This window comes from Pseudomonas sp. PB103 (genome assembly GCF_009764635.1).
Taxonomy (GTDB): domain Bacteria; phylum Pseudomonadota; class Gammaproteobacteria; order Pseudomonadales; family Pseudomonadaceae; genus Aquipseudomonas.
In genome coordinates this window covers 1-57,671 of sequence record NZ_RWIL01000068.1, presented here as the reverse complement: position 1 = coordinate 57,671, position 57,671 = coordinate 1, and the positions used below count along the sequence as shown (strand labels likewise).

Annotated in this window: 39 protein-coding genes and 2 pseudogenes (1 of these 41 running past the window's edge); 22 read left to right on the top strand and 19 right to left on the bottom strand. The window is 59.3% G+C overall.

The window, feature by feature from the left end:
* Positions 1 to 369 carry the 5' portion of a YajQ family cyclic di-GMP-binding protein gene (locus tag EJA70_RS12955; RefSeq protein WP_008080210.1) on the bottom strand. It extends 117 nt beyond the left edge of the window, so 369 of the gene's 486 nt are visible here — the first part of the coding sequence; it begins with the start codon at positions 367 to 369; its stop codon lies off the left edge, out of view.
* 140 nt (positions 370 to 509) lie between these two features.
* Between EJA70_RS12955 and EJA70_RS12950 the strand changes: the two genes are divergently transcribed.
* The 3 genes from EJA70_RS12950 to EJA70_RS12940 are packed head-to-tail and all read left to right on the top strand — an operon-like array spanning position 510 to position 4,097.
* Entirely contained in the window at positions 510 to 1,427 is a 918-nt protein-coding gene (locus tag EJA70_RS12950; RefSeq protein WP_158831167.1) for a putative 2-dehydropantoate 2-reductase, read from the top strand.
* A gap of 45 nt (positions 1,428 to 1,472) precedes the next feature.
* Positions 1,473 to 3,509: a PAS domain-containing sensor histidine kinase gene (locus tag EJA70_RS12945; protein WP_158831165.1), complete on the top strand. Its 2,037-nt coding sequence runs from the start codon at positions 1,473 to 1,475 to the stop codon at positions 3,507 to 3,509.
* Positions 3,510 to 3,512: 3 nt separating this feature from the next.
* Entirely contained in the window at positions 3,513 to 4,097 is a 585-nt protein-coding gene (locus EJA70_RS12940) for a cob(I)yrinic acid a,c-diamide adenosyltransferase (RefSeq protein WP_008080375.1), read from the top strand.
* Between the two features lie 120 nt (positions 4,098 to 4,217).
* Here EJA70_RS12940 and EJA70_RS12935 read toward each other — a convergent pair whose 3' ends face one another.
* From EJA70_RS12935 to secA, 4 genes are all read right to left on the bottom strand, one after another.
* Positions 4,218 to 5,165, bottom strand: a complete 948-nt coding sequence (locus tag EJA70_RS12935) for a Nudix family hydrolase (RefSeq protein ID WP_158831163.1) — start codon at positions 5,163 to 5,165, stop codon at positions 4,218 to 4,220.
* On the bottom strand, positions 5,162 to 5,794 hold the full coding sequence (locus EJA70_RS12930) for a glutathione S-transferase family protein (RefSeq protein ID WP_008080377.1): 633 nt from the start codon (positions 5,792 to 5,794) through the stop codon (positions 5,162 to 5,164). Before EJA70_RS12930 ends, EJA70_RS12935 begins: the two co-directional genes overlap by 4 nt.
* A 179-nt stretch (positions 5,795 to 5,973) precedes the next feature.
* Entirely contained in the window at positions 5,974 to 7,191 is a 1,218-nt protein-coding gene (gene argJ / locus EJA70_RS12925) for a bifunctional glutamate N-acetyltransferase/amino-acid acetyltransferase ArgJ (RefSeq protein WP_008080378.1), read from the bottom strand.
* Between the two features lie 122 nt (positions 7,192 to 7,313).
* A complete protein-coding gene (gene secA / locus EJA70_RS12920; protein ID WP_158831161.1) occupies positions 7,314 to 10,049 on the bottom strand; it encodes a preprotein translocase subunit SecA in 2,736 nt (911 codons plus the stop codon).
* A 308-nt stretch (positions 10,050 to 10,357) separates the two neighbouring features.
* Between secA and EJA70_RS12915 the strand changes: the two genes are divergently transcribed.
* Positions 10,358 to 10,813, top strand: a complete 456-nt coding sequence (locus EJA70_RS12915; RefSeq protein WP_008080387.1) for a DUF721 domain-containing protein — start codon at positions 10,358 to 10,360, stop codon at positions 10,811 to 10,813.
* Between the two features lie 80 nt (positions 10,814 to 10,893).
* On the opposite strand, the gene EJA70_RS12910 is transcribed toward EJA70_RS12915, so the two are convergent.
* The gene (locus tag EJA70_RS12910) at positions 10,894 to 12,381 is read right to left on the bottom strand and encodes a helicase HerA-like domain-containing protein (protein ID WP_158831159.1); all 1,488 of its coding nucleotides are present in this window, start codon (positions 12,379 to 12,381) and stop codon (positions 10,894 to 10,896) included.
* Positions 12,382 to 12,567: 186 nt separating this feature from the next.
* Here EJA70_RS12910 and EJA70_RS31380 point away from each other — a divergent pair.
* The 5 genes and pseudogenes from EJA70_RS31380 to EJA70_RS12890 form a co-directional block, all read left to right on the top strand.
* Positions 12,568 to 13,599, top strand: a pseudogene (locus tag EJA70_RS31380) (cache domain-containing protein); the annotation flags it as partial.
* Between the two features lie 93 nt (positions 13,600 to 13,692).
* Positions 13,693 to 14,457 (top strand): methyl-accepting chemotaxis protein, encoded by a 765-nt coding sequence (locus EJA70_RS31375; protein ID WP_371043227.1) that lies wholly within the window; start codon positions 13,693 to 13,695, stop codon positions 14,455 to 14,457.
* Positions 14,458 to 14,736: 279 nt separating this feature from the next.
* The gene (locus EJA70_RS12900) at positions 14,737 to 15,828 is read left to right on the top strand and encodes a glycosyltransferase family 1 protein (protein WP_178116856.1); all 1,092 of its coding nucleotides are present in this window, start codon (positions 14,737 to 14,739) and stop codon (positions 15,826 to 15,828) included.
* Complete coding sequence (locus tag EJA70_RS12895; RefSeq protein WP_158831153.1) at positions 15,821 to 16,597, top strand: DUF2334 domain-containing protein; 777 nt, start codon at positions 15,821 to 15,823, stop codon at positions 16,595 to 16,597. Before EJA70_RS12900 ends, EJA70_RS12895 begins: the two co-directional genes overlap by 8 nt.
* On the top strand, positions 16,594 to 17,589 hold the full coding sequence (locus tag EJA70_RS12890; RefSeq protein WP_158831151.1) for a lysylphosphatidylglycerol synthase transmembrane domain-containing protein: 996 nt from the start codon (positions 16,594 to 16,596) through the stop codon (positions 17,587 to 17,589). The genes EJA70_RS12895 and EJA70_RS12890 overlap by 4 nt, the downstream gene beginning before the upstream one ends.
* 86 nt (positions 17,590 to 17,675) lie before the next feature.
* On the opposite strand, the gene EJA70_RS30840 is transcribed toward EJA70_RS12890, so the two are convergent.
* Positions 17,676 to 17,852 carry a hypothetical protein gene (locus EJA70_RS30840; protein ID WP_178116855.1) on the bottom strand — a complete coding sequence of 59 codons (177 nt, stop codon included), beginning with the start codon at positions 17,850 to 17,852 and terminating at the stop codon, positions 17,676 to 17,678.
* Positions 17,853 to 17,936: 84 nt separating this feature from the next.
* Positions 17,937 to 18,785, bottom strand: a complete 849-nt coding sequence (gene purU / locus EJA70_RS12885; RefSeq protein WP_007912774.1) for a formyltetrahydrofolate deformylase — start codon at positions 18,783 to 18,785, stop codon at positions 17,937 to 17,939.
* Positions 18,786 to 19,124: 339 nt separating this feature from the next.
* On the opposite strand from purU, the gene mvaT reads away from it, so the two are divergent.
* On the top strand, positions 19,125 to 19,502 hold the full coding sequence (gene mvaT / locus EJA70_RS12880; protein ID WP_007933316.1) for a histone-like nucleoid-structuring protein MvaT: 378 nt from the start codon (positions 19,125 to 19,127) through the stop codon (positions 19,500 to 19,502).
* A gap of 99 nt (positions 19,503 to 19,601) precedes the next feature.
* Here the strand turns inward: mvaT and sbcB are convergent, their stop codons facing one another.
* Positions 19,602 to 21,032 carry an exodeoxyribonuclease I gene (sbcB, locus tag EJA70_RS12875; protein WP_158831149.1) on the bottom strand — a complete coding sequence of 477 codons (1,431 nt, stop codon included), beginning with the start codon at positions 21,030 to 21,032 and terminating at the stop codon, positions 19,602 to 19,604.
* Between the two features lie 181 nt (positions 21,033 to 21,213).
* Between sbcB and EJA70_RS12870 the strand changes: the two genes are divergently transcribed.
* From EJA70_RS12870 to EJA70_RS12845, 6 genes are all read left to right on the top strand, one after another.
* The gene (locus EJA70_RS12870; protein WP_158831147.1) at positions 21,214 to 21,939 is read left to right on the top strand and encodes an RDD family protein; all 726 of its coding nucleotides are present in this window, start codon (positions 21,214 to 21,216) and stop codon (positions 21,937 to 21,939) included.
* On the top strand, positions 21,936 to 22,913 hold the full coding sequence (locus EJA70_RS12865; RefSeq protein ID WP_158831145.1) for a stage II sporulation protein M: 978 nt from the start codon (positions 21,936 to 21,938) through the stop codon (positions 22,911 to 22,913). The genes EJA70_RS12870 and EJA70_RS12865 overlap by 4 nt, the downstream gene beginning before the upstream one ends.
* Positions 22,900 to 24,447, top strand: coding sequence for a DUF4129 domain-containing protein (locus tag EJA70_RS12860; protein ID WP_158831143.1), 1,548 nt, complete (start codon positions 22,900 to 22,902; stop codon positions 24,445 to 24,447). The genes EJA70_RS12865 and EJA70_RS12860 overlap by 14 nt, the downstream gene beginning before the upstream one ends.
* On the top strand, positions 24,444 to 25,607 hold the full coding sequence (locus EJA70_RS12855) for a DUF4350 domain-containing protein (protein WP_158831141.1): 1,164 nt from the start codon (positions 24,444 to 24,446) through the stop codon (positions 25,605 to 25,607). Before EJA70_RS12860 ends, EJA70_RS12855 begins: the two co-directional genes overlap by 4 nt.
* Positions 25,604 to 26,605, top strand: a complete 1,002-nt coding sequence (locus EJA70_RS12850; protein WP_008080411.1) for a MoxR family ATPase — start codon at positions 25,604 to 25,606, stop codon at positions 26,603 to 26,605. The genes EJA70_RS12855 and EJA70_RS12850 overlap by 4 nt, the downstream gene beginning before the upstream one ends.
* A gap of 109 nt (positions 26,606 to 26,714) precedes the next feature.
* Positions 26,715 to 28,046: a DUF58 domain-containing protein gene (locus EJA70_RS12845; RefSeq protein WP_158831139.1), complete on the top strand. Its 1,332-nt coding sequence runs from the start codon at positions 26,715 to 26,717 to the stop codon at positions 28,044 to 28,046.
* A gap of 43 nt (positions 28,047 to 28,089) precedes the next feature.
* Here the strand turns inward: EJA70_RS12845 and EJA70_RS12840 are convergent, their stop codons facing one another.
* From EJA70_RS12840 to EJA70_RS12825, 4 genes are all read right to left on the bottom strand, one after another.
* Positions 28,090 to 31,284 carry a hypothetical protein gene (locus EJA70_RS12840; RefSeq protein ID WP_158831137.1) on the bottom strand — a complete coding sequence of 1,065 codons (3,195 nt, stop codon included), beginning with the start codon at positions 31,282 to 31,284 and terminating at the stop codon, positions 28,090 to 28,092.
* A gap of 87 nt (positions 31,285 to 31,371) precedes the next feature.
* The gene (locus EJA70_RS12835) at positions 31,372 to 35,835 is read right to left on the bottom strand and encodes a neuraminidase-like domain-containing protein (RefSeq protein ID WP_158831135.1); all 4,464 of its coding nucleotides are present in this window, start codon (positions 35,833 to 35,835) and stop codon (positions 31,372 to 31,374) included.
* Positions 35,836 to 35,891: 56 nt separating this feature from the next.
* Positions 35,892 to 40,559 carry an Ig-like domain-containing protein gene (locus EJA70_RS12830; RefSeq protein WP_158831133.1) on the bottom strand — a complete coding sequence of 1,556 codons (4,668 nt, stop codon included), beginning with the start codon at positions 40,557 to 40,559 and terminating at the stop codon, positions 35,892 to 35,894.
* Between the two features lie 107 nt (positions 40,560 to 40,666).
* A complete protein-coding gene (locus tag EJA70_RS12825) occupies positions 40,667 to 43,144 on the bottom strand; it encodes a hypothetical protein (protein ID WP_158831131.1) in 2,478 nt (825 codons plus the stop codon).
* Between the two features lie 288 nt (positions 43,145 to 43,432).
* Between EJA70_RS12825 and EJA70_RS12820 the strand changes: the two genes are divergently transcribed.
* Together EJA70_RS12820 and EJA70_RS12815 are read left to right on the top strand one after the other, a co-directional pair.
* Positions 43,433 to 44,869 carry a hypothetical protein gene (locus EJA70_RS12820; protein ID WP_158831129.1) on the top strand — a complete coding sequence of 479 codons (1,437 nt, stop codon included), beginning with the start codon at positions 43,433 to 43,435 and terminating at the stop codon, positions 44,867 to 44,869.
* Between the two features lie 96 nt (positions 44,870 to 44,965).
* A complete protein-coding gene (locus EJA70_RS12815) occupies positions 44,966 to 45,574 on the top strand; it encodes a hypothetical protein (protein WP_158831127.1) in 609 nt (202 codons plus the stop codon).
* 63 nt (positions 45,575 to 45,637) lie between these two features.
* Here EJA70_RS12815 and EJA70_RS12810 read toward each other — a convergent pair whose 3' ends face one another.
* On the bottom strand, positions 45,638 to 47,887 hold the full coding sequence (locus tag EJA70_RS12810) for a hypothetical protein (RefSeq protein ID WP_158831125.1): 2,250 nt from the start codon (positions 47,885 to 47,887) through the stop codon (positions 45,638 to 45,640).
* A 472-nt stretch (positions 47,888 to 48,359) separates the two neighbouring features.
* Here EJA70_RS12810 and EJA70_RS12805 point away from each other — a divergent pair, with 472 nt between their 5' ends.
* On the top strand, positions 48,360 to 48,731 hold the full coding sequence (locus EJA70_RS12805) for a DUF6124 family protein (protein ID WP_158831123.1): 372 nt from the start codon (positions 48,360 to 48,362) through the stop codon (positions 48,729 to 48,731).
* Between the two features lie 70 nt (positions 48,732 to 48,801).
* Here EJA70_RS12805 and EJA70_RS12800 read toward each other — a convergent pair whose 3' ends face one another.
* Together EJA70_RS12800 and EJA70_RS12795 are read right to left on the bottom strand one after the other, a co-directional pair.
* Positions 48,802 to 49,161, bottom strand: coding sequence for a PilZ domain-containing protein (locus tag EJA70_RS12800; RefSeq protein ID WP_158831121.1), 360 nt, complete (start codon positions 49,159 to 49,161; stop codon positions 48,802 to 48,804).
* A 228-nt stretch (positions 49,162 to 49,389) separates the two neighbouring features.
* The gene (locus tag EJA70_RS12795) at positions 49,390 to 49,776 is read right to left on the bottom strand and encodes a tol-pal system YbgF family protein (RefSeq protein WP_158831119.1); all 387 of its coding nucleotides are present in this window, start codon (positions 49,774 to 49,776) and stop codon (positions 49,390 to 49,392) included.
* 199 nt (positions 49,777 to 49,975) lie between these two features.
* On the opposite strand from EJA70_RS12795, the gene pyk reads away from it, so the two are divergent.
* Positions 49,976 to 51,427 carry a pyruvate kinase gene (pyk, locus tag EJA70_RS12790; RefSeq protein WP_158831117.1) on the top strand — a complete coding sequence of 484 codons (1,452 nt, stop codon included), beginning with the start codon at positions 49,976 to 49,978 and terminating at the stop codon, positions 51,425 to 51,427.
* A 256-nt stretch (positions 51,428 to 51,683) separates the two neighbouring features.
* Here pyk and EJA70_RS12785 read toward each other — a convergent pair whose 3' ends face one another.
* The 3 genes from EJA70_RS12785 to EJA70_RS12775 form a co-directional block, all read right to left on the bottom strand.
* The gene (locus tag EJA70_RS12785; protein ID WP_158831115.1) at positions 51,684 to 52,433 is read right to left on the bottom strand and encodes an enoyl-CoA hydratase-related protein; all 750 of its coding nucleotides are present in this window, start codon (positions 52,431 to 52,433) and stop codon (positions 51,684 to 51,686) included.
* Positions 52,434 to 52,731: 298 nt separating this feature from the next.
* On the bottom strand, positions 52,732 to 53,667 hold the full coding sequence (locus tag EJA70_RS12780) for an iron-sulfur-binding ferredoxin reductase (RefSeq protein ID WP_158831113.1): 936 nt from the start codon (positions 53,665 to 53,667) through the stop codon (positions 52,732 to 52,734).
* A complete protein-coding gene (locus EJA70_RS12775) occupies positions 53,660 to 54,766 on the bottom strand; it encodes a diguanylate cyclase (RefSeq protein WP_158831111.1) in 1,107 nt (368 codons plus the stop codon). The genes EJA70_RS12780 and EJA70_RS12775 overlap by 8 nt, the downstream gene beginning before the upstream one ends.
* Positions 54,767 to 55,355: 589 nt before the next feature.
* Here EJA70_RS12775 and EJA70_RS12770 point away from each other — a divergent pair.
* Together EJA70_RS12770 and EJA70_RS12765 are read left to right on the top strand one after the other, a co-directional pair.
* Positions 55,356 to 56,879, top strand: a complete 1,524-nt coding sequence (locus EJA70_RS12770) for a fumarate hydratase (protein WP_122589657.1) — start codon at positions 55,356 to 55,358, stop codon at positions 56,877 to 56,879.
* 309 nt (positions 56,880 to 57,188) lie between these two features.
* Positions 57,189 to 57,671 (top strand): annotated as a pseudogene (locus EJA70_RS12765) (toxin); the annotation flags it as partial.

Sequence of the window (57,671 nt, the reverse complement as noted above, 5' to 3'; positions counted from 1 at the left end):
AATGGCGGCCTGCACTTTCAACTTGGCGTCTTTGATGTGGCCGACGATTTTCTTCGCCAGCTCCTTGTCGATGCCTTCCTTGAGGATGGCATCCTGCTTCATCAGCTTGCCCGAAGCGTACGCGTCTTTGACTTCAAGGCACTGCACGTCGATCTTGCGCTTGACCAGGGCCAGCTTGAGGATTTCGATCATCGCTTCCAGCTGGAACCCGGCTTCAGCGGTCAGGCTGACGGTCAGGTCTTTTTCCTTGAACTCGAAGCTGCCTTTGCCTTTCAGGTCATAACGACGATCGAGTTCCTTCACGGCGTTCTCGACCGCGTTGGTGAGTTCGTGTTTGTCCAGTTCGGATACCACGTCGAACGACGGCATGTAATCTCTCCAATAAAAAGGCGCGCTCGATGAGGATGGAGCGCGCTTGGCTTGCGGTTAAAATCGGGCTCATTATAACGGGTCTTTTCCTACGAACACGGCGAGCCGCACATGCCTGCACGCAATCGAGCAAAAAACTGATGTCGACCACCTGGCACATTCTCGGCGCCGGCAGTCTCGGCACCCTGTGGGCTACACGCCTGGCCCGCGCCCGCTTGCCGGTCAGACTGATCCTGCGGGATGTCGAGCGCCTGCGCAGTTATCAAGGCGCTGGCGGCTTGACCCTGGTGGAACAAGGTAAGGCCAGTACCTACGCGGTGCCGGGCGAAACCCCGGACAGCCCCGAGCCGATCCGACGCTTGCTGGTCGCCTGCAAAGCCTATGACGCTGAAAGCGCCGTCGCCCGCCTCGCCCCGCGCCTGACGGCGGATGCCGAGCTGATCCTGTTGCAGAACGGCCTCGGCAGCCAGGACGCCGTCGCCACAGGGGTACCGCAGGCCCGCTGCATCAGCGCTTCCAGTACAGAAGGCGCCTTCCGCGATGGCGACTGGCGCGTGGTGTTCGCCGGTCACGGCTTCACTTGGCTGGGTGATGTCACTCACCCGGTCGCGCCGATCTGGCTGGAGGATATGCAAGCCGCGAACATTCCCCACGAGTGGAGCACCGACATCCTCACGCGGCTGTGGCGCAAACTGGCGCTCAACTGTGCGATCAACCCGCTGACCGTGCTGCACGGCTGCCGTAACGGCGGGCTGCAGCAGCATCACTGCGAAGTCGCCACGCTGTGCGCCGAACTCGCCGAATTGTTGCAGCGCTGCGGCCAGCCAGCGGCTGCCGACAACCTGCAAGAGGAAGTCGAACGGGTGATCCACGCCACCGCCGCCAATTACTCTTCGATGTATCAGGACGTGGCCAACCAGCGCCGCACCGAAATCAGCTACTTGTTGGGCCATGCCTGCAAAGTCGCTGCGCGCCACCAGTTGAACCTGCCGCACCTCAAGCAATTGCAGCAGCGCCTCGTCGCGCATCTGCACAGCCTTGGATTGCCCAGCGACTGAGCAGCGGCTACGCTGGCCACTTGTTCCTTTGCTGCGATAAACCTGATGCCATTGCGCCAGCGCCTCGAAAACCTGCCGGTCGGCCAGAAACTGCTGGCCGCCCTGCTGGTGCTGTTGACCACTGTGTTGCTGGTCGCCAACCTGACCTTTATCAGCGCCGCCTACTACATTTCCCAGGAAAGCATGGCGCCGCAAGCCTTGCAGACCATCGGCCGACTGATCGCCAACCCGAGTCTGGTCAGCGAGTCCCTGCAATCGCCGGAGAGCGCCGAACGCCTGCTCAAGGAGCTCGACAGTTATTCGCCATTACGCGCCGCTGCGATATATGACGGCAAAGGCGAACGCCTCGCGCAGGTGCAGCGCGGCGACAAACTGAAACTGCCCGAGCGTTATCGGCACATCGAAGCCTGGCAGCTCACCGAATTTCGCAGCAATCAGCTGATCACCCTGCCCCGCCCCGGCACCGCGCCCGGCCATCTGTTGCTGGTGGCGAGCAGCGAACTGCCGATGGCCTTCTACACCGGTACGTTGACCGCGAGCCTCGGCATCCTGATTTTCAGCGTGCTGCTGTGGCTGGTGATTGCCCGCCAGATCAAACGCCTGATCACCCGGCCGATCCACCAGCTCGAAGAGTTATCGCGCCAGGTCACCCGCGAAGAAAACTACGCCCTGCGTGCCTCGCGCGGTAACCACGATGAAATCGGCAGTCTCGCCGAGGCCTTCAACACCATGCTCTCGCGTATCGAGGCCCGTGAGCAGCAGCTCAAGCGCGCCCGCGATGACTCGCAAGCCGCTTACGATCAGGCGCAGGGGCTGGCGGAAGAAACCCGCCACACCAACCGCAAACTGGAACTGGAAGTGCAGGTGCGCAGCAAGATCGAGAAGAAGCTCACCGGTTTCCAGAACTACCTCAACAGCATCATCGACTCGATGCCCTCGGCGCTGATCGCCCTCGACGAGCAGCTCTACGTCACTCAATGGAACCAGGAAGCCAGCGCCCTCTCCGGGACACGCCTGGACGAGGCGCTGAACCAGCCGATCTTTCTCGCGTTCGAACCGCTCAAGCCATTCCTGCCGCAGCTCAAGCAGACCGTCGAGCAACACACCGTGGCGAAAATCGAGCGGGTGACGTGGTTCAAGGACGATGAGCCGAAGCACTACGCGCTGACGTTCTACCCGCTGATGGGCGGTGCCGGGCGCGGCGTGGTGATCCGCATCGATGACATTACTCAGCGCCTGTCGCTGGAAGAAATGATGGTGCAGTCGGAAAAAATGCTCTCGGTCGGCGGCCTCGCCGCCGGCATGGCGCACGAAATCAACAACCCGCTGGGGGCGATCCTGCACAACGTGCAGAACATCCGTCGCAGGCTGTCGACAGAGCTGCCGAAGAACCTCGAAACCGCCGAACAACTGGGCATCGAACTGGACACGGTCAACCGCTACCTGCAAGGCCGCGAAGTGCCGCAACTGCTTGATGGCATTCAACAGGCTGGCGCCCGGGCAGCAAAAATCGTCACGCACATGCTCAGTTTCAGTCGCCGCAGCACGCGGCAAATGGCGCCGTGCGATTTGCCGGCACTGATCGACCAGGCGGTGGACATCGCTGGCAACGACTTCGATCTGGCCATCGGTTTCGACTTCAAGGGTCAAGCGATCATTCGCCAATTCGACCCGGCGCTCGGCCCGGTACCGGGCACCGCCAATGAACTGGAACAAGTGCTGCTCAACCTGCTGAAGAACGCCGCGCAAGCAATTCACCAGCGCGAGGACGACAGCGAGCCCGGGCGGATCATTCTGCGCACCAAACTCAATCCGCCATGGGCCGAGATCCAGGTGGAAGACAACGGCATCGGCATGAGCGAGAACGTGCGCAAACGCACCTTCGAGCCGTTCTTCACCACCAAGGAAATCGGCCAGGGCACAGGGCTTGGCCTGTCGGTGTCGTACTTCATCATTACCAACAACCACAAGGGCCAGATGGAAGTGCAGTCGGCGCCCGGCCAGGGCACCTGCTTCACTCTGCGCCTGCCACTGGCGCAACCGGCACCGATCGCAGCCGAAAACAATCAACTACCGAGGTAACCCATGGGCTTTCGCTTGTCGAAGATTTACACCCGCACTGGCGACAAAGGCGAAACCGGCCTGGGCGACGGCCGCCGCGTGCCGAAAGATCATCCGCGCATCGAGGCGATAGGTGAGGTCGACACGCTGAACAGTCAGGTCGGCGTGCTGTTGGCCGGTTTGATTGCCGAACGTGAGGCCTATCCTGGGCTGAATGAACTGATCGAAGTGTTGGCGCCTTGTCAGCATCGGCTGTTTGATTTGGGCGGCGAGTTGGCGATGCCCGAGTATCAGGCGTTGAACGCAGGGGAAATCGAACGGCTGGAAGCGGCGATCGACGTGTGGAATGAGGAGCTGGGGCCGCTGGAGAATTTCATTTTGCCGGGCGGGTCGATGCTGATTGCGCAGGCCCATGTGTGTCGCAGCCTGGCGCGCAGTGCCGAACGGCGCTGTCAGCATTTGAATGCGCTTGAGCCGCTGGCCGGGGTTGGCCTGGCGTATATCAATCGGTTGTCGGATTTGTTGTTTGTCGCGGCGCGGTTGATTGCGCGGCGACAAGGGATTGCGGAGATTCTCTGGCAACCGGCCCCAAAACCGACAGAGATGTAGCGCCTGACCGGCCGCCATCGCTGGCAAGCCAGCTCCCACAGGTTTCGAGTTGTACACAACATTTGTGAACGACACAAAACCTTGTGGGAGCTGGCTTGCCAGCGATGAGGCCTGCAGCCTTTACAGAGAATCAGGCCAGAATGCGCGAATCCCCGCCACACCCTGTGCACCAACGCCCCAGGCCTTTTCGCGCTCCACCGGGCCAACACCGCCCAACAGAAACACCGGTTTACTGAAGCCTTCGATCAGCGCCCCAGCCTGCTCCCAGCCCAACGGCTGCGCATCCGGATGCGTCAACGTCGGCTGCACCGGCGACAGCGTGACGAAATCCACGCCCATCTGCTCGGCCAGCGCCAGTTCCTCAGCGTTGTGGCACGACGCCGCCAACCAACGCTCCGCCGGCAACGGACGCCCCGCCGCTGCGTATTTACGCAATTGTGCGGAGGTGATGTGCCATCCGGCAGACGGGAAATCGCCGAGCCATTCGAAGGGCCCTTTTATCATCAACTGCGCCTTGCCCGCACACAGGCCGGCCGCATCGACCGCCAGATCGCGATACTTGGGGTCATAGCCATTCGGCGCACGCAGCTGAATCAACTTGATCCCGCCGGCAATCGCCTTCTGGATACCGCGCAGCAACGCCGGGGTCTCCAGGTCTTCCGGGGTGATCAGGTATTCAGCCGGCAAACGCGCTGCCGCCACGATCGGCTGATTGGCTGCCGGGAACTCGTAGTTCGCCAGTTCTTTCGCCGTGACCCAGGCCAATGGCTGGCCTTCGGCACCATGCGGCTCGCCGGTGAAAGCCGACACTTCCCAGACATCCAGCAATACTTGCTTGTCCGGGTAATCGTGACGCACTTTGATCAGCGGTCGGGCGGCGCCAACGACGATGCCCAGCTCTTCGTGCAGCTCACGGGCCAGCGCGGTTTCGACTGTCTCGTCAGCCTCGACCTTGCCGCCGGGAAACTCCCACAGACCGCCCTGATGCTGAGTGTCGGCGCGGCGGGCGATGAGGATTTTGCCACTGTCGTCACGGATGACGGCGGCGGCGACGTGTACGCGTTTCACGGATTCAATTCCTCCAGTCCAGCCTTTTGCCACGCCTTGAACGCGGGCCATTGGTAGACGGTTTCAACATAGGCTTGGTCGACGGCCGGCAGTTGCACTTGATAAGTACGCAGGCGCACAGCAATCGGCGCGAAGAAGGCGTCGGCCAGACTCACCCGGCCGAACAAATACGGCCCGCTCTCGGTGGCGGCGGCACGGCATTCGGCCCACAGCGCGAGCATGCGTTCGATGTCGACCTTCACTTCTGGCGGCACCGGGCTGAGCGGCGCATCGTGATTGAGGTTGAACGGCATGTGATTGCGCATGGCGAAGAAGCCGCTGTGCATTTGTGCGCAAGCGGATCGGGCCTGCGCACGGGCGAAGATATCGCTCGGCCAGAGCTGCTCGGACGGGAACTGTTCAGCGAGGTATTCGGCGATGGCCAGCGAATCGGCGACAGTGCCACGCGAGGTTTGCAGCAGCGGGACCTTGGCGGTCGGCGAATGCTTGAGCAGCAGCTCGCGGGTGTCGGGCTTGCCGAGCTTGATCAGTTCTTCGGTATAGGGTGCGCCGGTCAGTTCCAGCGCCAGGGCGGCGCGCAGGGACCAGGAGGAAAGCAGTTTGTCGCCGATGATCAGGTGCAGGGACATGGGTGAATACCTTCTTGTCAGGGAAACAATCCAGAATGTCTGGCGTCTGTTCGTCCGTCATCGCGGGCAAGCCCGCTCCCACAGTGATTGAGGTCGCTCACAAATTTTGTGTACACCACAGAACCCTGTGGGAGCGGGCTTGCCCGCGATGAGGCCGGCAGCCCGCTCCACCTTTTAGATCAAGTGCGGTATTCAGCGTTGATCTTCACGTATTCATGCGACAGGTCGGTGGTCCAGATGGTTTCGCTGCAATCGCCGCGACCCAGTTCGATGCGGATGGTGATTTCTTCCTGCTGCATCACCGCCGAACCCTGCGCCTCAGTGTAGGTCGCCGCACGCGCGCCACGGCTGGCGATGCACACCTCGCCAAGGAACACGTCGATCTTGCTTACGTCCAGATCCGGCACGCCGGCACGACCGACGGCAGCCAGAATCCGGCCCCAGTTCGGATCGGAGGCGAACAGCGCGGTCTTGATCAGCGGCGAGTGTGCCACGGTGTAGCCAACGTCCAGGCATTCCTGATGGTTGCCGCCGCCATTCACTTCAACGGTGACGAACTTGGTCGCGCCTTCGCCATCACGCACGATGGCCTGGGCGACGTCCATGCACACTTCGAATACCGCTTGCTTCAGTTTGGCGAACAACTCGCCTTCGGCGCGGGTGATTTCCGGCAGTGCAGCCTTGCCCGTGGCGATCAGCATGCAGCAGTCGTTGGTCGAGGTGTCGCCGTCGATGGTGATGCGGTTGAACGATTTGTTGGCGCCGTCGAGCATCAGGTTGTGCAGCACGTCGCGGGAGACTTTGGCGTCAGTGGCGATGTAGCCGAGCATCGTCGCCATGTTCGGGCGGATCATGCCCGCGCCTTTACTGATGCCGGTAACGGTGATGGTCACGCCGTCATGCTCGAACTGGCGGCTGGCGCCCTTCGGCAGGGTGTCGGTGGTCATGATGCCGGTGGCGGCCGCTTCCCAGTTGTTTTCCGACAAGTCGTCCAGCGCAGCTTGCAGTGCGCCTTCGATCTTCTCGACCGGCAGTGGCTCGCCGATCACACCGGTGGAGTACGGCAGAATCTGCTCGGCAGCAACGCCGGTCAGTTCCGCCAGTTTGGCGGTGGTGCGTTCGGCAGCGGCCAGGCCAGGCTCGCCGGTACCGGCATTGGCATTGCCGGTGTTGGTCAGCAGATAACGCACGGCGTTCTGTACGCGCTTCTTCGCCAGAATCACCGGCGCAGCGCAAAAGGCGTTCAAGGTGAACACGCCCGCCACGGTCGAGCCTTCGGCGCAGCGCATCACAACGACATCTTTGCGCCCGGGGCGCTTGATGCCGGCCGAGGCGATACCGAGTTCAAAACCGGCAACCGGGTGCAACGTTGGCAAAGGACCAAGACCAACAGCCATGAATGCGCTCCTTACTCAATGATGTCAGCACCGCCAATCGATGCGGCGGTGATTTAAATGGCAAAACGCCGCGACGGCAGGAGCCGGTCGCGGCGCGGGTATTTCAGCGATTGAAACGGGTTTTACTGAATCTGCCCGTGGCAATGCTTGAATTTCTTGCCCGAACCGCAGTAGCACAGTTCGTTGCGGCCCAGCTTCTGCTCGTTGCGAACCGGTGCGGCGGCGAGGGCCACATCGACCTCTTCACCGAGCAATTCCGGTTGCTCCAGACCTGGCGCTTCAGCGTGTTCGAACTGCATGCGGGCGGCCAGTGCTTCAGCTTCCTCACGCAGACGTTGCTCTTCGGCTTCCGGATCTTCGCGGCGAACCTGAACGTGCGACAGCACACGGATCGAGTCGCGCTTGATCGAATCGAGCAGCTCGGAGAACAGCGTGAACGACTCGCGCTTGTACTCTTGCTTCGGGTTCTTCTGGGCGTAGCCACGCAAGTGGATGCCGTGACGCAGGTGATCCATGGTCGACAGGTGGTCTTTCCACAGGTCATCCAGCACGCGCAGAACGATTTGCTTCTCGAAGGAGCGCAGTGCCTCGGCACCCGCCTGGTCTTCTTTCTCGTTGTACGCGGCAATCAGCTCAGCCATCAGCTTCTCGCGCAGGGTTTCTTCGTACAGGTGATCGTCTTCGTCGAGCCATTGCTGGATCGGCAGTTTCACGCCGAAGTCGCTGGCAATCGTCGCTTCCAGACCGGCCACGTCCCACTGCTCTGGCAGCGATTGCGGTGGAATGTGGGCGCTGACGGTGGCGTTGAGTACGTCCTGACGGAAGTCGGCGATGGTTTCACCGATGTTGTCAGCGGCCAGCAACGTGTTACGCATGTGATAAATCACTTTACGCTGTTCGTTGTTGACGTCGTCGAACTCGAGCAGTTGTTTACGAATGTCGAAGTTACGGCCTTCAACCTTGCGCTGCGCCTTCTCGATCGCGTTGGTCACCATGCGGTGTTCGATCGCTTCGCCCGGCTGCATGCCCAGGGCTTTCATGAAGTTCTTCACTCGATCAGAAGCGAAGATGCGCATCAGGCTGTCTTCCAGCGACAGGTAGAAGCGGCTCGAACCGGCATCGCCCTGACGACCGGCACGGCCACGCAGTTGGTTGTCGATACGGCGCGACTCGTGACGCTCGGAAGCAATCACCTGCAGACCGCCGGATTCCAGCACTTGCTGGTGACGCTTCTGCCAGTCGGCCTTGATCTGGGCAATCTGCTCAGGCGTCGGGTCTTCCAGCGACGCGACTTCAACTTCCCAGTTGCCGCCCAACAGGATGTCAGTACCACGACCGGCCATGTTGGTGGCGATGGTCAGTGCGCCCGGACGACCGGCCTGCGCGATGATCTCGGCTTCTTTTTCGTGGAACTTGGCGTTGAGAACCTTGTGTTCGATGCCTTCCTTCACGAGCAATGCGGACATGTGCTCGGAAGTTTCGATGGTCGCCGTACCCACCAGCACCGGACGGCCGGCCGCCATGCTTTCCTTGATGTCGGCAACGATCGCCGCGTACTTCTCTTCGGCGGTGAGGAACACCAGGTCGTTGAAGTCTTTACGCGCCAACGGTTTGTTCGGCGGAATGACCATCACTTCCAGACCATAGATCTGGTGGAATTCGAACGCTTCGGTGTCAGCGGTACCGGTCATGCCGGACAGCTTGGTGTAAAGACGGAAGTAGTTCTGGAACGTGGTCGAGGCCAGGGTCTGGCTCTCGGCCTGGATGTTCAGACCTTCCTTGGCTTCGATGGCCTGGTGCAGGCCTTCGGACAAACGACGGCCGGGCATGGTACGACCGGTGTGTTCGTCGACCAGTACGACCTGGCCGTCCTGCACGATGTATTCGATGTTGCGGTTGAACAGCTTGTGCGCACGCAGACCGGCATAGACGTGGGTCAACAGGCCCAGGTTATGCGCCGAGTACAGGCTCTCGCCTTCAGCCAGCAGGCCGACGCGGGTGAGCATGTCTTCGATGAACTGGTGACCGGCTTCGTTGAGTTCGACCTGACGGGTCTTCTCGTCAACGGTGTAGTGGCCAGCCTTGGTGACTTCGCCTTCGACTTCTTCAACGTGCAGTTCCAGCTGCGGGATCAGCTTATTGATCTCCATGTACAGCTTGGAGCTGTCCTCGGCCTGACCGGAAATGATCAGCGGGGTACGCGCTTCGTCGATGAGGATGGAGTCGACTTCATCGATCACGGCAAAGTTGAGTTCGCGCTGGAATTTTTCTTCCATGCTGAACGCCATGTTGTCGCGCAGGTAGTCGAAACCGAATTCGTTGTTGGTGCCGTAGGTGATGTCGGCGGCGTAGGCCAGACGTTTCTCTTCCGGCGGCTGGAACGGCGTCACGACGCCGACGGTCAGGCCGAGGAATTCATACAGCGGGCGCATCCAGTTGGCGTCACGACGCGCCAGGTAGTCGTTCACCGTCACAACGTGCACGCCCTTGCCGGACAATGCGTTGAGGTAAACGCCCAGGGTTGCCACGAGGGTTTTACCCTCACCGGTGCGCATTTCGGCGATCTTGCCTTCGTGCAAGGTCATGCCACCGACGAGCTGTACGTCGAAGTGGCGCATACCCATGATGCGCTTGCCGGCTTCGCGGGCGACCGCAAAGGCTTCTGGCAACAGCTTGTCGAGGGTTTCCCCTTTGGCGATGCGGGCCTTGAACTCAGCGGTCTTGGCGCGCAATTGATCGTCCGAAAGGGCCACCATTTGCTCTTCGAAGGCATTGACGAGCTGCACCGTCTTGAGCATGCGTTTGACTTCACGCTCGTTCTTGCTTCCAAAAAGTTTCTTTAACAAAGGCGCAAACATATCGGCAGGATCTTCCACACTAAAGGGATGGAGGGCGGCCCCGTGAGCGTCGCCCGTGCAGCCCTCATGGCCGCATGCGAACGAGCATTCTACCCGGAAACGGAAGTGAGGAAAGTGGCGATGTTCCACGATGCTGGCACTGCGCTTTGACGGGGCTCACTTAAAATAGGGGCGTTTTGCTCAACTTCAAGTCATAAAAGGCAGAAGTTAGTCGTTGATTTAATGGGTAAAGCGGGGGCAAAAGCAATGGGCGAGTGATTTCGGCCTTTCTGCTACCATGGCGTTTCTGTTACTTCAGGTGTTCAATCATGGCATTTCGCCCTCTTACGGCCAGAGCACCCGCCGTTCTCCTGCGCGAAGCCAAGCCGCTCAAAGCCATTCTCGGCCATGCCCAGCGACTGGGGCATTTGCAGCGTCTGCTCGAAAGCCAACTGCAACCTGCCGCCCGTGAACATTGCCATGTCGCCTCGTGGCGTGAGGGCAGTTTGTTGCTGATTGTCACCGATGGCCACTGGGCCACGCGCCTGCGCTATCAGCAAAAACGCTTGCAGCGGCAATTGCAGATGTTTGACGAGTTCGCCAGTTTGACGCGGATTCTGTTCAAAGTGCAGCCGCCGACGGTGCAGCGCGCGGTGGTTGGCAATACGATGGATTTGTCGACGGATGCCGCGGCGACAATTCAGGCGACAGCCGACGGGATCAGTGATCCGGGGTTACGCGCGGCGCTGGAACGATTGGCGGCACACGCCAAAGACAAAACCTGAAGCAAGGTCAAAAGATCGCAGCCTGCGGCAGCTCCTACATTAACTCCTGTAGGAGCTGCCGCAGGCTGCGATCTTTACTTTCAGCGGCGTTTGCTGCCGCCTAATAAAGAGCCCATCAGGCCGCGTACCAGTTGTTTGCCCAAATTGTTGGCGGCCTGGCGCATGGCTGATTTCAGTGCCTGGCCGGCGGCTGTGCCGAGGAATTCTCCGGCCCTGTCGGCCAGGCTTGGCTCTTCAGGCGCGGGTTTTGCGTCGGCGGTTTCGGCCTCAGGTGCCAGGCCTTTGCGGCCCATGAGGATTTCGTACGCCGATTCACGATCGATCGGCTTGTCATAGCGCCCCTTGAACGGCGACCCGGCGATCAGCAGCGTACGCTCGGTTTCCGTCAGCGGCCCGATCCGCGATTGCGGCGGTGCCACCAGCACACGCTGGACCATCTCCGGCGTGCCCTTCTCGGCCAGCGTGCCGACCAATGCCTCGCCGATGCCCAACTCGGTCAGCACCGCCAACGTGTCGAACGCCGGATTCGGCCGGAAGCCGTCCGCCACTGCACGCAGGGATTTCTGCTCCTTGGCGGTGAATGCGCGCAAGCCGTGCTGCACGCGCAGGCCCAGTTGCGCCAGCACATCATCCGGCAAGTCTGCCGGCGATTGCGTGACGAAATACACGCCAACGCCTTTCGAGCGGATCAACCGCACCACTTGCTCCAGACGCTCCTGCAAGGCCTTGGGCGTATCGCCAAACAACAAATGCGCTTCATCGAAAAACAACGCCAGCAGCGGTTTGTCGGCATCGCCGCGCTCCGGTAGCTGTTCGAACAACTCCGCCAGCAGCCACAGCAAAAACGTTGCGTAGACCTTTGGCGCCTCATGCACCAGACGACTGGCATCGAGCAGATGAATCCGTCCACGCCCATCGGCGGCGGGTTGCAAGATGTCTTCGAGTTGCAGTGCAGGTTCGCCGAACAGGGCTTCGGCGCCCTGCTGTTCCAGCGTCGCCAGACGGCGCAGCAGCGCCTGACTGGAACCGGTGGTCATCAGCGCGGCGTCTTCGCCGAGCATTTGCGGGTTGTCCTTGAGGTGATTGAGCAGCGCCTTCAGGTCTTTCAGGTCCAGCAGCAACAACCCTTCGCGATCGGCCACTTTAAAAGCGGCATACAACGCCGCCTGTTGGCTGTCGGTGAGTTCCAGCAGGCTGCCGATCAACAGCGGGCCCATTTCACTCAACGTTGTGCGCAATGGATGACCGGACTGACCGTGGATGTCCCACAAGGTCACCGGGTACGCCTGCGCCTTGTAGTCGAGCCACGGCATCCCGGCGATGCGCTCGGCGACCTTGCCCTGCGGGTTGCCGGCAGCACCGAGGCCACACAGGTCACCCTTGATGTCAGCGGCGAAAACCGCGACACCGGCGTCGCTGAACGCTTCGGCCAGACGCTGCAAGGTGACGGTTTTACCGGTACCGGTCGCGCCGGCGATCAGGCCGTGGCGGTTCGCCAGGCGCATGGCCTGACCAATCGGTTGCGCGGTGAGATCGGCGCCGATTACGAGTTGCGATGAGTCAGGCATTTTGTCACCCATGGTTAATCTTTGATTCACTTTGGCCGATAGATAAAGCGTGAACCTGACTGAAAAGTCGGTCGGACATTTCCCTAAGGAGAGTCGGAAATATCAGTTTGCATTCACCTTTGCCCATATTGCGCGCCTTTATAAAAGCACGCCCAGGACATTAAGACCTTAGCGGAACCCCAAGCCATGAACAAAAATCTGCGCTTCAGCCATAAAATTTTGCTTGCCGCCGCCCTCATCGTCATCGCCGCCTTCGCCTCGTTTACGCTGTACAACGACTGGCTACAGCGCAACGCAATCCGCGATGACCTGAACAACTACCTCAACGAAATGGGCGAGGTCACCGCCGGCAATATCCAGACCTGGCTCAGCGGTCGCATTCTGCTGATCGAAAACGCCGCCCAGAACATCGCCATCAACCCGGAACCGGCCAACGTCGCCAGCCTGCTGGAACAGAAGACCCTGACTTCGACGTTCATGGCCACTTATCTGGGCGATGCCACCGGGCACTTCACCATTCGCCCGGACACGAAAATGCCGGACGGTTTCGATCCGCGCGTGCGCCCTTGGTATAAAGGTGCCGAGAGCAGCAGCACCTCGACCCTGACCGAACCGTACATCGACGCCGCCACCGGGCAACTGATCATCTCCATCGCCACCGCCTCGAAAAAGGCCGGTCAGAGCGTCGGCGTGGTCGGCGGCGACTTGAGCCTGCAATCGCTGGTCGATACCCTCGCCGCCCGCGATTTCGACGGCATGGGTTATGTGTTCCTGGTCAGCGCCGACGGCAAGATCCTCGTGCACCCGGACAAGGCCCTGGTGATGAAATCACTCAAGGAAGCCTATCCACAGGACACCCCGCGCATCAGCAGCGATTTCAGTGAAGTCACCGTTGATGGCAAGACCCGCATCGTCACCTTCGCGCCGATCAAAGGCCTGCCGTCGGTGAACTGGTACATCGGATTGTCGGTTGATAAAGACCAGGCGTTCGCGATGCTTAGCCAGTTCCGCACCTCGGCAGTGATTGCGACAATCATCGCCGTGGCGATCATCATCGCGTTGCTCGGCATGCTGATCCGCCTGCTGATCCAGCCGCTGCACGTGATGACCCGTGCCATGGAAGACATCGCCGACGGTGAAGGCGATCTGACCAAACGCCTGACCATCGTCAATAACGATGAATTCGGCATTCTGGGTACCGCTTTCAACCGTTTCGTCGAGCGTATCCACAGTTCGATCCGCGAAGTGTCGTCAGCCACCGGCCAGGTCAACGAAGTGGCGCTGCGCGTGGTCGCCGCGTCGAACTCGTCGATGTACAACTCCGATCAGCAAGCCTCGCGCACCAGCAGCGTGGCCGCTGCGATCAATCAGCTCGGCGCCGCCGCCCAGGAAATCGCCCGCAATGCTGCACAGGCGTCGAACCAGGCCAGTGATGCACGCGGCCTCGCCGAAGACGGCCAGCAGGTGGTGGATCGCAGCATCAAGGCAATGAACCAGCTGTCGAGCATGCTCAGCGCGTCGAGCAGCAACATCGAGTCGCTGAACAGCAAAACCGTGAACATCGGTCAGATTCTTGAAGTGATCACCAGCATTTCCCAGCAAACCAACCTGCTGGCGCTCAACGCGGCGATCGAAGCGGCGCGTGCCGGTGAGGCTGGCCGTGGTTTCGCGGTGGTCGCAGATGAAGTCCGCAACCTCGCCCACCGCACCCAGGAATCTGCGCAACAGGTGCAGACAATGATTGAGGAGCTGCAAGTCGGCGCCCGTGAATCGGTGAGTACTATGAGCGACAGCCAGCGCCACAGTCAGGACAGCGTGGAGATCGCCAACCTTGCCGGGGAACGCTTGAACAGCGTGACGCAGCGCATTGGCGAAATCGACGGGATGAACCAGTCGGTGGCCACGGCGACCGAGGAGCAGACCGCCGTTGTCGAGTCGATCAACGTTGATATCACCGAGATCAACACGCTGAACCAGGAAGGCGTGGAGAACCTGCAGGCGACGTTGCGGGCTTGTTCGGATCTGGAGCAGCAGGCTTCGCGGTTGAAACAGCTTGTGGGTAGTTTCCGGATTTAAGATCAAAAGCCTACCCCCTCACCCCAGCCCTCTCCCCCAGAGGGGCGAGGGGGAAAGGGAGCCGATCTTCATGCTGTTCAAAACCTGAGTTCGACTGAAGACGTTCAGGTCGATGAATCAAGCCCAGACACCTCGGTCAGTCCCCTCTCCCTCCGGGAGAGGGTTAGGGTGAGGGGCTCTACCGCGCAATCCCGACCGAACATCTATTCTTGATAAAGGTCAACCAAGGGAGAACCACGCAGCGGAGGGTTGATCACCGTGCACATCGCCGACATCACCATGTTCTACGCCCCGGCCAGCGGTGGCGTACGGACGTATCTGGATGCCAAACATCGTCGCCTCGGCTTTAAGCCTGGCATTCGTCACAGCCTGTTGATCCCCGGTGCGCATTTCGGCGAAGACGACGGCGTTTACACGGTTCCCGCCCCTGCCCTGCCCTTCGGCAAAGGGTATCGCTTCCCGCTGCGCCTCGCGCCTTGGCGAAACGTCCTGCAGGATTTACAGCCCGATCTGATCGAAGTCGGTGACCCTTATCTGACCGCCTGGGCCGCGCTTGATGCGCGGCGGCAACTCGATGTGCCTGTGATCGGCTTCTATCACTCGGACCTGCCGCTGCTGGTCGGCAATCGCATGGGCCATTGGCTCACGCCGAATGTCGAAGCATACGTCACCAAGCTCTACGGCAATTTCGATCGAGTGCTGGCGCCAAGCCAAGTCATGGCCGACAAGCTCAGCAGCCTCGGCGTACGCAATGTCTTCGTGCAACCGCTGGGCGTCGATTTGCAAATTTTTCATCCGCACGCTGGCGACCGCAATCTGCGCGCCGAGTTGGGCCTCGCCGAAGACACGCGCCTGCTGATCTTCGCTGGACGAGGCTCGAAAGAGAAAAACCTGCCGGTGCTGCTCAAATGCATGCAGCGGCTGGGCCCGCGTTATCACCTGTTGCTGGTTGGCTCGTCGATGCCCGCCGTGGTGCCGGACAACGTCAGTGTCATCGATGAGTTCTGCCCGGCCCCACGGGTCGCGCAATTGATGGCCAGTGCCGATGCGTTGCTGCATGCCGGCGATCAGGAAACCTTCGGCCTGGTGATTCTTGAAGCCATGGCCTGCGGCATTCCGGTGGTGGCCGTCGCGGCTGGCGCGTTTACCGAAATCGTCAATGAATCGTGCGGCCTGCTTTGCACGCCGAACAACCCGCAAGCGATGGCCAATGCGGTGCGTGAGCTATTCAGCCGTGGCAACACCCGGCTTGGCCAGCAAGCCCGCCAACATGTCGACCAACATTACGCCTGGGACACGGTAGTGGACAGCCTGCTGGGTCACTATCACGCCGTGCTCGGTGATTCGTTGCCCAGAGTTGCCAATGGCTGAGCCCCTCGCCAAACCCGCCGTGTTGCTGGTGCTGCACGATGTAGCACCTTCGACGTGGGCGGATTACCAGCCGTTTGTCGAAGCGATCGACGCCCTGGGCAACGTGCCGATGACGTGGCTGGTCGTGCCGGACTTCCACCGCCACGACACGCTCGACGCTCATCCGGCGTTTTCGCGAATGCTCAGCGAACGCGTGGCACGCGGTGATGAACTGGCGCTGCACGGTTATTACCATGACGATCAGGAACCCGGCCCGCACACCCCGCGAGACTGGTTCATGCGCCGCGTTTATACCCACGAAGGCGAGTTCTATCGGTTGTCCCACGACGCCGCCCTGACCCGCCTGCGCGCCGGTATCGAAGTGTTCCAGCGCCACAACTGGCCACTACACGGTTTCGTCGCCCCGGCCTGGCTGATGAGCGACGGCACCCGCCAAGCCTTGCGCCAATTGCCGCTGAGTTACACCAGTGACCCGCAACATCTTTATCTTCTGCCGGACTTCACCCCCATACCGGCCCCCGGTCTGGTCTGGAGCGCCCGCAGTGCCTGGCGTCGAGGCCTGTCAAAAATGCTCAGCGAGCAGCGGCAACAGCGCTGGCGCCAGGCGCCGGTGATTCGGCTAGGCTTGCACCCCGTGGACATGCGTCACCGTTTTTCCCGTGATTATTGGCTGCACACTCTTCAACAACTGCTGGCGGATGGACGCGTACCGATGAGCAAAATCAACTGGCTGGCACAACAGCGCGGTCAACTGGAACACGTCGCATGAGTCGCGGCATTCTGTTACTGATCGGCTTGCTCGCGGCAGTGCTGATCCCGGTGGTGCTGGGCGGCGGCGAAATCTGGGCGCGTCTGCAAAGTTTTCCGCTGCACTGGCTGCTGGTCATGTTCGGCATGATCCTGCTCTGCTGGGGCATCAATACCTTGCGTTTACGCTTGTTGCTCGGCGATCAGCGCGAGCGCGTCACGCCACTGAAAAGTCTCGGCGTGGTCATGGCCGCTGAGTTCGCCTATTGCGCCACACCCGGCGGCAGTGGCGGGCCGCTGACGATCATGGCGTTACTGGCGCGCAGCGGCGTACGTCCGGCGCGTGGCAGTGCGGTGTTTGCCATGGACCAGCTCAGCGATTTGCTGTTCTTTCTCTGTGCGTTGAGTGGGATTCTGATTTACGCGCTGTTCCAGCACCTCAGCGATCGCCTCGAATGGCTGCTGATGGTCAGCGCCGTGTCGTTGTTTGGCGGCCTGTTCAGTTGCGTGTTGCTGGCACGTTACCACCGCGCCCTGATCCGGCTGAGCGGGCGTCTGTTGGCGAGGAGGAACGTCAAGCCCGGTACCCGTCGCCGTTGGGCGCGCAAGCTGCTGCACTTTCTCGCCGCGTTTACCGACACGTTGAAATTGCCCTGGCAAACCCTTGCCAAGGTGTTCGCCCTGACCTGCGTGCATTGGCTGCTGCGCTATAGCGTGCTGTATCTGGCCCTGCGCGGGCTGGGCGCAGACTTGCAGTGGGCGTGGAGTTTTCTGGTGCAGATGCTTTCGCTCGGCGCCGGGCAGTTCAGTCTGTTGCCAGGTGGCGCGGGGGCGGCGGAACTGACCTCGGCGGCCCTGTTGGCGCCGATGGTGGGGAAATCGACTGCAGCAGCGGCGATTCTGATCTGGCGGGTGGTGACGTATTACTTTTATCTGCTGGTGGGGGGACCGGTGTTTTTGTTGATGCTCGGGCGGCCGTTGCTGAGGAAACTGATGAAAGTGCGTCAAGCATAAAAGATCGCAGCCTTCGGCAGCTCCTACAGGGATTGGGTTTCAATGTAGGAGCTGCCGAAGGCTCGGGCCGCGATCGGACGATCTTTTCAGGCATCCACTGTGTCATCGTCCGACTCTGGTTTTACCTGCTCCCACAACTCGGCCGCACCGGGAAACTCGGTGCCATCCTCCGGGCTCATGTCCTCCGGGTCGTAGCGACTCAAACAACCCTCGCCCAACGTCGCCGGTGCTTTGGAAGTGGCTTTGTCCAGTGGATCGGTCATGGCTTTTCCTCAAAGCAGAAATGACAAAGGGTCTGGACGATTGAACGCCCAGACCCTTGGTTTTTCAAGCCTGCGGGCGCTCGATCAGAACACCACGGTCTTGTTGCCGTGCACCAGCACGCGATCTTCGAGGTGGTAACGCAGGCCGCGAGCCAGCACCATCTTCTCGACGTCACGGCCGAAACGCACCATGTCTTCAATGCTGTCGCTGTGGCTGACACGTACCACGTCCTGCTCGATGATCGGGCCGGCATCCAGCTCCTCGGTCACGTAGTGGCAGGTCGCGCCGATCAGTTTCACACCACGCAGGGAAGCCTGGTGGTACGGCTTGGCGCCGACGAACGACGGCAGGAAGCTGTGGTGAATGTTGATGACCTTGTGTGCATATTCGCGGCACATGTCCGGCGGCAGGATTTGCATGTAGCGCGCCAGCACCACCACTTCAGCGTCGTGCTGTTTGACCAGACGCGACACTTCATCGAACGCCGGTTGCTTGTCCTGCGGATTGACCGGCACATGGTAATAAGGGATGCCGTGCCACTCGACCATGCTGCGCAGGTCGTCGTGGTTGGAAATCACGCAGGAAATTTCGCAATCCAGCTCATCGCTGTGCCAGCGGTGCAGCAAGTCCGCCAGACAGTGCGATTCGCGGCTGGCCATCAGCACTACGCGCTTCTTCTGCTCGGTGTCGGTGATGCGCCAGTCCATCGAGAACTCTTCGGCGATCGGCGCAAACTTCTCGCGCAATACTTCAATACCGAATGGCAGCGAATCGGCACGAATTTCGTGACGCATGAAGAACCAACCCACCTGATTATCCGAGTGGTGGCTCGCTTCGGTGATCCAGCCATTGTGGGCTGCCAGAAAATTACTGACTTTGGCAACGATGCCAACGCGGTCCGGGCAAGAAATCACCAGACGAAAAGTGCGCATGAGGGGAAGACTCCAGAACTTCGCAAAGGCCGCCATTCTAGCGACTGCGCGGGAAAACTGCAGTATTGATGAGCGCTGGCGTGGGTTTAGGCAGACGATACGGCTTTTTGACGGGGATAAACGTCAACGTGATGGCGCTCTAGTGGCATCGCATCAACAGATCTTTGTGAATATCTGTGATGACTGCATCACACTATTTAACGGAACAATCAATTCATGCCTATTAATCGTAACTAATTTAAATAAAAACTCCGGTTAAATGTTTACTTGATGAAACAGCCTGACTATTATTGCGGCACTGTCCCCTGCCATTCAACACCTCCACATAAGGTAGTTCTCATGTCCTTGATCAACGAATATCGCGCCACCGAAGAAGCTATCAAAGAGCTGCAAGCCCGTTTGAAGAACCTGTCGCAAGACGACAAACTGCAAACCGAGCTGGAATTCGAAGGCAAACTGCGCACCCTGATGGGCGAATACTCCAAGTCGCTGCGTGACATCATCGCGCTGCTGGACCCAGAGTCGAAAACCAAAGCACCACGCGGCGGCGCAGTAAAAACTACCGGCACCAAGCGTGCTCGCAAAGTTAAACAATACAAAAACCCGCACAACGGCGAAGTCATCGAAACCAAAGGTGGCAACCACAAAACTCTGAAAGAGTGGAAAGCCAAGTGGGGCGGTGACGTGGTTGAAGGCTGGGCTACCCTGCTGGGCTAAGCCGCAACGCCCGTCGCTGATTGATCGGTGACGAAAAAAAAACGCCAGCCAATGCTGGCGTTTTTTTATGCCCGACATTTATGCCGGGCATGTTCGATTTCAAAGATCCAAACGTTTGCGTAATGCCTGGACATAACTCTGCCATTCATTGATCACCGCGCTCTGCATCGGCGTCGCACTAAGCAGCCACTGCTCGGCCGTGTTGATAAATGATGTCAGGGTATTTGGAGCCCCCCATTCAGGCACCGACAAACGCTGCTGGCAAAATATTCTCCAGCGTTCTTGCTCTTCAGAATTCAACGTATCGGGAAAGTTACGCGCTCGATATCGAAAGAGTAATTCAGGCAAACGTTCATCATCGAACGGCCATTGCTCTTGCGCTAATTGTGCCGGATCGGAGGTTCTCACTTGCTCGCACAGACGCCGATCACGGTCACCGATAAATCCGTCGTACAACTGTTGTTCCGGATCTTCGCTGGGGGTGAAATCTTCGCTGGCATAAATCGCCGCGACTTTATCTTTCCAAACTTGTTGTGCGTCAGTTAGTCGCAGTGCTCGCGCCTGATAAAGCGCCATGTCCAGACCCAGTCGCTGCTGATCTACGGCGCGCAACACCGACAACGGCGCCACCACCGGGCAACGATTGATGTGAATCAGCTTGAGCGGCACCGGCAATTCGCCTTCGAGCAAATCGTCGCGGCGCGTGTACAGGCGCTGGCGCAGGGTTTGCGCATCCAGGTCAAGCAAGCCCTGCGGGTCGAGGTGCAAGTCGCAGACAATCAACGCATTGCGATTTTTCGGGTGCCAGGCCAACGGCATGACCACGCCGACATAACTGCGTGCCGCCGAGAAGCGCCCGGAAATATGCACCAGCGGCTGCAACAGGCGAATCTGATCCATGACCTTCTGTTTGCTGCGCAATTGAAACAGCCAGTCATAGAGCTTCGGCTGTTTCTCGCGAATCAGTCTGGCCAGCGCGATGGTCGCGCGCACGTCGGATAACGCTTCGTGGGCATGCCCGTGATCGATGTTGTTGGCGGCGGTCAGGCGTTCGAGCTTGAGGGTGACGCGGCCCTCGTCATCGGTCGGCCAGACCAGGCCGTCCGGGCGCAATGCGTACGCGGCGCGCACCACATCGATCAGATCCCAGCGACTGTTGCCACCCTGCCATTCCCGGGCGTAGGGATCGAAGAAGTTGCGATAGAGGCTGTAACGGGTCATTTCGTCGTCGAAGCGCAAGGTGTTGTAACCTGCGCCGCAGGTGCCGGGCGCGGCCAGTTGCGCGTGTACGCGAGTCATGAAGTCGGCTTCGCTCAAACCTTTTTCGGCGAGCTGGCTGGGGGTGATGCCGGTAATTGCACAGGCCGCCGGGTGCGGCAGGATGTCTTCACTGGGCTGGCAGTAGAGGTTGACCGGCGCGTCGATTTCGTTGAGCTCGTGGTCAGTGCGAATCCCGGCGACCTGCAGCGGGCGGTCGTTACGCGGATTGATGCCGGTGGTTTCGTAGTCGTACCAGAAGATTGAAGTCACGGGCGGTTCCTGAACTGAAGATCGGCAAAGTCTAGGCGCTCAACCCTTGTCGCGGCCAGCCTCGCGTCATTTCTGCACGTTGCCTCACACGCGGTGCAATACATAGTGATGTCGTTTCCCCCCGAGAGGCTGCTAGCATCGGACGCACTTGCACCCCGAACAGGCGAACATCAGGTAGCCCATGCTCGAGACCACAGCACCGCCAAGGAAAGCATCGCTGGCCCCGCCGCTGGATACGCGGCATCAGGTCGAAACGCCGGAAGGCATCGACCTGCCCCTGCGTCCGGCCGGGTTGATGGTGCGGTCTGTGGCGTTCGCGATCGATCTGGGCATTCGCGGTGTGATCGCGGGCGTGCTGTTTATCGCGCTGGCGTTCCTCGGCAAGCTGGGTCTGGGTCTCGGTTCGTTGCTGCTGTTCGCGATCAGTTGGTGGTACATGGTGCTGTTCGAAGTACTGCGTCAGGGCCAGTCGCCTGGTAAACAGTGGATGGGCCTGCGCGTGGTCCACGATGACGGCACACCGGTGGGCTGGTCGGCGTCATTGCTGCGCAACCTGCTGCGCTTCGTCGATCTGCTGCCGTTCGGCTACTTTCTCGGCACCCTCAGCTGCCTGCATCATCCGACGTTCAAACGCCTCGGCGACATTGCCGCCGGCACGCTGGTGGTCTACAGCGAACGCAAGCTGACCCGCCCGCAACTGCCCGAGGCCGAACCGCGCCGTTCACCCGTTGTGCTGACCCTCAGCGAACAACGCGCGGTGCTCGGGTTTGCCGAACGTCAGGGCGAATTGTCAGCAGCGCGGGTCAATGAACTGGCCGCCCTGCTCGCCCAGCCGCTGCACATTTCCGCGCCCAAAGCCGTGGCGGAACTGAACGGCATCGCACGCGGCTTGTTGGGCCCGACATGAAGCAAAGCCTCTTCGAAAGTCGCCACAAGGTCGAATGGGAGCGTTTTGCGCTGGCCCTCGAACGTCTTGAACGCGGCAAGGGCACCTCGCAGGTCAGCGCTTTCCCCAAAGCCTATCGCCGACTTTGCCAGCACCTGGCGTTGGCGCAGGAGCGCGGTTACAGCAGTTTCCTCATCGACTCGTTGCAACAGCAAGTGCTGCGCGGGCATCAGCAGTTGTATCGCCATCGCAGTCGTCTCGGGGCCAATCTGCTGAGCTTTATCCTCGCCGATTTTCCGCGACTGGTGCGCGCCGAATGGCCTTTTGTGCTGGTCGCGGCGCTGTTGTTTTTCGGCAGCCTGATCGGTGTCGGTGTGTTTGTGTATGGGTTTCCCGAGCTGGTCTACAACCTGATCCCCGCCGAACAGGTGCGTGAGATGCAAGGCATGTACGACCCCGTCGCCGGCCACCTCGGTCGCCCCGCCGAGCGCGCGGCCAGCGAAGACTGGGTGATGTTCGGTTACTACGTGATGCACAACATCAGCATCGCCTTCCAGACCTTCGCCAGCGGATTGCTGATGGGCATCGGCAGCGCGTTCTTTCTGTTCTATAACGGGCTGGTGATCGGCGCGGTCGCCGGGCACCTGACCGAGATCGGTTTCGGCCAGACCTTCTGGCCGTTCGTCATCGGCCATGGCGCCTTCGAACTGACGGCGATTGCCCTCGCCGGCGCGGCCGGCCTGGAACTCGGCTGGGCGCTGATTGCCCCCCGGCGCCTGACCCGCGCCGAAGCCTTGAAACGCGCGGCGCGCAAAAGCGTCTTGCTGATCTGCGGAGTGATGGTGTTTCTGCTGATCGCGGCGTTCATCGAGGCCTATTGGTCGTCGAAAACCAGTGTCGCCCCGCTGACCAAATACCTGGTCGGCGCCGGGCTCTGGTTAATGGTCGCGGCCTATCTGTTGTTCGCCGGAAGGAATCGCCATGCGCCTGAGTGACGCCACGGTGGTGATCCGTCCACGCACAAGCTGGGAAGCCATGGATCTCGGCGTGCTGATGTCTCAGCAGCACCGACGTCTGTTGATGACCAGTTGGGCCATCGTCACCCTGCCGCTGTTTGCCGTGCTCAGTCTGCTGCTGTGGGATTCTCCGTCGCTGGCGGTGTTTATTTTCTGGTGGTTGAAACCAGCCTACGAACGCCTGCCGCTGTACATCCTTTCCAAAGCGCTGTTCGGCGAAACACCGTCGCTCAAGCAAGCGTTGCGCGAGTGGCCACGGCTGCTCAAACCTCAATTGCTGGCCAGCCTGACCTGGCGCCGGCTGAGCCTGAGCCGCAGCTTTCTGATGCCAGTGATGCAACTTGAGGGCCTCGATGGCAACGCGCGACAGCAGCGAGTAACCGTGCTTTCGCAGCGCAACGCGGGCGCTGCGCAATGGCTGACGATCATCGGCGTGCATCTGGAAACGGCGTTATGGATCGGCTTGATGGTGCTGTTCTACATGCTCCTGCCGCAGCCGATTGAAACCGATTGGGACTGGCAATCGCTGATTCTTGCGGCGGACCACGACTGGCGCTGGCTGGAGCACCTGACCAACGCTTTTTATGCGCTGGTGCTGGTGGTCTGGGAGCCGATCTACGTCGCCTGCGGGTTCAGCCTTTATCTGAACCGCCGCACGCACCTGGAAGCCTGGGACATCGAACTGGTGTTCCGTCGCTTGCGCCAACGCCTGAACAACGCTGTGCTGGGGCTGCTGCTGGCGGTGTTTTTGATATTGCCGAACGTGCCCTCGGTGTGGGCGGCCGAAGCCGACAGCGGTTCCGATGCTCCGCGCTTGTTGAATCAGCCGCTGACCAGCCAGGCCTCGCGCGACAGCATCAAGGCCCTGCTCGAACAGCCGCCGTTCAAGAACAAGGAGTCCGTCACCCGCTACCGTTTTGGCGAAGACCCCGCAGCGCCAGCCAAGGATTCAGAACCCGGTGAAGCACCGCAGTGGCTGAAAACGCTGCTGGGATGGCTCGACGGTCAGCATTTCAACACGCTGGCCAAGCTGATCGAGGTGCTGCTGTGGGGCACGGTGATTGCCTTGCTCGGCTGGCTGATCTGGCATTACCGTGAATTTCTGCGAGCCTTCGTCAGCCGCCGCCCGTCCCTGCCGGCAAAACCCAAGCGAGCGCTGCCGCAACAAGCCTTCGGCCTGGATTTGAACCGCGACACCCTGCCCGACGACATCGCCACCCGCGCCGAACAACTCTGGCAAACCCAGCCCCGCGCGGCGCTGAGCCTGCTCTATCGCGGTCTGCTCAGCCACCTGCTGCACGACTTTGCGCTGACCTTGAAACCCGCCGACACCGAACATCAGGTGCTGGCGCGCGTTGAACAATTGCAGCGCCCGGAGTTGCTCGCATTCAGCCGCGACCTGACCACTCATTGGCAGAACATGGCCTACGGGCATCGAATCCCGGCGGCGCATCTGCAACAGCAATTGTGCGATGGCTGGCGCGCCCTGTTCGGTCACGGAGCCCGGGTTTGAACCGGCGTTCACTGTGGTGGATCGGCGCGCTGATCGGTACGCTGCTTGTCGCGTTGAGCGTTTTTCTGTTCCTCAAGGCCAAGCCTTATCAGGAAGAAGTCGATCATGGCCCCTCGCCTGCCGTGCAGGCCAATCCGTATCTGGCGGCAGAGCTGTTCTTACAGCAACGCGGCCTCAACGTCAGCCACGCCGAAAGCCTCGCCATACTCCCCGACATCGACCCACGTCGACACACGCTGCTGTTGTTCAACGACCGTTCACGCATGACCCCGCGTCAGGTCGAGCAAGTCCTCAACTGGACGCGCGCCGGTGGGCGGCTGGTGTTTGTCGCCGAGTCGATATGGGACGAGCAGACCCGCCAGAGCAACGATCTTCTGCTCGATCGCGTGCAACTGCATCAGTCGCTGAGCAAAGATCTCAAGGAGCCACCCAACGATCAGGAGCCAGAGCGCTTCCCGCAATTGACCAAGCTCTATCTGGAAGATGAAGACGCACCGGCCTATGCCGGTTTCGACACCGATTTCCACCTCGACGACCCGAAAGATCTCGCGCAGGCCTGGGCCAACAGCGCCAAGGCCACGCACATGATGCAACTGCCCTACAGCCTCGGCTCGACCACCGTGGTCACCGACGCCGAGTTGTGGAAGAACAAAACCGTCAGCCAATACGACAACGCCTGGCTGCTCTGGTACCTGAGCGCCGACACCGACGTCACGTTGATCTACAACACTGAGCACGACGGGTTGCTGACCTTGCTTTGGCGCTACTTCCCGCAGGCCATCGTCGCCCTGCTCGCCTTGATCGGCCTGTGGCTGTGGCATGTCGGCGTGCGTCATGGCCCGCTCCAGGCGCCGGCCCCGAGCGGGCGGCGACGGTTGCAGGAGCATCTGCGCGCCAGCGCCGATTTCGTCCTGCGCCACAATGGTCAGCAAGCATTGCTGCAAGCGCTGCAACAGGACGTGTTGCGCCGCGCTCGACGCCGTCACCCCGGATTTGATCGATTGAACGTCGCCGAACAATGGCTGGCGCTGTCACGCCTGACCCGCCAGCCGACCCGTGCCATCAGCCAGGCCCTGAGCCCGGTTGCGAACCAGCGTTTGTCCAGCGCCGAGTTCTGCCGTCAGGTCGCCCACCTGCAAACCTTGAGGAACACGCTATGAATGAACAGACCGAGCCCGGCAGCGCCAGCCACGCCGCCCAGCAACGCCAGCGCGCCAGTCAACTGGCGCAGGCGGTTCGCAGCGAATTGCAGAAAGCCCTGATCGGCCAGAATCAGGTGATCGACGACGTGCTCACGGCGTTGATTGCTGGCGGCCACGTGCTGCTCGAAGGCGTGCCAGGGCTGGGTAAAACCTTGCTGGTGCGCGCATTGGCGCGTTGCTTTGGTGGCGAGTTCGCGCGTATCCAGTTCACCCCGGACCTGATGCCCAGCGACGTTACCGGCCACGCCGTGTACGACCTGCAGACCGAGCAGTTCAAACTGCGCAAAGGCCCGCTGTTCACCAACCTGCTGCTGGCCGACGAGATCAATCGCGCGCCGGCAAAAACCCAGGCGGCGTTGCTCGAAGCGATGCAGGAAAGGCAAGTCACCCTCGAAGGTCGCGCCCTGCCGATCGCGCAACCGTTCATGGTGTTGGCAACGCAGAACCCGATCGAACAGGAAGGCACCTACCCCCTGCCCGAAGCCGAGCTCGACCGGTTCATGCTCAAAGTGCGCATGGATTACCCCGACGCCGAACAAGAGCTGAACATGGTGCGTCAGGTCAGTCGCTCGACCCGCGCTGACATGCTCGATGTGCAACCCCTGCGCACGGTGCTGCAAGCCAAGGATGTGCAGGCCCTGCAACGCATTGCCAGTGATCTGCCGATGGATGATCAGGTGCTCGATTACGCCGTTCGGCTGGCACGCAGCACCCGCACCTGGCCGGGGCTGACCCTCGGTGCCGGGCCGCGCGCCTCGATTGCGCTGGTACGCTGCGCCCGTGCCCGCGCGTTGCTGCGCGGCGGCGAGTTCGTGATTCCCGACGACATCAAGGGCTGCGCGCTGGCCGTGCTGCGCCATCGCGTGCGCATCGCTCCGGAGCTGGACATCGAAGGCTTGCAAGTCGATCAGGTGTTGCTGCAACTGCTCGACCAGATCCCGGCGCCGCGCCTGTGAAATCCGTTTTGGGCAGAAAAGATCGCAGCCTTCGGCAGCTCCTACACATCACTCATGTAGGAGCTGCCGAAGGCTGCGATCTTTTCAACGAACACCCCGGTGCCATGCCATGAAACCCTCAAGACTCCTATTGATCTGGCTGACACTGCTACTGGCCATCGGCATCGTCCTCGGCGCCTTGCAGGCATTGGATATCGACCTCCCGCCCAGCCTGCTGTCAATCAACTGGGGCTTGCTGCTCGCCCTGCTGACCCTCGCCGCCATCGATGCGCTGCGCCTCAAGCGCCTGCCCGCCATTCGCGTCAAACGGCAAATGCCCGGCAGCCTCGCGCTCGGGCGCTGGGGCGAAGTACGCCTGGAGGTGGAACACGACTTCATCGAGCCGCTGCACCTGCAACTTTTCGACCATGTGCCGGACGGCCTGAGTTTTGAAAACCTGCCGCTGAACGTCCAGTTGCAGCCCGGCAAAATCAGCCACGTCGGCTACCGCCTGCGCGCCCTCAAACGCGGGCACTTCAGCTTCGAACACTGCGAAATCAACCTGCCTAGCCCACTGGGTTTATGGTCAGGCAAACGCCTGCTCGACGTCATCGGTCACACCCGCGTCTACCCGGATTTCGCCCGGCTCTATGGTGGTGAATTGCTGGCGGTGGACAACTGGCTCAGCCAGCTCGGCGTGCGACAAAAACAGCGCCGTGGTCAGGGTCTGGAATTCCATCAACTGCGCGAATTCCGTGAAGGCGACAGCTTGCGTCAGATCGACTGGAAAGCTACCGCCCGCCAGCGCACACCGATCGCCCGTGAGTATCAGGACGAACGTGATCAGCAGGTCATCTTCATGCTCGATTGCGGACGCAACATGCGCAGCCAGGACGATGAACTGTCGCACTTTGACCATGCGCTGAACGCCTGTCTGCTGCTCAGTTATGTGGCTTTGCGTCAGGGTGATGCGGTGGGCATGTGCACGTTCGCCGCTGAGCATCCGCGTTACCTTGCGCCAATCAAGGGCACCGGGCAGCTCAACGTTTTGCTCAACAGTGTTTACGACCTCGACAGCAGTCAACGCCCGGCGGACTATCAGGCGGCGATCCGTCCACTGTTGGCCCGGCAGAAACGCCGAGCGCTGGTGGTGCTGGTGACCAATGTGCGCGAGGAGGACGATGAAGAACTGCTGAGCGCCGTCAAACACTTGAGTCAGCAACATCGCGTTCTGCTGGCCAGCTTGCGCGAAAACGTGCTCGACCCACTGCAGTTGCCGGGCGTGCAAACCCTCGATGAAGCGCTCAACTATTGCGGCACCGTTGACTACCTGAACAGCCGCCATGCACACCATGAGCGATTGGCGGCTCATGGTGTGCAGTTACTGGATGTTCGTCCCGCTGAGCTGGGGGCAGAATTGGCCACGCTTTATCTGAGCTGGAAAAAAGCCGGCCAGCTCTGAATGCCGATTGATCACCCGACGGTTTGTTTGCCAGACGCACCGCTCAACCCGCAACATTCTGCGACTGTGCGCTGGTCGAGGCATTGATCGTGAAAGGGTTTTCCGGCGAAGTGGCGAGTACCCGCTCGGCAACCAGAAACAACGAAAAACTGCCTGCCGTCAGACCCGGCGTATTACTGAAGGTCAATCTCCAGGTGAGCCCCTGAGCCGTCAACAGACGCCTCGTTCCCAGCGCAGAATCGACTGTCACACCCAGTTCAGTTGCGCCTGGTCCTCTCCAGCCCAGCTGCACGTAAGTATTGACCGGCAGTTGGGTCGCATCTTTGAGTTTGAGGGTGACTGTATGCGTCTGGCCGCGACGCGCGAACGCCGTCATTTCTCCCCAGAGACTGCCTTCTGTACTGTCAAACTGAAATTCCACGTTGTCCCAGACATTGCTTGCCAGTGCCTTGACCATCATCGTTCTGCTGTAAATTTCACCGTCGAACTTACTCTCCAACTCAGCGATGACCTCATGAGGACCGACGGTTTTCGGCTGGTACAAAAACAAGGAAAATCCGTTGCGGCGGCTTGGCTCGGAAGTGGCCTGTCCATCCGTGGAGCCCTTCCACGTCACAGGCACGTCCTCGACGGGGCGTTCGGTGAATAGGGATCGGACCTGCTGCGCCACCCCGACGCGCTCCTGCTCAGCAACCACCGGGTCAATAATGGCCTCATGTTCGATACCGGTAAAATCGACCCGGTGATGGCCCAGATTCATGGCAAAAGGTCCGTACGCGAAGCCTGGTCCGATGCCCGGAATGAGCACCGTCAATGTGAACGTGCCTATCTCGACGCTGCTCCGACAATCCAGACTCCACTTGGCTCCTTCCGCGGTCAGTTCAACCGAGGTACCCGGTTCAGGGTCGACCTTTATCTTGAGCTCAGCAGGGGGTTGCCCCTCCCATTTCAATTGCGCATCGAGACCTGCCAGCGCACTGCCTGCCCTGTACTGAAAAATAAAAGGCAGATTCATCCCCAGACAGGGAAAACCACCCAACACAGGGTCGATTTTGAATTGATCAAAAGCCAGCGTTGCTTCATTTTCAAAGTTTTTGGAGATCACCCTCCCGACAATCTCCCAAGCTGGAAGAACTCCCTCACAACATATGCGCAGGCTGAAACGACCCCCTATGGGTGCGTTCGATTTGATACTCCATGTCAGCGCCTGCCCGTATTCCAGTCGCTTTTTTTCGCCCAGGGGCGGATCAAACACCAGATCGAGTTCCGGGTTCTGATCTGACATTTCAAGGTGCATCCATTCGCCGGAAAACTCGGGCTTGATCGAATCCAGCTTCAGCTGTCCCTCCTCCCCCGACAGGCAGACAATGCCTACAGCTGCATCCAATGGCATATCCCGCATCGAGAGGCTGGTGAACTCTGTCCACGGATTGGACTGCACCGGTGCCAGGACAAATGTATGAGAGAAACTGCTTTTGTCGTACGGGCTTGTTACCTGCGCAGTTATATTGATGGGGTCAACGGTTTCAGGTTGATGGGGGAACTCACTCCATCCACCCGCCCCGGTAGTGCGTTCTACGACGGGGCCTTCTCCAACGCGCCAGCCCACAATCACCTCGGGAGCATCAGCGTCGATGGTTTGCGATCTGACCTGAAGACTCAGTAAAGCAACGGTCTCGTCATCAATGACCGGATATTTGGTGGACATCCGGGTCTCGCCTTTATCCAACCAGTTATGCGCCAGTTTCATCAGGTTCGGTCTGGACGCTGTTTTCAACCTTGAACAACTCACAAGCAATGAATATTGACCGTTGCGTTTATTCTCGGCGGCCATGGTCCATATCACCGATGCCTCTGCCAACGGCACGAAGGTTTCCAACGATGGACTGAAGCTCACGCCCAGTGTTTGCGGTGAGTCCCCCCCAGGAAGCCAGCTCAAGGCAAAATCGGTATCTTCCAATGGGTGATCTGCGGGCAGTAAAAGCTTGAGTTGATGCGAACCACCGCGGTTGGGATAAGCCGTTGCGTCTCCCCAGAGCGACGCGTCGATTTCGTCCAGTTGCAACTCGACCGTGTGCCACGGACTGTCCAGCAGTACCCGGACGGGAATCTCCAGAGAAGCGTTATCCGGGTAATAAAAACTATCTACCGATGCGACGATCGTCTGCAGCCCGCCTTGCGTGTTATCGGGTTTGAACGTGAAAGTCGCATCGCCCTGCGCGTTGGTATGGCTCTCATCCAAGATCTTGCCCCCGAGCGTCCAGGTTACCTTGCGATAGCCCATCGGTTTTTGCGTGTAGTAGGACTTCACGCGGACGGTGATCGGAATGTCTTCATCCAGTTCAACCACCGGGTAGTACAACGGCCCGTCCACCGCCTCAAGTATCAGCCTGTAATGGCCCAACATTGCCGGTATTGAATAAATTTCAGCGGTGTATTCGCTGCGGATCCCTAACGAATGCTCTGTGTCCGGCTCATCCATGTCGGCGCAGATTAACTTCCAGCCCCCCTCCATCGGCCGCTCTTGACCCAACTCAGGGTCCGAACTGACGCCTCCAGAGGGCCCGGCAGATTCATCGAGCAACAGTGAAACCCGGGAGCCAAGCCACGGACTGTCGGCTTTCGGTGTGATCGACAGTCGGTGCGGTTCGGTACCTGCCAGTCCCGCACCTCGACAAAGAAAGATCTTATCGGTGGTTTCTATCTCATCCCCGTCAAACTTCAACGACTGCACCTGCAATGGGGGCAGTTGAACCTCGACACTTACACCCGTCACGCGCAACCCTCGGTGAGGTTGACCGCTGTTGGCCGGGGTGACAAAGCGGATCGTGACCTGTTGTTCCGCAGGCGAATAAAATTCGATGGGTTGCTCGAATTTTTCCAGATAAAGCACGAGGGGCTGGGGATTATCCAACAGCGACGATGAGACCAATTCATAGGATTGCTCGGGCCCGCTGTCCGGACTGATCACAACCTGACACGTGGCGCCATTGGTCGACTGAAACTCAAACCTCAAACAATAGACCACCCCTGGCTGAGGTTTGACCGGCACGTGAACCGTTTGCAATGCCTCGCCTTCGTTGACAAGTTTCAAGTGCCAGCGCAGGGTGCCCCCGGAGTCCAGCTCCTGAGCCGCCGTACCTTTGGTGTAATCCGACAATGTCCAGCCGTCCACATTCGAGACAAACTCTCCATTGACGATAAGGTTCTTGTTCGCGAGAAGCGCTGGCGTATTCATGGTTGTGCCTTCCTTGTCCTAACGTTGCCATCGACTGCCCGAGCGTCTGTGCGTCGAGCCTGCTCAACCGCGTTGCGGGTAGTGGCGTTACAATTCTTGTTCGACCTCAGCGGCAAATGCCGCGCCGCCGTCGGCTGCCATATAGCGGAGATGGAAGATGATGTCGGTCAAAGATTGGATGATCTGCTCTTGTCGAGGATATGTATGGCGAGGGAACTTGAACTTCCAGGAGGAAACGGCCCCCGTCCCCTCAAATGGCAAGTAGCGGCCATTGGTAAACTCCAGCGCAACAACGCCGTTATCATTCATCCCGGAAGACACGGCAATCCGCTGACTGCTACGCACGTTGACCTTGACTTCACTGGGGGCGGCACCGCCCGACGCCACCTGATGAAGATACCGTACCGATTCGATCGTCGGTTTGATGGCGGTATGACTGCCGGTTTGCACCAGTAGCGCACGTACGTCCTGATAGGGCGCCACTACCGTCGGGAGGGTGACCGAGACAGAGATGATCTGACGGAGATAGTGACCCGGATAGTCTTCGTCAAAGGACTTTTGCGCCAAGCGGAATGTCAATTCTCCAATATCGCCCTTGATCAGATCGTCCCACTGTTTTGCATCCTCGGGTGTGGCATCAGGGCCTGTCAGCAATTGGCGTAGCGAAATGGTTTTGACCAACTCCAGACGGCGTTCGTGTCGAACGAGATAGGCCTTCTCCATCATCAGCAAAGCATGGCGCAACGATTCACCGACAGTCAGTCCGTGCCACTGATCATCCCAGGTATTGAGAGGGATATGGCTCACGTCATATTCGCCCGTTTCATACATCAAGCTGCTCTGGGCGTTCAGGCACATGCCAAGCACCGCATCGTAAGCCTGGAAATACATGCACTTCAGTTGCCCCAGCAACCAACTGTAGAGTTCGCCATTGGTACTGCGTCGTTTGAAGAATTCATATAGTTCCACGGCCTGAGCACTAGCGACCCTTGTTTGTTCCAGGTTGGCTTTGGCGGCATTGATGGAGTGCTGATGGGCTGCAATCTGTTCATTGACGCCGAGCATTTCCTGCTGCGCCTGATCCAGGGCAAACCGCCACTCCCCGTCCCGACGGCGATACTGCTCATTGATGGCGTTTTTCTCGGCGTCCATCATCAGAACCTTGGCCGCAATACCCACTGCACCACCCAATGCATACGGAATGGCTGCCAGACGATAGCCCCCCCCAGCAAGGCCCCAAATATTCGGAATTAACTCCAATCCCGAACCAACGGTCTGGAACGCTGCCACACCCAGCTCCAGATATTTTGCCAACTCGGTGTCTTTCATCACATCGTACTCGGCCTCGCTGATGCCCTCTTTGACGAGCGCTGCGTAGTGATCAATGCGTTGCTGAACCAATGCAGCATTTTGCTCCAGTGCTTTTTGCGAGCCGAGCAGATTGGCCAGCGCTCCTTCCTGGATAGCCTGCGCATAACTGCCCAAACGGGTGACCTGGCTCAACTGCAATTCTTCCTGCTCGCCACGATTGAACAGTTCCATGTACTGGCGTACCTGCTCACCGTCGCTGATCAGGGTATTGACCATGCCCTTGCAGACTTCAAGCAGGTAACTGAAGCGATAAGGCAGTACCACCAATTGGCCTCCTGCGCTCCTGGGACGTCCGCTGGCCCCCTGCCCCATTGCGATCAGCAGCTCTTCAGGGTCAATCGGTGGACTGAACAGCGGGATGGACACTTGTTTGCCATCCAGTGTCAGGCTGTGGCGCAAGTTGAACAGCCGCGCGTCGAGATCCTTCCACACCCTGACCGCCACCTCATCCAGCGGCAGGCGAAACACCTTGCTGCCCAACAGCCCGAATTGAGTACGAGCCGAGGTGCCTGTGGGGACATCGGTCACTCGAAGTTCGAATTCGCTCTCGAATTGTTTCAGCGCCGTTTGCGAGTCTGCATCGGCAAGCAACTGTGCAATCGTTCGCGGCTCCCATTGATGGGATGTCTTGATTTCGGGGGCCGTGCCCATCAAGGCCAGCGCACGCACATACAAAAGCTTTGCCTGGGTGAGGCTGTCACGGGTCAATTGACGGTATAACCAGTCACCATGCGCGATGATGTTCCGCACATACGCAAGAAAGGCAGCCTTGCGAAAGTGAATGGGGGCGGTGTAACCAATGGCATTCGGATCTCCAGGCTCACGGACCTCATAGGCTGGAATGATGATATCTCTCAGCAGCGGGCGGCAGCGCCAATAAGCCGGGGCCGGGATGACCACCGGATCATCGGGGTGGGGTTGCACTGGCTCAGTGATTTCCTTGGCCATCGGATTGAACAAGTAGTGCAACCATTTCTGGGCCTCCTCATAGCGCCCCTCGGCATCGAACCGATTCGCAATCAGGTGGGGCAGATGGAAGAACAGCTCCCAGAAAAACAAGCCGTTGGCCCCTTCGAACGGGCCACTCAGTTCAACGCTGCCATCGGGTGCCGCTGGCTCACTGATATGCTGGGTTTCCCACGCCAACAATGCCTGTACGGAAATACTTGCACGCTGGATCAGTGAAAAACCAAACAAGGTATTAAGGCGTACGTACTTCAATTGCTGTGCCGGGTTATTGAAGGCCAGAAACTCGGCGCCCTCGGCATTGCTTTTATCAATCGACGGAACCGTGAAAAGCCTCAGAGCCGTATTGAACGTCAGGCTGAAATGGTTACGACCGAACGTCGTCCCGTTGTGTGGCTTTTCGACCCCGAAATAGAACGGCATCGACATACCCAAGGGCACACCGTAGTTTCTGCGATACCTGACCCACGGTGTGGTGAACGCACCATCCAGGGTGCAGCTCCCTGACCAATCCGGAGGATCATTGACCGAGCGAGCAGCAAAGGTGATTTTGAACTCCGGGCTGGCGTATTGATTGGCGTTGCGCAGAATATTCTGCTGACTGGCGAAACGCGTATTGAACTCAGATACCGAAAAACCTGCGCCATCAAGAATTTCAGTGGCCGTGAGCAGGCTTAATCGAGACAGCTGTGCCGACGACAACGCATACGGCTTGGTAGCAATCCAGCTGTCCATTTCGCCGTCTTGGGAGAAGTCGCTTTTGTTGAAACCGGCAATCGACTCACCCTCCAATTGCAACGAAAAATCAACTCCGCCTTGCGCGGACAGGCGACACATCACGTCAAGAGAAGCTTCGCCGCGATGCTTGATCTGAACCTCTACATCCTGGCCGGCGTAACTGCCTTTCCAGGCGATGGCCAGTTCTTTCAAAGCGTATTTGAGCGGCACCTTCGCCGTGCTGCGCCCGCGTACCCACCAGGTGTCCCAAGTGATGCCTGTTTCGACGGTGCGATAACTGACGGCCTCCAGAGAAAAACAGGCGTTGTAGTCGCCCTTTATCTGCCCAGCGCCATTCTCTACACGCACTACGCTGCTGGCCGTGCGTTCTTTGAGCCCGATCTTGAATTGTAATGATTCGCCGGGGAAACGAATCAACTGCAATTCACGCAGCGTGGCCTGGTCATTCTGGACCGGTCGAAACAGCGCGTCCCTTGTCTGGAATATTTCCAGGTCACCGTCCAGCGCCTGCCCGTTCAGCGACGCATGGGTCGAGTACAACAGCGCCAATTGCTCATTTTTAGGGTCGGGCTGGGCAAGGACTACGGCGATAAACTGGCCGGCGGATACGTCGCGGTCATAGTTTTCCTGAAAAAGCGAAAACGCCGGTGACCAGCTGTTGTTGAACGAAAGATATGAACACTTGATTTCCAGCGACCAACGAAACTGCAAGTTTTCACCGTCGGATGACCGCTCACGCCACTCGACCCACACCACAGTCAAGCGGCCAGCCCAGCGCACCAGACGAATACTCAGCACCTTGCCTGAGCCCAGCACCCCGATCGGCTGCCACTCTGTCCACGCCGTCGGGTTGAGTGTCGTGCTTTGATTATCCAGATCTACCTGCGCTTCGCGCCAAAAGTAACCGAAGGGCTCTGTCTGTTCCTGGGCCACGAACAAATACGTTGCGCGCTGGGAATTGGAGCCGTCGACGTAACCGCTGCGCAGCGTCAGCTTGCTGACTTGCTCGAACTTGTGCAGGTACTCCTGCACCGCGACCTGCACCGAGTCGGTGGTGAGCCGCATCTGTCCCAGATTGCTTTCCAGTGCTTTGAACAGCGTGGTCTTTCTCGGGCGATGCTGCGGCAAAATGTAATGGTACGCATAGTCCCTCAGGCGCTCACCACCTGCCCAGAGCGGGTACGACAGCCGGTACTGCCATTCACTGAGAATCTCGGGCGCGATAGCAACGCCCTCGAATCCACGCTCCATACCATGGACGATCGAACCCACGTGTTGTTGCACCGCATCCACAAAAACGGATAACTGGCTGGCTTCATGGTTGCTGTCTACCAGTGAGTCGATCATCTGGTACTCATAGAGGTCGTTGGGCGTCTTCAGCACTACGTTTCCATCCCAGAGTTTTTCACCCAGAATCAAATCGAGCATCGCGTCCCGACGAGCCTCTGCCAGCTCACTGATAAACTTCTGTTCCATGATCTCTCTCCCTGAAGGCAATCTCTGAAGCTCAAGCGGCATCGTTTGGCCGGGCATTACCGGCCGGGTCGGGATTTGCCCGGATTCAAGGGGCTCAACGTGCCCGGCCAACTCGGCACCTGCTGCACGCGATCACAATGCAGGCCCAACTCGAATGAAGCGCTTTTGCCGTATCCACACGTGATGACCCACACCATGGGCTCGCCCGTGAACTCGCGACGTGCGGCCAACCCTGGACTGAATTTGATGTCGAGCATGTCCGGACGGTATTTCGAACTCCAGCTCAAGGCCGCTTGTGAGCCAATCAGTGGACTGCCGGTCCCCGGATCGACAGAGAGACGATATTGACGTCCCTTGTGCAGATTGAGGGTGTCGCCCATGCCGATGATGGTCTCCTCAGGAGGATCCTCAGTGAACAGGATGACCTTCCACTCCAGTGCTGCAATCACCTCGACTTTAAAAGTTCGCGTCTCAAGAGGTTTGCCCTCGAGCATGGCGGTCACGGTGTAATGCCCGACCTTCTGCTCATGGAACTGGAACGTCGAACGACCGTCGACGGTACTGCGTACCCGGGTGGTCTGGGGCCCCGGATTCCCGGGAAGGGGACTGGCGGACACTGTCCACAGCACTGAATAGTAGGGAATGGCCCTGCCGCTGCCTGGCTCGACGAGCGCGACCCACAAGCTGATTGCCTGCCCACCCGCGACGGGGAAGGTGTAGTCGTCAGACGCCGTCTGGATGATGACATCGCTGGCCACCTCAACCTCAAGCTGGAGCGCAATATCCGAAGCGAACTGGGCAAACACCGTCAATGCTCCCGCCGCAGGAGCGGGAACCTCGAACAGCGAAATCCCCAACGCCGAACTTGGTACGGTATGTCGCGTCGGATCGGCGCTCGTCCACCAGATGACCTCCTCGTTGGGCTGAAGCGAACCGGAAAGTCCTGCCACCGCACATTGAACTTGCAATGGCCGCCCCGCCACAGCCTCGGATACCTGTGCGAGGGGTTGCAGATAAGGTCGATCGACAAACTCGATTTTGCCGGGGATGACAATCTGGTTCTGATTCTCGCCATAGGTAACGGACAGGATGGCAACACCCGCCTCGGCACTGGACACCTGCACCTGGGTAAAGCCATTTTCATCGGTAAACGCTTCGCTCGGAGCGACCTCGCCATGCGTCGTTGCCCATGCAACCGAACGCCCGGCCCCAGCGTTGCCGAAATCGTCAACCAATCGCACGCTCGCCGTAATGGCTTTCAGGCGCCCGGCCAGCACCGGTTCCACCGGCAGAGGTGTTACCGTCTGGAGGTCGAAATTGAGCGATGGCTCATCACAGTCGATGATCGTTGCCGGCCCATAGGCAGGCTGCCCGAAGTCCAGGTTGAACGTCACATGGGCCGTGCCGACCGTGTTACCCGCCTGAAGCAGCGCCTCGGTTCGTCCCTCATTGTCGGTCATGCTCTCAGGGGTCAGCATGACCCCCAGATCCGTGTTCCAGTAAACCTGCACACCGCGCAACGGCTTGCCAAAATAATCCAGGACGTACAGAACGTAGGTCGTCTTCTCACCCGCCAACCTTGCCACCAACCGGTTCGAATCAACGGTGCAGCGAGTGGTAATGCTCTGCCCCACTTCCCTGGATTCATCGACAGGTTGCACCACAGAAGAAGTCTGCAGGGTTTCCAGTACGTTTTTCGCGGCCGCGGCAATAATCTGTTCGGATGCCAGAGGCTGCAGCTGACCCAGCGCAAGAATCATGGTGGAGTCAAGGCCGCTTTGCCTGGCGAACGCATGCACGCGCAGCAACAGGTCAATCTGCGCCAGGTTACTGATCAGCGCTCTCGACGGCGCCGCGCCTATAGGGGGATTAACGTGATGGGCGCATTCCAGGACGTCTCTGATGGTCCAGCCGAAGAAGGTGCCGAGCCTTTCAGCCGCCGCATCACGTACCAGCCGCAGTTGATCTGGCGACATATCGGCAGGCAAGCGGTTGATCTGCACCAGGTAGTCAAGGATGAATTGTTCAGGCTGCTTCCCCAGCGCCAGGACCCGGCTATACAGCGACAGGTAGTAAACCGTGTTGATCGAAATTTCATATTTTTCATTGAGGTTGAACCAGACGTATTGTTCATCCACTAACAATGTCGTCAGAAAAGTCGCGCTGATCTTGAATTGACGGACAATGGCGCTACGTCGTTCGAGCTCGACCATCAATGTCAGGAACGGCTCAGCGTCGCCCTGCTCGCCCTCTAATGCCATCTGCTCGGGCATACGGCTAAATGCCGCGTCCAGCAGAAAGTAAGGCGTGCCCTGCGCCCAGGCCAGAGTCGCCAGGACCACGTCCGAAGACAGCCTGCAAAAAATCACCAACGCCTCGCGTACCACTTCTTGCTGGGCTGCCCGCACTGGCATTAGAACACCGAGGATCAACGCTTCGACCCGCAGCAACTCTTGCGGGCCAGTGGTCACGTCCATCACCGACTTGACGGCCTGTCGAATGGTTTCGGTTGCTCTGATCAAGTAGTCGCTGTCGCTTTCCTCTGCTCGCCCGATCATGAGTCCCTGCGGGCTCACCAATGTCGCCAGCGCTCTTAACCACACACCGTCCTGCCCATTGTTACCAGGCGGCACGCCTGCCGAGATCAATGAAAATTCGAGCAACAACACCGGTTGAACCTGCCTGCGCAACTGCTCCAGCAAGCGGCTTTGCGCATCCGTCTGAACCGGCGTCACCTGCACCGGGTTTACGTTCTGCGCCAACCAGAGCGCAGAAACATTGTTGTCGTTGCACCATTGCACACACATCATCAAGGCGCGAATCACGCTGAGCGCGTCCGGAGTTTCGGCGCTTGTTCGCGTCTGGATGTCAGGCACACCGGCCAGCTGCGCTACCCACCCGTCGCCCCCGTTGTCCAACGTCTGGAGCAGCGAGCCCAGTTCCACTGGAGTGATCTTGAACAGCCGCGCGAGGGTGACCATTCGGTAAAAACTTGAAAACACCTCCAGGCTGCATTCGAGCCGGGTCTTGTAAGAAAAAGACTTGGCAATGAGCGTGGCCAAAAAACGATACGTCCCGAAATTGATATTCAACACGCTACAGATCTGATGCGCGATGCGCATGTCCTGCTCACTGCTGGGGACAATCTCGAATGTGCGGTCTTCCAGCTGCAGAGGCTCTCGATAAGGTGTCTGACTATTGAAGACAAGATCAAATTGCGCCACGGCTTCGCCATGGCGATAGGGCGAAAGAAGTCCAATGAACACTGCAAAATCTTCCGCCGGGCAGCTGTAGCGCGCCCTCAATTCCTGAAACAGACCCAGTGCACTCAAGGTCTTGCCGCTGATCCAGATATCGGTATTGCCGGATCCGCCTCGCCGCTCGGCGAGAATGGCCGCCATGATCAGTTGATCACATTCGCGTGGGGTCAAATCCAGCCACAGATCGAGACGCCGTTTACGGTTGATGCGGTCCATGCGATGTTCGTTCGATTTATCGATATTCTGCAGTTCGAACTCAGCACCGGGTCCGGTTCGAGCAAGACTTATCGCCGGGTCAACTGTCGCATTGATGTACGCGGCACCTGAGTGCGCCGCCGACACTGTTGTGTCCTCGGGATGCAACAACAAGGCATTGGGCGAAAGCGTCGGAGCATGGTCGGCGAGGGCAAAAAAAGCTTCGACACCCTCCTTGTCCAGCCTCAAGGACATGCGCAAAACCCAGACCTGCATGAGGTCTTTCAAGCCTATATAGCCAAAGTTAGTCAGGTAAAAATCACCGGCGGATTTAGCAGGGTCAGGATCAATCAATCGTGTACCAGGATCGACCCGTTGCGTAGCTGAGTGCACGCTATGGGTACCGAGCGAAAAATACGGACTCTCCAGTAACAGCGTCTGTTGAACCGGCCCCAAGCCGCTCGACAGGCGCAGCGCCGTGTCTGACTGGCGACCCCGAGCGTTTTTGTTTTTGAAGTAAGGGAAACCGATATCGGTCCATCCGATGAGATCACCCAAAGTGACGTGGTCGCCGGCGCGTCCAAGCACGTAGGTAATAGCGTGCCAGTCCGGGTCATAGGGAAGCTTGTGCGGATGCCTCGAACGACGCAGCAAAGCATCAACATCCTTGTCGCGGCCCAACTTCTCCTTGATCTGCGCCTCAAGCAGATGATTGACGATTTCCAGTGCCGGTGCGCTGCGCCGAACAGCCATGGAGTTCATCAAAAACTGCATCAGTTCGGGACGGCGTGTGGTGAGCGGTTGATAAGTCAGCGGGTCGGCCAACGGGACGACTTCATCGTACATCCACTTCAACAGCGCAATCAGGTAAGCCAAAGGTGAATAGGCCGACTCAATCGCATCGACTGGGGCGGCGGCGGTAAAGTCAGGTTTGAATTGGTCTATAAATGTCGGCAGCTCCACCAGCGCCCGCACGCCGTGGCCCGGAGGCGCTTCGGACGGGGACTTGAGCACCTGACGCTGCTCGCGGAATGCGCGTGCGATGTACAGGGCCAGACTGTTGGCGCGCCCGGCCAACTGAGTTGCGTCCTCGATACTCAACCCGGTTTTCCGGGAAAGCTCGGCCGGGCGCAGGTTCACCAGATCAAAAACACTGTCCCTGGACGCGAAGAATGGGTCCAGCCGGGCCGATGCCGATGTCACCGAGGCAGAGTCACCGAACACGGCACGAAACAGTTGATCGACAGGCCGTTGAGAGGAATGGGACATAGGCGGTCTCTCCTTGAGACTGTTACTGCATGAACAACGTTGCTCAGGACTGGGCGAAGCGCTTCGTTATGGTTAACGCAGCGTTCAGATCGCGAAGGGGTTGACGGTCAAGAGACAATCTTGAACGTGAGGGGCTCGGTCACGTCAGACTGCTGGCCGCCTCGGCTTTGCCGTGCCGACACACTGATCTCACCCAGCGGCAAGCGGCGATTGCTCGGCGCAACCCATTTGTCGCCGTATACGCTGCCAACGGCCAGGACATCCGCTTCATCGCTGGCGTCGAACACCTCGACAGTGTCCCCGGTAAAACCTGTTCCTCTGAAAGTCAGCCAACCTGTTTCTGCGCTTTCCGGTTGCGGCGAGGTGAACTTGGGCGCCGCGGGAACCACATCGAAAACCTGTACCGGACTCGTTGCGCAGAGCAATTCTTTACTCTGTACCGCCACGACCTTCATCGGCGCGGGATCGTCCATGGCGACTTCGACCTGCCAGCCTTCAACGGTGACCGGGATCTTCGTGGCAATCGGAGAGGCGTCCTCGTTGACGAACAAATCGATCGTCGCGCCGGCCAGGCCACGGCCGCAGATATTCACTTTGCCGCGCACCACGCGGGTGTGTGATTGCGGCATCAAGATCTGCGCAATCAATGGGTCCACTGCCAGGGAGATGTCAGGTGAATAGGGTGAATCGAAGGTCGTCGTCGCATGTCGCCGGGCCTTGACCTTCAGCACCGTTGTCGGCGCTTGCAGGCCGGAATCGGGGGGGTGCTGCCAGTTACCATCGACGTCAACCATAGAGGTCATCAACACCGTCAAGACACTCGTGACGACGACCATGGTGTCGCCGGGGTAGCCTTTGCCGGAGATGAGCGGCCACGGGCCGACCGTCGACCCATCCCACTCACTGTCGAAAACCGGCGTTTGCGGGGTGACATTGAACGAGACGATGGGGCTGGGTTTTGATTCTCCGTAATAGTCCTGAAACGCCTGAACCGTCGCAGGTCCCACATCGGGTGTCGGCGCTATGGCGGTACTCCATTCACCGTTGGCGTTGACCCGGATGTTTTCGACCGCCGGTTGCAAACGCTGGTCTATCTTCACTTCCAGGCATATGACTGAACCGGCAACCGCTGTCCCCGATACCGTTGCCTCCCGCTGCACATAGGCATTGGCTGCGGGACCCAGAATCACCGGGGCATGGGTCTGCACGACAAAGTGCCGATCTTCGCTCAGCGCAGAAGCGTATCCGTCGACAACCTGGAGCGCTCTGATCGTGCAAGGGCCTGAAGGAGCATTGGCCAGTTGCATTGTCCAGGTCATGTCTGGCTTGACCAAGGCTTGTCCCATCGGTATGCCGTCTTCGCGATAGACAAATATGTCTGCGCGGGGCCAGCCCCGCCCTTGCACCTGTGGGGGGGCGTCGACAACGTCATTGTCGGAGGGGGTGGTGAATTCCGGCTCAGGGACTGTCACTCGGAAGGTACACGATACCCACTCAGACGCGATCCCTTGTACGACCTGCCGAGCCTGAAGCGTCTGGCTGATCGGCGCCAACGGGGTATCGGCCGCGACCTGGAACGTCCAGCCCCCTAGAGCATCGGCTACAGTGGGGCCGAACACATCCCCATCCAGCGTCCGCAGCTCGACACTTGCATTGGCGATTGCCCTGCCTGCAAAAGTTGGCGTCTGTTCATCGATCACAGCGTCTGGCAACGGCTGATCGATAGTGGGGCTAACGGGGGTCACAATGAGAGCGTCTGGTTCCAGCATGACGTATGCCGATCTCAGCGTATTGAACACTTGTTGAAATCCGATGTGGTAAGCGCCTGGAGCCCATTCCTCGCCCGTAATCTCCCAGCGACCATCAATGACTTCAGCCGAAGACTGTGCAGCACCTTGGGCAATACTCACCTCCACTCGAGCGGCATTCTGGCCTGCCCATTGGTGGCCAATGCCCTTGAACGTCGGCACCTGATCGACAACGTGCAGGCTTTCAAAAACAGGCGTGGGAACGGCGACCGCAACGGCCGTACCAGCGGTGGATGCAGACGCTACTTGTGCCACTCGTTGCAGCGCCGAGAAGTTGTATGGGCCCGGCACGACAGCCGGAAACTCGACTCGCCACTGACCGTCATCCCTCACCGTGTCACTCAACTCGATGCGTCCTGCCGGGCCATTGCATTCAACCGTCACAGTGGCGCCCGGGAAGTCCGAATGCCCCGAACAGATCACGTTGCCTTGCGTGGTTAGCCGTGACTCAAAGTGAGCCAGCGCAGAGGGACGAACCATCAGTGGATACGCCTCGCTGACTGCCGAGGAATCCGTCGCGTTTTTCTGCTGCACCAGCAGGATCAGTTCACCGACATCAGGCTTGTCCAGCGTAATGCTGATGCTCCAATTGCCCTCAGGACTGATGGTTTGGGTTTCTCCCAATGGCTGCGGCATCAGATCGCGAAAGAGGCTGACAGTGGCGTTGGCGATGGCCTTGCTCCCGGCGATGGTCTGCGCCCCGAGATCAATCACCGTCCCTCTCGCAGGCGTGACGATGGCCGGCGTAACCAGCTGTTGAAGCGCTTCCTTCACCATCGACCCACTCCCCTCGCCTTGGCACTTGGATTTCGTGCGCTCATTAATTGGCCAGAGGGAAGTTGTGCGTCTACCTGTAAAAACTGACAGTCCCGACGAGCGGTTAACCGACCTGTCAGATCTGACAGTAGGCAGCGTTTCAATCCGCACGCTTAATCTTCGTGGGTGCCAGAGGGGGCGTCATTGTTGGAGGTAGAGGTGTGATCCAGCCTCTGCGTTCTGCAACAGAAAGCGAGCGCCTCATCGTCGCATACCTGCACCGTTACTCAATTGAAAGGGAGCAACACCATGAAGTCCTTAGGCACCGAAATGTGTGCAGAACAACACTGCGCAGCAGTGTCCGAATACGTCAACAAAATATGCAAAGAGAACGGCTGGCAGGTAAACCACCTGGTTCAGGTTGAGGATCCGGTGACGGAAATCATTTGCTTCTGTTCATGTTCTTGCCTGGCGTACGATTCGCCAGTACTGCAGTCCGCCACAGCGAGCAAGCCGATTCAGATGTTCGTGGTAGATGACCCGGTGCTGGCCTTTGACGCCGATGGTCAATCCAGGGTCGGCACGATCGCCTTTTCCAACGGCACCTCCGCGACAAGCGTTCAACCGGAAATGGCCTATGTCTCCTTGCGGATCGGCAATGAAACCGAGACCTTGGTCGCCACCCTCAATCATCCGTTTTTGGGGGAGGACAAGCGGTTAATCCAGGCGCAGATGCTGGTGCCAGGCTATCGCCTGATGTTGATCGATGGTACTACCGCCGAAATCACCAGGCTGGAAATCAAAAGCTACACTGGCGGTGTCTGGAACATCGCTACATCCATCGGAGAACCACAGAACCTTGATGGCCACCTGCTCGCGATCGGTCGCGTTCTGTCGGCTGACTATGCGGCACAACTGTATTACGACGAACTGGCAAAAAAAGGCTTTGCGGTGCCGCGCGGCTCAGTCCCCACAGTCACCACCCGAGCCCACGACGCGATCGTCGATGCCCATGCCACTCGTCAGCAAGGCGTGGCACTGGCACAGCGCCCGGAAATCGACCTGAAGTCCTTCCTGGCGTCGGCGGGCAGCAGCAAGGCGATCGCCATTCTCAGTGCTGGCACCGGTAGCATCACGCTCCAGGGTGATCACAGTGTCACCTTGCAAATACCCGCGTCGGCAATGAACCAGGGTTTTCTCACACAAACTCAGGCCAGTGAAGTGCAGGAGCTTCAACAAGCTGAATCGACTCGCGACCCGCAACGAGCCGGCAACTTCCTGTGGCTGCTGAAGACTTTTCATGCTTTCTATCCGCACATCCACTTCATTTTCGACACGTCTTCCCGTCAGGCAAACGCTTTTTCGTTCGTGCTGGATTCGCAGCCGTATGTGCTGGTGCAAGGAGGCCTGGTGCGTGCCCGACACTTGGAATGGCAAGGTATGGCCCTGGTGCTGGGCTATCTGGTTAAACGCTTCGAGCGCGAGGCACCTTACACGTTACGCTGCAAAGCCATCGTCGATTACCTGGCCCCATCTGTCTTGCAGACGGTATTCAATCCGCTCTATAGCAAGGTCATTCACGATGCTTTGAGCCAAGTCAGTGCGATGTTCATTGAAATCCCGAGCAAAGCGGATGAGCCCGAGTCCGGATGTGCCAGCACGACGCTTGATTGCCGTATCGAGACGTACAAAAAATCCATGGGATTTTTACCCGAGCCGTCCTGCATCACGCCAACCTCCAACTGATCATGAGTCATGCAGCGGCGGTCGCCAGCGAATGTTCGGCGATCACCGACTTGCAAGCCTGCAAGCCCACGCTCATCGAAAATCAGGAGTCGACCCATGACGTCCCATCACCATCAGGACCTGCCTCCTGACTTCAAGGCATTTGCCAGCGTAAAGGACGCCTGCGCGCAACTCGGGCAGTATCTGGGACTTGAGAAGCCCATTACGCGCGAAGTGTTTGCCGCCATCATCAAAAATCCGGGTTACGCCACCAATCTCTTCATTGCCCGCCCCGCTCCAGCTTTTCGCGATTACCTACTGGCGCACCCAGACCATGGCGAACCGATCACCGGCAACAGCGTCGAACCGGTGCCTGCCCGTTACGTGGAACTGGACAACCGCGCCTTGCTGAAAAAAGCCGCCAGTTCTTTCGTAGCCTGGAGTCGTGAGGGCTTCAAGGCCGCAGATAACGATCTGTTCGAACAGCGAATCAGCGCGTGTAATGCCTGCCCGCATCAAACCGACACACCCGACAGGCTCGCCTACCGGATAGGTGCCGCCCTGACCGGCGCCAGCAATCGCAAGATCTGTGATTTGTGTGGATGCGTCACAGGAAAGAAAGCCCGGCTGAGCCACGAAAAATGCCCGGGCGATGATCCTCGGCGTCCAGGGTTAAGTCGTTGGGGGGATCCAATGTCCGGTGCCGCGCGCACGTTCATTGGCTGAGCCTTTCAAAAAACCTTCAGGCAGTCCTGAAGGTTGTTTCTTTTTTGCTCAACTCACCATCACCTACACCGACTCGACAATAAACGGCTCGCTTAACCTCCAGTCAGACAGTGCATCTGCCGCGCCCGACACCGGTCGGGCAGCACGTAGCTGAATGCGGTTTTGTCCGGACGGCAAGACACTACTCAACGGCACCCTCCATTCCCCCGTTGCATCAGCTGTCGCCACAGGACCCAGCGTTTTCTGCGAGTCGAAGGCGTCCGCCACGGTAATCTTCGCGCCAGCCACATCCCGACCACTCACCTGCGGTTGTGTACCGAGCCGGTCAAAGGCTGCCGGCACTTCAAACGTCGGCGCCGTAGCCAGTACATTAAACGTTCGCGTTTTATGCCAACCGGAATTGTAACTATCGCGTCGTTGCTCGATTGAAAACGCATAAGGCGCCCCTGCAGGTAGTTCCAACGCTGAACGAACCGACCAGGTACCGTCGGGTGCCACGACAACAGCTCCCAAAATAACGGTTGCAGCGTTGTTTTTGACCACAAAAACAGTATCCCCGGAATCTCCGAAACCGGAAAAGACAGGTCGCGTGGAGAGGTACTCGCTTTCGGCTGGCGTTTCCAGCGAAGGCATATTGGGCAGCAATGTGATCGCGACTGCCGCACTGACGCTGGAGGGCTGGCCTTTGAATTTTTGCACGCCAGTGAGGGTCAGCGGCCCGACGCCGGCGTCGATGTTCACCTCCCAGGTGCCACTCGCGGCAACCTCGATGTCCTTATAGGGTGAGGGCTTACCATTGAACAGCAAATCAACAGTGCCCCCCGGGACACCCTTGGTTCCGCGCAGGGTAAAAGTGCGTGGCCCCGTTGCACCGGGGTTAGTAATGACCGGTACCGGCACCGCCACCGTTATCGTGAACCTGGCAGACTCATCGGAGTGGTGGGTATTGGCGTATGTCTGGACGGTGTAAACGTCCAGAGCCCCGACAGGCTGCTCAGCCAAATCAGCGTGCCAGGTGCCGTTGATGACTTGCCCACGGCCAAGCGGCGTTCTGTTCTGGAATCGAAAGACTTCTACCCACGAGCCCTCCCAGCCCGTTCCGGATAACGTTACGTGATGGGGCGAGGCTGAACTGCCCGCAGGATCGACAATCGCCGTTGGAGTTTTGACAGAGAACGAGCGTGCCTGCTCAAGTGATACCTCATTGTTAGCCAATACCTGCGCTTTCAGCTCATAGGCTCCAGGGTTCCACAACTTGTTGGCAGGAAATGACCACGTTCCGTTGGCCTGCACATCAATAATCGTCAACTCTGTACCGTTGGCGCTCAACTTGACCTTTCCCGGGTACCAGGCGCCCTCTCCGCTGATCCGCGGAGACTGACCGCTCGGCAGACCCAACGGCGGTTCAATGAAGGTGGTGGGCAGAGGCACGATGCGCAATTGTTCATTGAGGATGGTCGCCTCCGACCAATGAGTGTTCACCCATTGCAACGCCGACACTTCGTAACGACCTGGGGCTATTTTGCTGGAGGCAGTAATGGAGAAGGTGGCGCCATTGCCTGCATACAACGGTAAAAGCGGATGGGTATTGCCGTTGAGCTTGATCTGAATCTGCCCCACCACATCCCCCCAAACATTGCGCGAGCCGGTAAAGGTGGGAACCTGCGCGGTTTCAACCACCGGGTTCAAGCCCGGGCGAGGCGGCATCAACCTCAGCTCGCGGTCCGGTGTGGGCTGCGAGGGAATCCACTGCGGCGTGTCAACCTGGATCGCCTGCTCGGCATTCATTCGAAAGATATTCGGCAGTACCCGCGGGAACTCCAGCGACCAGTCACCTCGGGGATCGACGTAGGTATCACTGGAGATGAGCTGCTGGGCCGAGAGGTACACGGTCACTCGCGCATTGGGAATGCCTTTGCCGGCGAACCTTACGCCCGTGGGGGGTGGGTAGCTGATGCCGACGTTAGGCAGCGGTGCCGGGCGAACATAGAATGTGCGACGAAAGCCACGGTCGGAGAAGTCCGCACCCAATGTCTGTTTCGCCGACAGAGCGTTCAGGCCATGGGGCATGTCTCTGTCGAAGGTGGTAAGGGTCCAGCGACCATCGGCACCGCCATAACCCCAACCAAGCCGGACATCGGTGGTGTCGAAGAACACCTCGATCAACGCGTTTTGGTAAGCCACATCGCCACTGATGATCGGTCGTGAATCCTCGATGGAGCCCTTGGCAGGTAGAAGTATGACTGGCGCAAGCAACTTCACCTTTGGTGAGGAATCATTGGTGTCGACAGACGCGAGGATTGGCTCGTCCATATTGGGCTCCGGATGAGAGTGCAGGTGCAAATGTCAGGGGAATAACCCAACCAAGAAGAGCAGGTTGACCAGTGACTGCCACCTGACAGAACTGACAGTCCCGACCAGCGGTTGTAAGGTTTTTCCGGGTATTTCAGAAACTTTCAAGACAAAGGAATAGAGGCTACGAATCCTTGCGCCTTTGCCTACACATCCGCCAGAATCCGCCGGCTTGTGCGCTTTGCTGATGCCCCGTAACTTGATGCGTGCCGCTGATAATCAGTGGTCGGGTTTAGTCGCTCGGGGTGTGTCATCAATGTGTACAAGCGTCATCCAGTCGGGTATCCCATTCCCGCACTCGATGGTGGCTGTGCGCAGGGCGCTTCGGCGCGCCGGTATTTGGTGATAACCCCCGGTCGACTAACCTGCAATCAGCCGCCACCCTTTCGTTTAGTCGCGAACCGGTGAAGGCCCAAACAAAGGGTAATCACTTATGTTCAAAGCAACTCCGAATCCCCCCGAAATAGACCCCACCGACACATCCCCCTACGCCTCCCCCGATTCAAAAAGACTCCACGAAGCCGCCGAGCGCGCCCTCGACCACTACTTCAAACCCGTTTCACGTAACTCCGTCGATCGCGCGATGCAGATGTTCGTCGTTGCCCCCGACATCAATCCCGAAGCCATCGCCATCCAGACCTACGAAACGTTTTCGTCGGTGAGCATTCTGTTGCTGGATCTGGCGGACAGCCTGGAAGACAAACCACGGCATCTGGCGATGGCGATTTATCAGTTGAGCGAAATGGGATTGTTGTTGGCGGAGAAGGCGCTCTACAGTGAGCGCGCAGTTGCCATGAACGGATGAAGACCAAAAGATCGCAGCCCTCTGCAGGAACTGCCGCAGGCTGCGATCTTTGGCTTTTGCGTTTGCTGTATCAGGCGGAAGCTGGCAGCGGCTGAAAACTGAAGTACTGCTTCAACGCCTGCACCAGTTGCCCGTACTCCGGCGGCGGCCGGTGCAGGCTGAAACCCGCGTCATAATGCTGCGGGGTCGCGTCTTCATGGCACCACAGGCAACACGCCGTCAGGTCGATGACCTGCTGGCAGCCTTCATCCATGGGAATTTTCAGACGCAGTTTGAAATCCACACCGATCATCATCGGTAACTGGCTGATGAGCATCAGCCCGTCTTCAGACACGTTGCCGAGAAAGCCGATCGGTTTGTCGGTGATGCTGTTGAACACTCTCAGAAAGTACGGCAGTTGATGCCGTTCGATTCGGCGGTGGGTAAACATGCGCAGTTCGCCAGGCAGGGCTCCGTCACGGAGCCGCACTTTTGCTTCGGAACGAACCTGCCTTGCAGGCCCGCTCTCCCCGCTTCCGTGTGAAGGTCGCTACCTCGCCTTCACCTGACTGCTGCCGGTCGCAGGTGTTGCCCCGGTATAGAGGCCAGGCTCTAAAACCGGATCATTCGACTATAGCTCAGCTTGTACACACGGCCAGCGTTTGTATGACAACTGTCATCAGAAACGCGTCGGGCGTACCACGGCTGCAGCACTGCGCGTTGGGTAATGGCCCAGGCTCTGCAGGGTTTCCAGACGGGCGCGGGCGCGGTAGGCGTATTCGCTGTTCGGGTACGAGGCCATGATGAACTGATAGGTCTGCGCAGCATCAACAAACATTTTCTGCCGTTCCAGACACTGGCCGCGCATCATCGACACTTCCGGCCACACGTACGGGCGGGCACGGCTGGCGCGTTCGACCTTGGACAGCTCCAGCATGACCTGCTCGCAATTGCCGCGATCATAGGCGCTGTAGGCGTTGTTCAAATGGTGGTTCATCGACCAACGGGTGCAGCCCGTGACGGCGAGGACGCTGAGGGCAAGGGCGGCAATGGGCAACAATCGCATGGGGGGTTCTCCTGTCTTGTGCTCTGTATCGACCTTGCGCCGAAAATCTTCAGAACGGTTTGTGCCGATTGTCGCGTTCGTCGCGTTCAATAAAGAAAGTAATAAACAAAGCCCTTCACGAAAAGTAGTGCATTCGAACAATGACTACACCCCAAGAGCATAGTAGCCTTCGCTTGCGCTTGAACTCAGGAGTCTTTGCATGTCCGTCCGTCGTACCAAAATCGTCGCTACCCTTGGCCCGGCCAGTAACTCGCCGGAAGTTCTCGAACAGCTGATTCTGGCTGGCCTGGACGTTGCCCGTCTGAACTTCTCCCACGGCACCCCCGACGAGCACAAGGCTCGCGCGAAACTGGTGCGTGACCTGGCTGCCAAGCACGGTCGCTTCGTCGCCCTGCTGGGTGACCTGCAAGGCCCGAAAATCCGTATCGCCAAATTCGCCAACAAGAAGATCGAGCTGAAGATCGGTGACAAGTTCACCTTCTCCACCAGCCATCCGTTGACCGAAGGCAACCAGCAAGTGGTCGGCATCGACTACCCGGATCTGGTCAAGGACTGCGGCGTAGGCGACGAGCTGCTGCTCGACGACGGCCGTGTGGTGATGCGCGTTGATACCCAAACTGACGATGCATTGCATTGCACCGTGACCATCGGCGGCCCGCTGTCCGACCACAAAGGCATCAACCGTCGCGGTGGCGGCCTGACCGCGCCGGCCCTGACTGAAAAAGACAAGGCCGACATCAAGCTCGCCGCTGAAATGGAAGTCGATTACCTCGCGGTATCCTTCCCGCGTGACGCTGCCGACATGGAATACGCCCGTCAACTGCGCGACGAAGCCGGCGGTACTGCCTGGCTGGTGGCGAAGATCGAACGCGCCGAAGCCGTGGCCGACGACGAAACCCTCGACGGCCTGATCAAGGCTTCCGATGCGGTGATGGTTGCCCGTGGTGACCTCGGTGTGGAAATCGGCGACGCCGAGCTGGTGGGCATTCAGAAGAAAATCATTCTGCACGCACGCCGCCACAACAAGGCTGTGATCGTCGCGACCCAGATGATGGAGTCGATGATCCAGAACCCGATGCCGACCCGCGCCGAAGTGTCCGACGTGGCCAACGCCGTGCTCGACTACACCGACGCCGTGATGCTGTCCGCTGAATCCGCAGCAGGTCTGTACCCGCTGGAAGCTGTTCAAGCGATGGCGCGCATCTGCGTCGGCGCTGAAAAGCACCCGACTGGCAAGACTTCGGGCCACCGCATCGGCACCGAATTCACCCGTTGCGACGAAAGCATCGCGCTGGCGACCATGTACACCGCCAACCACTTCCCGGGCGTTAAAGCGATCATCGCGCTGACCGAAAGTGGCTACACCCCGCTGATCATGTCGCGTATCCGTTCTTCGGTGCCGATCTACGCGTTCTCGCCGCACCGCGAAACTCAGGCGCGTGCCGCGATGTTCCGCGGCGTCTACACCGTACCGTTCGATCCGGCTTCGCTGGAACCGCACGAAGTCAGCCAGAAGGCGATCGACGAACTGGTCAAGCGTGGCGTTGTGGAAAAAGGCGACTGGGTCATCCTGACCAAGGGCGACAGCTACCACACCACCGGCGGCACCAACGGCATGAAGATCCTGCACGTGGGCGACCCGCAGGTCTGAGTGATCGGTTGTTCGAAAAAAAAGCCCCGGCATGTGAGTGCCGGGGCTTTTTGTTTTCTGATGTTCCGAAGATGTGGTGCCTGTTCGGGCCTCATCGCTGGCAAACCAGCTCCCACAGGATGTGGTGCCTGTTCGGGCCTCATCGCTGGCAAGCCAGCTCCCACAGGGATTGAGTTGTACACACTGTACTTGATCAACAAAGAAACCTGTGGGAGCTGGCTTGCCAGCGATGAGGCCAGTCAGGTCAGCGACAATTTCAATGCCGTTTGATGAATCCGCTCAACGCCGCCAACGCTTCCGGCGACGCCAGGCGTTGGGTGAACAACATACCCTCCTCCTCGATCACCCTGCGGATCAACTCGCGATCCGGCGCCTTCATCAATTGCTTGCTGATACGCACCGCTTCGCTCGGCAGTTCGTCGAAACGCAGCGCCATCTCCCGCGCCTTGCTCAACGCCTCAGCGCCGCTGCCCAACGCTTCGGTGGCAATCCCCCACTGCGCCGCCTGTTCACCGCTGAAGCCTTCACCGAGCAACAACAACTCCGCTGCTTTGGCCTGGCCGAGCAAGCGCGGGAGGATCAGGCTGGAGCCGAATTCCGGGCACAGGCCAAGGTTGACGAACGGCATACGCAACCGTGCATCGCGGGCCACGTAGACCAGATCGCAATGCAGCAACAACGTGGTGCCAATGCCCACTGCGGCGCCCGCCACGGCGGCAACCACCGGTTTGCGGCACTCAAGCAGATTGAGCATGAAGTGGAATACCGGGCTGTCGAGATCGCTCGGTGGTTGCTGGATGAAGTCGGCGATGTCATTGCCGGCGGTGAAACACTCGGCGCTGCCGGTGATCAGTACGGCGTTGATCTCGGGGTCGCTGTCGGCTTGCTTCAACGCCTCAGCCAAACGGCTGTACATCGCCCGGGTCAGGGCGTTTTTCTTGTCGGGGCGATTGAGGCGCAGGGTGAGCAAACCGCGCTCGCGTTCCAGCAGGATGGCTTCGGTCATGGCGTCTCTCGGCGATAGTCGGGCTTGCGAAGGTCAAATGGGGATAGTGCCTTCTGTGGCCAGGGGACTTCTGTGGCTAGGGGGGGCTTTTGTGGCAAGGGGATTGTTGTGGCGAGGGGATTTATCCCCGCTGGGCTGCGCAGCGGCCCCAAAATCTTGCGAGCGCTGCGCACTCAAACGGGGATAAATCCCCTCGCCACAAAATCCCCTTGCCACATAAATCCCCTTGCCACAAAAAATCCTCTGACCATAAAGACTTGGCCACAAAGAACCTATGAAACCCGATAAGCATTAGCGCTCAACCGCGGGACAGGAATACGTCGGCCAGCAGCTGATTACGCGGCAGTCCGGCCAGATACAGGCGCCTGGCGAAGGCATCGACACTGGCCGTCGAACCGCAGACTAAGGCCAGGGTTTGCCGGGAGACAAGCCGCAGTTGCGCCAAAGCGGCGGCTGACTCGGCCGCCGTCCATAGCTCGACGCTGAGGTTTTCTCGCTGCGCAGCCAGCGCGGCAAGGGGTTTGGCCAGATAGTGTTCACGCTCATCATGGGCCAGGTGAATGATGCGGATCGCGCCTTGGTGATCCTGGCGCAAGGCTTCGCGCAGCACGCCGAACAACGGCCCCAACCCGGTGCCAGCGGCGAGCAGCCACAGCGGCCGGTCGTGCCAGTCCGGGTCGTAATGCAAGGCGCCGCCGCGCAGTTCGCCGAGGCGGATCGGGTCACCGATCTGCAAGCGCCGCGCGGCATCGCTGAACTCGCCGGGCTGGCTGCAATCAAGGTGGAATTCAAGAAAGCGGTCTTCTTCGGGCAGGCTCGCCAGCGAGTACGGCCGAGCGATGTGATCAATCCACAGCACCAAATGTTGCCCGGCGCTGTAGCGCAACGGCCGTTGCGGGACGAGGCGCAGGCGCAGGACGTTGTCGCTGAGCCAGTCCAGGGCTTCGACCACCGCCGGGCGACCGTCGGCAAACGGGTCGAAGGTGTGCACCTGCAAGTCTTCAACCACCTGGCACTGACACGCCAGGCGCCAGCCCTGCTGACGCTGCTCGGCGCTCAAGGCGTCCGGTCGACTGTCAGCCGGCAGACCTTGCACGCATTGCACCAGACACGCATGACAACTGCCGGCGCGGCAACTGTAAGGCACCGCCACGCCGTTTTGATTGAGGGCATCGAGCAAGTTGCTGCCTGACACCACCGACCAGTGCCGGTCACCGACGCGAAGTTCAGGCATCGACGTTCTCCCACGCGGCCGCGCAACGATTACGGCCGTCACGTTTGGCCCGGTAGAGCGCCTGATCCGCGCGTTGCAAGGCGTCATCGAGATCATCGCCCAGTTCCAACAGGGTCATGCCGGCCGACAGGCTGAGATTGCGCACATCCAGGCCGATCAATTCGACATCAGTGAAGGCAATGCGCAAGCGCTCACAACATGCGGTCAGCCGTTCGGCGTCGCAATCGGGCAGCAACACCACGAATTCTTCACCACCATAACGCGCCAGCACATCGCCGTCGCGCAGACACGCCTGGGCGACACCGGCGAAGGCCTGCAACACCTGATCGCCGGCGGCATGGCCGTGCAGGTCGTTGATGCGTTTGAAGTGGTCGAGGTCGATCAACGCCAAACCGTGGGCCACATCGCTGTCCATCGCGTTCAATTCACGCGAGGCCAGGCGCAGAAAGTGCCGGCGATTGAACAGCCCGGTCAGTTCGTCGGTGGCCACCAGGTCTTCGAGCTGGCGCATCATCCCGCGCAAAGTGTCCTGATGCGCCTGCAAGGCAAACCGGCGCTGGCGCATGCGCTGCCGCGATATCTGCACGAAACGTGCGTAAAGCACCAGCCACGCCAGCACCATCGCCAGAATGCACACCTGCAATGCCGCCAGCGCAGGCTCGGGCAAGAGGAAGTAGTAGGCGTCCCACAACGTGATCGCGGAGAAACTGAAGAACACCATCAGCGCGCAGCGAATGAACGCGCGTCGACTGAGATGGAACAGGCCAAACAGCAGGATGAGCACATAAAACACCAGAAAGGCGCCGCGCGCCTCGTCCAGATGGGCGATCAGCCAGGTCTGCCAGCCAAGCCCGAGCAGCACTTGCACTTCGGTCAGGCTGGGGTCGGCAAAGCGCTGGTTGCGCCCGCTCCAGAACAGCCCGAACAGGGTCGCCTGACTGATCACCACCAGCGCGCTGCCGATGGCCACAGAACTCAGGGTCTGGTCGTAATGCCCGGTAAAAAACGCCAGCCACAGCAGCAGCAACGCCAATCCATAGGTGGCTGCAGCGAGGGCAAAACGTTTCAGTAAAAGACGTTGAATGGCGTTATGGGTCAATCGTTGACTCACCGTGCGATAGGAGGCTGACCGAGTGTCCTACTCTACAGACCGGCTGCCACTTTAGAGGCCCAGTCGATAAATGACCACCGATTTTCAGGCCCGAAAATTGACGTCAAAAGTGTGGCCTGCGCATATCGCCACAAGCTCCCTCACCCTAGCCCTCTCCCAGAGGGAGAGGGGACTGACCCTGTTGTTTGTTCGAGATACGCCGACCTGAAATACCGAGCTGAACTCAGATCTGAACAGCATCAACATCGGCTCCCTTTCCCCCTCGCCTCCCTGGGGGAGAGGGCTGGGGTGAGGGGGTGAATCTTGAAGTGCAAACCCGCTGTCCGATATTCGCCCACCCATGCGACCAACGAATGACTGCCGGCGCGTGTATGCCCCACCGAGGCGCGGTATACTGCCGCGCCTTTTTAGCGTCGCGCCAGCAGCCCCGGCGTGCCCGGCCCCAAGGGCCAGCTTCAAGTTGCAAGCTCCAGGCCGCAAGCTCAAGCAGTCCGCGTACTGCTCCAACTTGCCGCTGATAGCTTGAAGCTTGTAGCTGCCCCATAGAATGTTCCCGTCTTTTAGAGGAGCGCGACTCATGACCGTGATCAAGCAAGACGACCTGATTCAGAGCGTTGCCGACGCCCTGCAGTTCATTTCCTATTACCACCCCGTGGATTTCATCCAGGCGATGCACGAAGCCTACCTGCGCGAAGAATCGCCAGCGGCGCGTGACTCGATGGCACAGATCCTGATCAACTCGCGCATGTGCGCCACCGGCCACCGCCCGATCTGCCAGGACACCGGTATTGTTACCGTGTTCGTGCGCGTCGGCATGGACGTGCGTTGGGATGGCGCCACCATGGGCCTGGACGACATGATCAACGAAGGCGTGCGTCGCGCCTACAACCTGCCGGAAAACGTCCTGCGTGCCTCGATCCTCGCCGACCCGGCGGGCGCTCGGAAAAACACCAAGGACAACACCCCTGCCGTGATTCACTACTCCATCGTCCCGGGCAACACCGTGGAAGTGGACGTAGCGGCGAAGGGCGGCGGTTCCGAGAACAAGTCGAAAATGGCCATGCTCAACCCGTCCGACTCGATCGTTGACTGGGTACTCAAGACCGTTCCGACCATGGGCGCCGGCTGGTGCCCACCGGGCATGCTGGGCATCGGCATCGGCGGCACTGCCGAGAAAGCTGCGGTGATGGCCAAGGAAGTGTTGATGGAATCCATCGACATCCACGAGCTGAAAGCCCGTGGCCCACAGAACCGCATCGAAGAAATGCGTCTGGAGCTGTTCGAGAAGGTCAACCAGTTGGGCATCGGCGCCCAAGGCCTCGGTGGCCTGACCACCGTGCTCGACGTGAAGATCATGGACTACCCGACTCACGCAGCCTCGCTGCCGGTGTGCATGATCCCGAACTGCGCCGCCACCCGTCACGCGCACTTCGTGCTCGACGGTACAGGTCCGGCCTCGCTGGAAGCGCCACCGCTGGACGCCTACCCGGAAATCGTCTGGGAAGCCGGCCCGTCGGCCCGTCGCGTCAACCTCGACACCCTGACCCCGGAAGACGTGCAGAGCTGGAAGCCGGGCGAAACCGTCCTGCTCAACGGCAAGATGCTCACCGGTCGCGATGCGGCGCACAAGCGCATGGTCGAGATGCTCAACAAGGGTGAAACCCTGCCGGTCGACCTCAAAGGTCGCTTCATCTACTACGTCGGCCCGGTTGACCCGGTCGGTGACGAAGTGGTTGGCCCGGCTGGCCCGACCACCGCAACGCGGATGGACAAGTTCACTCGTCAGATCCTTGAGCAAACCGGTCTGCTGGGCATGATCGGCAAGTCCGAGCGCGGCCCGACCGCGATCGAAGCGATCAAGGACAACAAAGCCGTGTACCTGATGGCTGTCGGCGGCGCTGCTTACCTGGTGGCTCAGGCGATCAAGAAGTCGAAAGTGCTGGCGTTCGCCGAACTGGGCATGGAAGCGATCTACGAGTTCGAGGTCAAGGACATGCCGGTCACCGTAGCGGTAGACAGCAAAGGTGAATCTGTACACATCACCGGTCCTGCGATCTGGCAACAGAAGATCAGCGAAAGCCTGGCGGTCGAAGTGCAGTAAGCGCTTACGCTGCGAATAAGGCCGGCCTCTCGAAAGAGAGCCCGGCCTTTTTTATCGATTGGCTAATGGTTATGAAAAATCCACAGCATGGTTTTTTCGAACTAAAAGAATCGCCTGACCTGTCAGACCTGACAGGTTACCTGGACGATGTGGCCTGCTAGCGTTGCTCCATCTGCGACTTCGCACACCGGATGGAACCATGACCAACGAAATCACCCGAGGCATGTCCGGGACGCTGACGAGCACTGAATTCGCCAACGGGGCAGACAACCCATTTACGGCAAAACCCTATTCGCGGCCCCCGCACTGATGAACCGTGAAGCTCACCAAGGCACCCCCTCCGTCACGGCAAACGACGGTCGAGGCTTACCGATTCGTCAGGTCGCCTATTTGCGCGTGATCGCCAGTGAACCGGCCATTGCATTGCTGAGCCGACAAGCGTTCGACGGAGCCGGGCGCGTAACCCGGCAATGGGACTCGCGGCTTTCCGAACCGAACCTCTGCACCGTATATGGGCTGAACGGTGCGGCATTGAAGATCAGCAGTGTCGATGCTGGCTGGCGTTTGAGCCTGCCAGGGCTGGCCGGGGAAATACTGGAGCATCATGACGAACGCGGTAACGTCTGGCGCACCCGTTACGATCAACTATTGCGCGTTGTGGCGCGGGAAGAAAACCAGCAGCCGAACGTCGAGACCTTCGTGTATGCCGACGGCTCGGCCAACGCATTGATGAACCTGCGCGGGCAATTGCTCAATCAGGTCGATCCGTCGGGTCGCATCGATTGCGAAAGT

Excerpts from the sequence above, each read along its gene's own strand:
- EJA70_RS12950 (WP_158831167.1), top strand. The coding sequence starts at position 510 with ATGTCGACCACCTGGCACATTCTCGGCGCCGGCAGTCTCGGCACCCTG.
- EJA70_RS12945 (WP_158831165.1), top strand. The coding sequence starts at position 1,473 with ATGCCATTGCGCCAGCGCCTCGAAAACCTGCCGGTCGGCCAGAAACTG.
- EJA70_RS12940 (WP_008080375.1), top strand. The coding sequence starts at position 3,513 with ATGGGCTTTCGCTTGTCGAAGATTTACACCCGCACTGGCGACAAAGGC.
- EJA70_RS12930 (WP_008080377.1), bottom strand. The coding sequence starts at position 5,794 with ATGTCCCTGCACCTGATCATCGGCGACAAACTGCTTTCCTCCTGGTCC.
- argJ (WP_008080378.1), bottom strand. The coding sequence starts at position 7,191 with ATGGCTGTTGGTCTTGGTCCTTTGCCAACGTTGCACCCGGTTGCCGGT.
- secA (WP_158831161.1), bottom strand. The coding sequence starts at position 10,049 with ATGTTTGCGCCTTTGTTAAAGAAACTTTTTGGAAGCAAGAACGAGCGT.
- EJA70_RS12915 (WP_008080387.1), top strand. The coding sequence starts at position 10,358 with ATGGCATTTCGCCCTCTTACGGCCAGAGCACCCGCCGTTCTCCTGCGC.
- EJA70_RS12910 (WP_158831159.1), bottom strand. The coding sequence starts at position 12,381 with ATGCCTGACTCATCGCAACTCGTAATCGGCGCCGATCTCACCGCGCAA.
- EJA70_RS31375 (WP_371043227.1), top strand. The coding sequence starts at position 13,693 with ATGTACAACTCCGATCAGCAAGCCTCGCGCACCAGCAGCGTGGCCGCT.
- EJA70_RS12900 (WP_178116856.1), top strand. The coding sequence starts at position 14,737 with ATGTTCTACGCCCCGGCCAGCGGTGGCGTACGGACGTATCTGGATGCC.
- EJA70_RS12895 (WP_158831153.1), top strand. The coding sequence starts at position 15,821 with ATGGCTGAGCCCCTCGCCAAACCCGCCGTGTTGCTGGTGCTGCACGAT.
- EJA70_RS12890 (WP_158831151.1), top strand. The coding sequence starts at position 16,594 with ATGAGTCGCGGCATTCTGTTACTGATCGGCTTGCTCGCGGCAGTGCTG.
- EJA70_RS30840 (WP_178116855.1), bottom strand. The coding sequence starts at position 17,852 with ATGACCGATCCACTGGACAAAGCCACTTCCAAAGCACCGGCGACGTTG.
- purU (WP_007912774.1), bottom strand. The coding sequence starts at position 18,785 with ATGCGCACTTTTCGTCTGGTGATTTCTTGCCCGGACCGCGTTGGCATC.
- mvaT (WP_007933316.1), top strand. The coding sequence starts at position 19,125 with ATGTCCTTGATCAACGAATATCGCGCCACCGAAGAAGCTATCAAAGAG.
- EJA70_RS12870 (WP_158831147.1), top strand. The coding sequence starts at position 21,214 with ATGCTCGAGACCACAGCACCGCCAAGGAAAGCATCGCTGGCCCCGCCG.
- EJA70_RS12865 (WP_158831145.1), top strand. The coding sequence starts at position 21,936 with ATGAAGCAAAGCCTCTTCGAAAGTCGCCACAAGGTCGAATGGGAGCGT.
- EJA70_RS12860 (WP_158831143.1), top strand. The coding sequence starts at position 22,900 with ATGCGCCTGAGTGACGCCACGGTGGTGATCCGTCCACGCACAAGCTGG.
- EJA70_RS12850 (WP_008080411.1), top strand. The coding sequence starts at position 25,604 with ATGAATGAACAGACCGAGCCCGGCAGCGCCAGCCACGCCGCCCAGCAA.
- EJA70_RS12845 (WP_158831139.1), top strand. The coding sequence starts at position 26,715 with ATGAAACCCTCAAGACTCCTATTGATCTGGCTGACACTGCTACTGGCC.
- EJA70_RS12840 (WP_158831137.1), bottom strand. The coding sequence starts at position 31,284 with ATGAATACGCCAGCGCTTCTCGCGAACAAGAACCTTATCGTCAATGGA.
- EJA70_RS12835 (WP_158831135.1), bottom strand. The coding sequence starts at position 35,835 with ATGGAACAGAAGTTTATCAGTGAGCTGGCAGAGGCTCGTCGGGACGCG.
- EJA70_RS12830 (WP_158831133.1), bottom strand. The coding sequence starts at position 40,559 with ATGTCCCATTCCTCTCAACGGCCTGTCGATCAACTGTTTCGTGCCGTG.
- EJA70_RS12825 (WP_158831131.1), bottom strand. The coding sequence starts at position 43,144 with ATGGTGAAGGAAGCGCTTCAACAGCTGGTTACGCCGGCCATCGTCACG.
- EJA70_RS12820 (WP_158831129.1), top strand. The coding sequence starts at position 43,433 with ATGAAGTCCTTAGGCACCGAAATGTGTGCAGAACAACACTGCGCAGCA.
- EJA70_RS12815 (WP_158831127.1), top strand. The coding sequence starts at position 44,966 with ATGACGTCCCATCACCATCAGGACCTGCCTCCTGACTTCAAGGCATTT.
- EJA70_RS12810 (WP_158831125.1), bottom strand. The coding sequence starts at position 47,887 with ATGGACGAGCCAATCCTCGCGTCTGTCGACACCAATGATTCCTCACCA.
- EJA70_RS12805 (WP_158831123.1), top strand. The coding sequence starts at position 48,360 with ATGTTCAAAGCAACTCCGAATCCCCCCGAAATAGACCCCACCGACACA.
- EJA70_RS12800 (WP_158831121.1), bottom strand. The coding sequence starts at position 49,161 with ATGTTTACCCACCGCCGAATCGAACGGCATCAACTGCCGTACTTTCTG.
- EJA70_RS12795 (WP_158831119.1), bottom strand. The coding sequence starts at position 49,776 with ATGCGATTGTTGCCCATTGCCGCCCTTGCCCTCAGCGTCCTCGCCGTC.
- pyk (WP_158831117.1), top strand. The coding sequence starts at position 49,976 with ATGTCCGTCCGTCGTACCAAAATCGTCGCTACCCTTGGCCCGGCCAGT.
- EJA70_RS12785 (WP_158831115.1), bottom strand. The coding sequence starts at position 52,433 with ATGACCGAAGCCATCCTGCTGGAACGCGAGCGCGGTTTGCTCACCCTG.
- EJA70_RS12780 (WP_158831113.1), bottom strand. The coding sequence starts at position 53,667 with ATGCCTGAACTTCGCGTCGGTGACCGGCACTGGTCGGTGGTGTCAGGC.
- EJA70_RS12770 (WP_122589657.1), top strand. The coding sequence starts at position 55,356 with ATGACCGTGATCAAGCAAGACGACCTGATTCAGAGCGTTGCCGACGCC.